This window comes from Nonomuraea sp. NPDC052634 (genome assembly GCF_040678535.1).
GTDB lineage: Bacteria > Actinomycetota > Actinomycetes > Streptosporangiales > Streptosporangiaceae > Nonomuraea > Nonomuraea fastidiosa.
On record NZ_JBFATY010000010.1, the window covers coordinates 57,672 to 113,643 of the forward strand.

Here is a 55,972-nt window from a genome sequence, read left to right on the forward strand (position 1 = left end):
CGCAAGTAAAGTCGGCACACGTTCGTTCCCGACGCGGATGGGTGGTAGCCCGTGAGCAGTGGAGTCAGCGATCTCGAAGCGGGATCGGCACGCTCCGTCAGCGCCGGCCGGCCGACCGGCACCGCGAAGGAGACTTCCGGATCGCTCAGTGCGGCACGACGGCGCCGGCGCGGCTATTTGCTGTTCGCCGCGTTCGCGTTTCCTAACCTGGCGTTGATCGCCGTCTTCGCGTACTGGCCGATCATCCAGAACGTCTACCTGAGCTTCACCACGTGGGACTTCATCTCACCTGCGGCCGAGTGGTCCGGTCTCCTCAACTACCAGGCGCTCTTCAGCAGTTCGACCTTCCCCGCGGTGCTGTTCAGAACGCTGGTCTGGGTGGTCGTCGTCGTGGTCGTGACCCTGGTGCTCGGCCTGGCGCTGGCGATGCTGTTCTCCCAGCGCATACGAGGCACCAACGCGGTCCAGACGCTCGCCTTCGCCCCGCACGTGCTGTCCGGGGCGGCGATCGCGACGATCTGGCTGTTCGTCTTCGACCCCAACCACGGTCTCAGCCGGCTGGTGTTCGAGGCGTTCGGTTCCAGCTCGCCGAACTGGATCACCGACGACTCGTGGGCGCTGTGGGCGCTCATCATCGTCTCCATCTGGAAGGGCCTCGGCTTCGTCGCGATCGTCTACCTGGTGGGCATCCAGCAGATCCCCTCGGAGGTGCTGGAAGCGGCCAGGATCGACGGCGCCGGCCGGTGGACGCAGTTCAGGCGGATGATCCTGCCGCTGCTCTCGCCCACCACGTTCTTCCTGGTGATCACCCAGACGATCTCGGCCTTCCAGGCCTTCGACGTCATCGCCATGATGACCGGCGGCGGGCCCGCCCGCTCCACCACGACGCTGAGCTGGTTCATCTACGACGAGGCGTTCAACCGCAGCAACGTCGGCGGCTCCAGCGCGGCCTCCATGATCATGTTCGTGGTGCTGATGGCGATCACCGTCCTGCAGTTCCGATTCGTCGAGCGGAGGGTTCACTACTGATGACGGTCATGCCGACCGCGGCCGCGACCGAGCCCGCCGCGCGGAAGCCCGACAACCCGCGGCGAGCGCCCTGGTGGGGCGTGCTCGCCCTGGTGCTCACCGCCCTGGTCTTCCTCGGGCCGCTCTACCTCTTCGTCACCACCGCGTTCAAGACGAACGAGGACATCAACAGCTGGCCGATGCGTCTGATCCCGGAGTCGCTGACTCTGGAGAACTTCGTCACCGCCTGGGAGCTTGCCCCGTTCGGGCAGTTCCTCATCAACTCGGTCGTGGTCGCCGCGATCGGAACGGTGCTGAAGGTGGTGCTGGCCATCTCCACCGCCTACGCCTTCGCCTTCCTGCCGTTCCCCGGCAAGCGCTGGCTGTTCGTCTTCATGCTCGGCGCGCTGATGGTGCCCGGGCACGTGACGCTGCTGGTCAACTACATCACCATCGGCCATCTCCACCTGCTGAACACCTACGCCGGCCTGATCCTGCCGGGCGTGGCGTCGGCGTTCGGCACGTTCCTGCTCCACCAGTTCTTCCGCTCGCTCCCGTACGAGGTGCTGGAGGCGGCGCAGATCGACGGCGCGGGGCACCTGCGCACGATCTGGTCGTTCATCATGCCGATGTCCCGGCCGGCGATCATCACGGTCGGGCTCATCGCCCTGATCGACGAGTGGAACAACTTCGTCTGGCCGCTGATCGTGACCAACTCGGTCAACATGCGGACGCTGCCGATCGGGCTGCTCTACCTCAAGGAGAACGACGGCATCAACGACTGGGGCGCCCTGATGGCCGGGACCCTGTTCGTCGTCCTGCCCGTGACCATCGTCTTCCTGCTGGCGCAGCGCTACATCGTCGCCGGCCTGGCCGGGAGCGCGCTACGCCGATGACGACCACGTATTCGCGATCCGGCTCGATCAGAAAGGAACCAGCGTGACGGGGACGAGTTTCAGCCGGCGCCGGCTCCTGACCGCCGCCACCGCGGCCGCGGCCGGCCTGGCGCTGAACGCCTGCGCGGGCCGCAGCCTCGGCGACTACGCCCAGGTGAGCGGCCAGGTGCCGGACAAGTTCGCCCGCCGCCAGCGGGTGGTGCTGTGGAGCGCGTTCACCTCGCACAACGCCGAGGTGCTGCAGACGATCATCGACGGGTTCAACGCCTCGCAGACGGACATCTACTGCGAGATCCAGCTGTTCCCCGGGTACACGGCGCTCGACTCCAAGCTGGCCGCCAGCTTCGCCGTGGCGCAGGTCCCCGACCTCGTCACGCTCAGCGACGTGAACTGGAACCGCTACTTCCTCGCCGAGGCGCTGGAACCGCTGAGCGGCTACTTCGACGCGAGCTTCCGGCCCGACTTCTTCCACCCGACGTTCCTGGCCGAGGGCACGATCAGGAACGAGATCTACTGGCTGCCGTGGGCCCGCTCGACGCCGCTGTTCTACTACAACAAGGAGATCTTCGCCGGGGCCGGGCTGCCCGACCGCGGGCCGAAGACGTTCACCGAGCTGCGCGAGTGGGGTCAGCAGCTCAAGGGCTACAAGCACCGCGGCTCGCCGGTCAAGATGCGCGCCTACAACGGCAAGGACGACTGGTACTTCCAGGGCTCGGCCTGGGCCTTCGGCGGCGCCTACTCCGACGGCATGACGTCGAAGCTGGCCTCCGAGGAGACCATCGCCGCCCTGGAGTTCGACCGGGCGTTCATCCACGACGACCAGATGGCCTACCTGGCCTCCGACGTGAACGGCGACTTCGCGTCCGGCGTGGCGGCGACCATCTGCACCTCGACCGGCGCGCTCACCTCGCTGCTCAAGGCCACCGACTTCGAGTTCGGCGCGGCCTTCCTGCCCGAGCAGGTGCAGCCGGGCGTGCCGACCGGCGGCAGCGGGCTGGCGATCATGCGCAACTCCACCAAGGAGCGCAAGCAGGCGACCTGGGAGCTGGTCAAGTACCTGGCCCAGACCGGCGCGCCCGAGTGGAGCCTGAACACCGGCTACCTGCCGGTCACCACCAGCGCGCTCGACTCGCCGAAGATCAAGGAGCGCAACGCCAAGACACCGCAGTACCAGGTCGCCCAAGACCAGCTCAGCCGGGCCCGTCCGCCGGACACCATGCGCCGGTACGTGAACGAGCTCATCTCCGAGATGCTGATCGTGCTGCAGAAGGTGTACTCGGCCAACGCCGATCCGGCCGAGACGCTGCGCGAGGCGGTGCGCAACCTCGACCCCGCCGTCCAGCGGGTGATGCCGAAGTATCGCCGGCTGGTCGCGCCCTGACCTGGACCTCTCGTGCCGCCGCTGCACCGGCCACCCCCACACGGGACGTCATGGACACAACAAGTCACTGAGGAAGGAAGATCGTGGCATTTGCCATCGTCGGGCACCGAGGCGCCATGGCCGAAGCGCCCGAGAACACCATCGCGTCCTACCGCGTGGCCGAGGAGGTCGGCGTCGACGAGCTGGAGACCGACGTCCGCATCAGCTCCGACGGGCAGCTGTTCATGCTGCACGACGCGACGCTGGACAGGACCGCTGCCGACGCGACCGGCAAGGACCTCGGGCCGGTCGCGCGGCTGCCCTGGTCGCGGATCAGTGCGGTGGACGTGGGCGGCGGCGAGCGGGTTCCCACGCTGGAGCAGATGTATCAGGCGACGACCAGGTTCGTGCAGCTCGAAATCAAGGACCTGGCCGCCATCGAGGCCCTGACGGACTTCTTCCTCCGGCACCCCGACCACGCCGAGCGGACGATCCTCACCGGGTTCTCGGTCGAGGCGATGGCGACCGTGGCGCAGAAGCTGCCGCACATCCCGCGCGGCATCATCGTGTCCAAGTGGACCGACGCCGAGAAGCACCCGGGCGGCTACCGGCAGCTCCTTGAGGACACCGGGTCGAGCCGGATCCACAGCGGCGGCGAGGGGCTGACGGCCGAGATCGTCGAGCGGCTGCACGAGGAGGGCTTCCCCGTGCACGGCTGGCCCACCCGTACCCAGGACGACCTGCGCCACTGGATCGAGCTGGGCGTGGACGGCACGACCGGCGACGACCCGCGCACGGTGCGGCGCTGGCTCGCCGAGGAGCTGCGTTGACCGTAAGCGCGGACGGCGTCCCTCATCCGACGGGCAGCGCTCATCCGGCGGGCAGCGCTCATCCGGCGGGCGTCGCCCCTGATCCGGCGGGCGGGAGCGCCCATCCGGTGGGCCGCGGCGTCCCGCCCATGGCGGCGGTGCTGTTCGACATGGACGGCACCCTGTTCGACAGCGAGCCGCTCTGGGACGTCAGCCTCGCCGATCTCGCGGAGAAGCTCGGCGGCACGCTGCGGCCGGAGATCCGCCGCCAGGTGGTCGGCCGCAACCTGCGCGACTCCGCCCAGCTCGTGCAGGACGACCTCGGCGTCGTGGCCGACGCCGACGAGTCGGCGGCGTGGCTGCTGGAACACACCAGGGAGCTGTTCGCCCTCGGGGTGCCGTGGCGGCCCGGCGCCCAGGAGGTGGTGGCGTCGGTACGCCGGAGCGGCGTACCGACGGCGCTGGTGACGTCGAGCCACCGTGTCCTGGTGGACGAGGTGCTGGCCCAGCTCGAACCCGGCACGTTCGACACCGTGGTGTGCGGCGACGAGGTGAGCCGGCCCAAGCCGGATCCGGAGGCGTACCTGACGGCGGCCCGGCGGCTGGGGGTCGATCCGCGTCACTGCGTGGCGCTGGAGGACTCGCCGCCGGGCATCGCGGCGGCGCTGGCCGCGGGCTGCCTGGTCGTGGCCGTCCCCGAGGGCGGCACGACGGGCGGCACCGCAGGCGGCACCGCGGGCGACGGGCACGGCGCGGTGGTGATGGAGCTGGCGGATGTCACCGTCGACCGCCTCTCCTCGCTGCTGGCCGCCAGAGCCGGCTGACCCGCAGGCGCGGGCTCAGCCGAGCTTGAGCAGCAGCCCGGCCAGCTCGTCCGGCATGGTGATCATGCAGTCGTGGCCCGTCGGGAGCTCCCACACCTGGGCGGGACTCCCGTCGGGCTGGACCTCGGGGACGGGCCGGCGCACGATGCCCTCGGGCACGCCTGCCGTGCAGTGGATGTGCGTACGCGGGATCATGCGCGCGGCCGGGTCGCCCAGCCTGACCGGCTGCTGGAAGCAGCGCAGCGGCATGTCCGACAGCATCCCCCGCAGCCACGCCTGGTCGGCCGGGTCGGTGACCCCGAACAGGCCGGCGGGCGGCGGCAGCTCGGGCATCGGCGGCACCCGCCAGCCCTCCCCGGACGCGGCCGCGGCGTCGAGCAGCGCCTGGGTCATGGGCTGTACGTCCACCGCACGCTCGCCGTCCTCGGGGACCATCGCGTCGAGGTAGACGAGCCGGCCGACGCGTCCCGGCACCCGGCCCGCCGCCCCCGTGATGACGAGCCCGGCGTAGCTGTGGCCGACGAGGATCACGTCGGTGAGGTCCTCATCGGCGAGCAGTCCCGCGACGTCGGCGACGTGGGTGTCCAGCCCCACGTGCGGGCCGAGCAGGCGGGCCCGGTCGCCGCAGCCGGTCAGGGAGGGCGCGAGCACCCGGTGCCCGGCCTCGGCCAGCAGCGGGACCACCCGATCCCAGCAGCGCCCGCCGTGCCAGGCCCCGTGGATCAAGACGTACGTCGACATGGTGAAGCTCCAGACTCGTGTGCGACGGTGTTCGTGCGGGACACGAGGCTTCCCGGGTAGCGGTGGCCGGGCCAGAGCCCCCGCGATCCTGGGGGCGGCAGGACCAGGCACGCCCGCCGGGGCACGGCGTAGCGTGGGGCGCATGAGCGACAGAGCCAACCTTCTCGGCGACTACGTGCGCGCCCGGCGGGAGCTCGTCACTCCCGAGCAGGCGGGCATCCCCGCATCGGGCGTACGGCGCGTGCCCGGCCTGCGCCGTGAAGAGGTGGCGCTGCTCGCCGGCATCAGCGCCGACTACTACCTGCGCCTGGAGCAGGGGCGCGACCGCAACCCCTCACCGCAGGTACTCGAAGCGCTCGCCCGGGCGCTACAGCTCGACGACGACGCGACGGCCTACCTGCTCCGCCTCGGCGCGCAGCGGCCGCGCAGGCGCCGGCGGCGGCCGCGCAAGGAATCCGTCCCCGAGGGCGTGGCCAAGCTGATCGCCGCGCTGCCGCTGCCCGCGTACGTGGAGGGCCGCTACCTCGACGTGCTGGCCGCCAACGACCTGGCCACCGCCCTGTCACCGCGGCTCGCGGCGGGCCGCAACCGGCTGCGCGACACGTTCCTCGACCCCGCCGAGCAGGCCCTGCACCCCGGCTGGGAGAACGCCGCGCCGGGCATGGTCGCCGGGTTCCGCGCGTCCGTGGGCACCGACATCGACGATCCTCGCTTCATCGAGCTGGTCGGCGAGCTGTCGCTGGCCAGCCCGCGCTTCGCCCGGCTGTGGGCGCGGCACGACGTCGGCACCTGCGAGGGCGCGGCCAAGCTGCTCGCTCATCCCCAGGTCGGCGAGCTGTGGCTGAACCGGGAGCGGCTGGGCGTGCAGGGCGCGCCGGGCCGGACGCTCGTGGTCATGCACCCGGATCCCGGCACCGGCAGCGCCGAGAAGCTGGCGCTGCTCGCGTCCATCACACGCGCCCCCGCCTGAGGCCCCGGCGCCCCATCACACGCGCCCCCGCCTGAGGCCCCGGCGCCCCATCACACGCGCTCCCGTCTGAAGCTCCGGCGCCCCATCACGCGCGCTCCGACCGAAGACCTCGGTGTCCGTTACGCGCGTGCCCTCCTGAGGCTTCCGAGGGCTTATGACCCGGACTCGACCCTGGCGGGCGCCGTCAGCCGGGCGATGCGGAACGTGACGGGCCGGCGAATGCGGAAGCCGAGCCGCTCGTACAGGCGGATCGCCGGATTGCCGTCGGCGACGTGCAGGAACGGCTGCTCGCCGCGCTCCCTGACGACCGCGATGACGGCGAGCATCAGCCGCCGCGCCAGCCCCTGACCCTGGTGCGCGGGGTCGGTGCAGACGGCGCTGATCTCGGTCCAGCCCGGCGGGCGCATCCGCTCGCCGGCCATCGCCGCCAGCGCGCCGCCCCGGCGGATGCCGAGGTAGACGCCGAGCTCGACGGTGCGCGGGAGGAACGGCCCCGGCTGGGTGCGGCGGACGAGGTCCAGCATCTCCGGCACGTCGGCGGGCCCCAGCCGCACCACCTCGTCGTCGTTCTCCCCCGCGACGTCCTCGCCGGTGAGCTGGTAGCCGGTGATCTCCGTGACCTCGGCCAGGCCGTCGGGCGGCGCCGGCATGGGGCCGGTCATCAGCACGGTGCCGTCCGCGCCCGCCAGCGCCGCCGCGTCACGCCAGTCGGCGAGGCCGGGCTCGGGCGGCAGCGACACGAACGGGGAGACCTCGAAGGCGTAGCGCAGCACCTGGCCGCGCCGTACGGCGAAGTGCGCCTGCGGCCCGAGCAGGGCGGCGCGCACCGGGTCGTCCAGCACGTCCTCGACGGGAGAATCGGGGGCATCACCGCGGGCTGCGCAGGAGGTGGATGCGGTCATGCCCCGACCTTATCCGGCACGATCCGGCCGTCGCGGGCCGCCTCGGCTCCAGTGATCTCGCCGTGCATGGCTCCCCTTCACCTCCGTGAACCACGGCCCAGCTCAGCACGGGCTGCGAAAATCCGTCAAGGTCTACTTGTTATTAGGGATTTTATTCCATGCATAACCCACTTGATTTATCGAGAATTCCTTCTTACGTTGAAGCTGCAGCAGCCGGAGAGGATGCCATGCGTCACGTGACCGTGTTCGATCTCGACGGGACGCTCGTCGACACGCCGCGCGCCATCGTCGAGACCTTCACCGCCGCGTTCGGCGCGCTCGACGCTCCCGCCCCCGCCGCCGCGGCCATCCGCACCACCACCAGGCTCCCGCTCCAGCGCGCCTTCGGCGACCTGCTGGGCGCGGATCCCGGCGGCGCGCTGGTGGCCGAGGCCATCCCGCACCGCCGGCGCCTGTTCAAGGAGACCGAGCTGCCGCGCGCCCGCGAGCTGATCTTCCCGGGCGTGGCCGAGGGGGCGGCGGGGCTGCGTGCCCGCGGCAGCGTCCTGGCCGTGGCCACCAGCGAGGCCATCGGCGAGGTCGTCACCCTGGCGAAGGCCGAGCCGGCGGGCGGCGAAGCGACCCGGCGGGATGCGCCGCAGGCCGCCGGCCCACGACAGACCGTCGAAACACCGCAAGCCGTCGAGTCGCCGCAGACCGCCGAATCACGACAGACCGTCAGGTCGCCGCAGACCGCCGAATCGCGACAGACCGTCAGGTCGCCGCAGACCGCCGAATCGCGACAGACCGTCAGGTCGCCGCAGGCCGCCGAATCGCGACAGACCGTCAGGTCGCCGCAGGCCGCAGGATCGCGGCAGGGCGCCGGGGAGGAGGCCCGATGAGCGGGGGACGCGCGCTCGACTGGGCGCTCGCGATCGCCGGCGGCGTGCTGCTCACGCTGATGACCCAGGCCAACGCCGTGCTCGCCGGGTACACCGACGCCCTCTACGCCTCGTGGGCCGCGCACGGGCTCGGGGCCGTGGTGGCCGCGCTCCTGGCGCTGGCGCTCGCCCGCCGTGCACCGGCTCCCGACCCGGCGACCGGCGATGGCCCGGCCCGCGCGCCGCTCTGGTACTACCTGGGCGGCATCCCGGGCGCTCTCGTCGTCATCCTGTCGGCCATCGCGGTCAACAGCGAGCTGGCCCTGGCGGGCACCGTCGCGCTGATGCTCACCGGACAGATCATCTTCGGCACGGTCTCCGACCGGTTCGGCCTGCTGCACACGCCGCAGCGCCGGATCACGCTCATGGACCTGGCGGTGGCGGCCTGCGTGCTCGCGGGCAGCGTCCTCATCGTCGCGGGAGGGGCGTGACCATGCTCTTCCTCGTCGCCCTGGCGCTGTTCAACGGCGTCCTCATCGGCACCAGCCGCACGATCAACGGCCGGCTCAGCACCCGCAAGGGCGCGTTCCGCGCGTCCGTCTGGAACCACGTGGTCGGCTTCGTCTTCCTCAGCGCGGTGCTGCTCGTGCTGCGCACCTGGCCGGACGTGACGGACACGCCGATCGCCGCGTACGCGGGCGGCGTGTTCGGTGCGTTGTTCGTCGCGGTCAACAGCTACGTCTTCCCCCGGCTCGGCGCGATGAGCGCCTCCGTGCTGGTGATCAGCGGGCAGGTGCTGTCCGCCGTGGTCATCGACTGCATACAGCAGGGCGCGCTGCCCGCGCCGATCAGGCTGGCCGGCGTGGTGCTCGTGCTCCTGGGCCTCACCCTGCCCGGCTTGTCAGCCCGTCTCCGTCAGAGGGAGATCCATCCGTGCCCGACCGAAAAGAAGTGATCGGCCCCCGTGACCGAGGACCCCGTGGCCGAGGACCCCGCGGCCGAGGACCCCGTGGACTCCGCCGTGGCCGAGGCCGCCGTACGTGAGGCGCCGGCCGCCGCGGAGCGCGACGGCGTCACCGGCAACGCGATCACCCGATATCTCATGCGAGCCGCCGACGAGGTCACCGGCGGGCGGGCCTCGCAGGCCACCATGGCGGTGCTCATCAGCACCGCCGAGGTCGGCGGCGTGCTCGCGGCCGCGTACACCCGCCATCGATCCGCTCTCCGACAAGGACGCACCCATGCCCGTTGAGTTCCTCGGCATCGCCTACACCAACAACTCCTCGGAGACCACCGCCCGCTCGGGCCCGTCGTTCGACAAGGACTACACCCTCAAGCTCGCCCGCGCCCACGAGGACCACGGGTGGGACCGGGTCCTGTTCGCCTACGGGTCCGACACGCCGATCCCCACTCCGGCCGCGGCCTGGCTGGCGGCGAAGGTGGAGCGGCTGCAGATCCTGCTCGCGCACCGGCCGAACGTGTCCTACCCGACCTACGCCGCGCGCTCGTTCGCGACGCTCGATCACATCAGCGACGGGCGGCTGACGATCCACTTCATCACCGGCGGCAACGACCACGAGCAGCGCCGCGAGGGCGACACGCTGACCAAGGACCAGCGCTACAGCCGGACCGAGGAGTACATCCAGATCGTCAAGAAGGTGTGGACCAGCAAGGAGCCGTTCGACCACGAGGGCGAGCACTACCGCTTCTACGACTACGTCAGCGACGTCTTCCCGGTGCAGCGGCCGCGTCCCGGCGTCTCCTTCGGCGGCTCCTCCCCCGCCGCGTACGCCGCCGGCGGCGCTGAGGCCGACATCTACTGCCTGTGGGGCGAGCCGCTCGCCGACACCGCCCAGCAGATCGAGTCGGTGTGGGCGGCGGCGCGGGCGGCGGGCCGTACGGACCGGCCGCGCATCCAGGCGGCCTTCCGGCCGATCATCGCCCCTACCGAGGAGCTGGCCTGGGAGAAGGCGCACCGCACGGTCGAGGCCATCAAGGCGCGGCGGGCGACCAGGAGGCCGCCGCGCGGCCACGCGCCCGAGGGGCCGGAGAACACCGGCGCGCAGCGGCTGATCGCGATCGCCGCCAGGGGCGAGCGCTTCGACCGGGCGTTGTGGACGCCCACGTCCGCCGCGACCGGCGGCGAGGGCAACTCCAACGCGCTGGTCGGCACTCCCGAGACCGTGGCCAAGGCGCTGCTCGACTACTACGACCTGGGCGTGGACATCATCTCCGCGCGCGGCTACGACCTGCTCGGCGACGCCATCGACTTCGGCCGGTACGTCATCCCGATCGTCAGGGAGGAGGTGGCCAAGCGGGACCGCGAGGGCGCGGAGCGCGGCCCGCACCTGCTGGAGAAGATCGTCGCCGGGATCTGACCGGCCGGGGCGCCCGGGTCCGGAGGAGGGGCGGGCGCTCCGGCCCCGGGTCAGGACTGGTCGGGGAGCAGGGGCACGCGCAGGCGGGTGAGCAGGTGGCGGCGCAGCGCGCCGAAGGCCGGGTCGTCCTGGGCGCGCGGATGCGGGAGCGTCACGGCGGTGTCCTCGGCGATGCGCCCGTCCTCCAGCACGAGCAGGCGGTCGGCGAGCAACAGCGCCTCGTTCACGTCGTGCGTCACCAGGAGGGCGGCGAAGTCGTGCTCGTCGCGCAGCCGGAAGAACAGCGCCTGCATCCTGAGCCGGTTGAGCGCGTCCAGAGCCGCGAACGGCTCATCGAGCAGCAGCAGGTCGGGCTCGCGGACCAGCGCGCGGGCGAGGGCCACGCGCTGCGCCTGGCCGCCCGACAGCTCCGCGGGCCAGGCCCGCCCGCGGTCGGCCAGCCCGACCTCGGCCAGCGCGGCGGCCGTACGCTGGGCCAGGTCCGGTCCGCGCAGCCCGAGCGCGATGTTGTCGGCGACCCGTTTCCACGGCAGCAGCCGATGCTCCTGGAACACCACGGCGATGTGGCCGCTGGTGCGCACCTCGCCGTCGGCGCCGGAGTCGAGGCCCGCGATGATGCGCAGCAGCGTGCTCTTGCCCGAGCCGCTCGCACCGAGCAGCGCGACCACCTCGCCTTTGCCGATGCGCAGGTCGATGCCGTCGAGGACGAGCCTGTCGCCGTACGCGCGGGTGATGCCCCGCGCGTCGACCACCGCCGTGTCCGACGCTGCGTCCGCCGCGGGTGCGGCCTCGCTCAGCTCGCCTCCAGACCGCGCCGCCATGCCAGCGCCCTCCCTTCCAACGTGCGCAGAGCCAGATCGGACAGCAGGCCGAGCAGGGCGTAGATGACCAGCCCCAGCACGACCACCTCGGTCTGGGCGAACTCGCGGGCCTCCATCATCATGAAGCCGAGCCCGCTGTCGGCGTTGACCTGCTCGCCGACCACCAGGCTGAGCCAGCCCGCGCCGAACGCGAGCCGCAGGCCCAGGAAGAGCGACGGCAGCGCGCCGGGCAGCACGACGTGGCGCAGCCGGGCGGCGGCGGACAGCCCGCAGGTCCGCGCCGCCTCCACCAGCCGCTCGTCGATGCCCCTGATGCCGCTGTAGGTGTTGAGGTAGACGGGGAAGAACGCGCCGAGCGCGACCAGCGTGATCTTCAGCGGCTCGCCGATGCCGACCCAGATGAGCAGCAGCGGGACCAGGCCGAGATGGGGCAGCATGCGGGCCATCTGCACCGGCGGGTCCACGAGGTCGTCGCCGATGCGCAGCAGCCCGGCGATCGAGCCGAGCGCGAGCCCGAGCCCGCCGCCGACGGCCAGGCCGATGACGGCCCTGAGCAGCGAGTCGACGAGGTTGACCCACAGCGTGCCCTCGGCGGCCAGCCGCCAGCCCGCGGCCAGCACGTCGCTGGGGGCCGACAGCTTGTCCGGCGGCAGGATCCCGGCCCGCGAGCAGCCCTCCCAGACCACCACGAGGAGCACCGGGGTGACGGCCCGCCGCCAGCGGGCGGCGCGCGGGGCTTTCCGGTTGCGCCGCACGCGGGTGCGCTCGCCTTCCGTGCGCGCGGGCCGTACGGATGTGGCGGTCATCGCAGCACCTCGCTGAACCTGTCGTCCACCCGCCCGGCGATGTCCACCTTGCCGGGGATGAGCTTCAGCGCGGTGAAGCCGTCGGCGATGCGCTGCAGCTCCGCCCCGATGCCGGCGTTGACCGGGGCGATGGGCCTGGCGCTGCGGGCCAGGGCGCGCTCGGCGACGTCTTCTGGGATCTTCAGCTCGGGCGCCATCGCCTGGGCCCGCTCCTTGGGATGGGCGATGCCCCAGTCGGTGGTCTCGCGGAGCTGCTTGAGCAGCCGCTCGATCTGCGCGGACTTGGTCTCCAGCGCCTCGGGCGAGGCGAGCAGGTACTCGCGGTTGCCGGCCAGCCCGGTCGCGTCGGCGAGCACCTTGACGCCGGGCCGTTCGGCGAGCGCGAAGTACGGATCCCAGATGATCCACGCGTCGACCTGCCCGTTGTCGAACGCGGGCCGCCCCTCCGCCGGCTTGAGGTATTTCACGTTCACGTCGTCGATCGACATGCCGTGCTTCTCGAGGAGCCGGACCAGCAGCCAGTGGACGTTGGAGCCCTTGTTGAGCGCGATCGACTTGCCCTTCAGATCCTCGAAGCCGTTGATGCCGCTGTCCTCCTTGACCAGGACGGCCTCGCCTTGCGGCACCTCTTCCGAGGTGCTGATGATCTTGAAGTCGATCCGGCCCGCCGCGGCGAAGATCGGCGGCGCTTCGCCGGTGTAGGCGACGTCGATGGAGCCGGCCTTGAGCGCCTCGGTCGCCGCAGGACCGCTCTCGAACAGCGACCACGTCACATCCGGCGCCACTCCCCTGGCCTTGACCAGGGTGAGGGCGCCGAATCGCTGATAGCCCACCCGTAGCGGCTCGTCGCGGCCCGCGGCCTGCGACGCCTCGCCGCCGCAGGCGGCCAGGCCGATGAGGAGGACGAGCACGCCCATGACATTCAGGAACAACCGTGAGGGCCGATTGCGCATGCACCGCATACTACCTACAAAACCTACTGATTTACTAGGTTTCGATAGGCGGCGCCCGGGTGGCTGTCCGGCAGCCGGTGGATGCCCGGGCCGAGCAGGCGTTCGCGCAGCGTCGAGTCCTCGTACGAGGTGCGGTAGCGGCCCCGGCGCTGCAGCTCGGGCACGACCAGCTCGATGAAGTCCTCCGCGGTGCCCGGCGACAGGTACTGCATGAGGTTGAACCCGGTCGCGCCGGTCTCGTCGGCCCAGCGCTCGATCTCGTCGGCGACCCGTTCGGGGGTGCCGGCGACGAAGAACGGGCCGCGCCCGATGCGGCCGATGGACTCCAGCACGTCGCGCACCCGCAGCCCGCGCCCCACGAGCTGCCGCACGGCCCGCTCGGTGAAGTCGCCGCCGCGCGCCACGATGTCGTCGATGAACTCCTCGGGGTCGTAGGCCGCGAGGTCGATGCCGCTGCCGCGCTGCGCGAGGAAGCCCTCGACCCGGATGTGCCGCTGCAGGTCGGCGATCTTGGCGTCCACCTCGGCCTGCGTTCGGCCCACGATCACGGAGGCGCTGGGGAAGAACGTGATGTGGTCCGGGTCGCGGCCGTAGGCGGCGGCGCGGCGGCGGGTGTCGGCGATGTCCTCGCGCAGCGCCTCCAGGGACGCCGCGCCGGTGAAGACGGCCTCGGCGTGCCTGGCCGCGAACTCCTTGCCCCGGTCGGAGTTGCCCGCCTGGTAGAGCACGGGCGTGCGCTGCGGCGACGGCTCCGACAGATGCGGGCCGGCCACCCGGAAGTGCTTGCCGACGTGGTCGATGGCGTGCACCTTGGCCGGATCGGTGTAGATGTGCCGCTCCCGGTCGCGCAGCACCGCGCCGTCCTCCCAGCTGCCCTCCCACAGCTTGTAGAGCACCTCCAGGTACTCCTCGGCGATCTCGTAGCGCAGGTCGTGCTCGATCTCGTCGTCCAGGCCGAAGTTGCGCGCGGCGTTGCGCAGGTAGGAGGTGACGATGTTCCAGGCGACCCGGCCCTTGGTCAGGTGGTCGAGGGTGGACATGCGGCGGGCGTGCGCGAACGGCGGCTCGTACGTGGTGGAGAACGTCACCGCGAACCCCAGGTGCTTGGTCACCGCGGCCATGGCGGGCACGACGAGCAGCGGGTCGTTGGCGGGGATCTGCACGGCCTCGCGGATGGCGGTCTCGGGCCCGCCGCGGTAGCGGTCGTAGACGCCGACCACGTCGGCCAGGAACACGGCGTCGAACAGGCCGCGTTCCAGCAGCTTCGCCAGGTCGGTCCAGTACTCCAGGTCGGTGTAGCGGTGGCGGTTGTTGTCGGGGTGCGTCCACAGTCCGTGCTGGATGTGCCCGACGCAGTTCATCTCGAAGAGGTTGAAGTGGATGATGCGGCTCATCGGGGATAGCTCCTGGGGGCGATGCCGTTGAGGTGGTAGTTGCCGACGTCGTGCACCTTGGCCCGGCGCGGGTCGTGCACGGTGTGGGTGCGCGCGTTGCGCCAGTGCCGGCTCAGGCCGAGCGGCTCGCGTACGGCGGAGGCGCCGGCCAGCTCGAACCATTCGGCGCTCACCCGGTTGGCGGCGCGGTCGGCCTGCGCGCGGGCGGCGGCCATGGCGACGGCCGCCTCCGCCGCGAGCTCGGGGAAGTCCTCGGGCGGCGCCGATCTGGCCCGGTCCACGGCGTCGCCGGCGCTCTCCAGCAGCGCGCGTGCCGCCCTGGTGAGCACCGCCAGCTCGCCGAAGAGCTGGATGACGACCGGGTCCTCGACCACCTTCTCCGGCTGGGCGCCCGGCCAGCCGCCCCTTCGGTAGCCGCGCAGGAAGGCGGCGGCGTCGGCGAGCGCGCCTTCTGCGATGCCGGTGTCGATGGCCGCGTGGATGAGCAGGCCGAAGGTGCGGAATGTGCTGACCTCGGCCCGCTTCACCCGCATCACGTGCTCGGCGGGCACGAACACGTCGTCGAGCAGGACGGTGCCGCTGGCCGTGGTGCGCTGACCGAAGCCGTCCCAGTCGTCGACGACGGTGACGCCCGGCGCGTCACTCGGCACGAACGCCACGCGGTGGGAGTCCTCGTCGAGCGCGGTGACCGGGATCCAGTGGGCGAACAGCGCGCCGGTCGAGTAGATCTTGCGGCCGGAGATGAGGTAGCCGTCCTTGTGCGGGCGCAGGGTGGCACGCTCACGCTCGCCATTGGGGCCGCGCGCGTCCACGGCGGCGTTGCCGAAGCGGCGTCCCGCCAGCGCTTCGGCGTAGAAGAACGCCTGCTGCTCGGGGCTGCCGTGCTCGCGCAGCGAGTCGAGGTACCAGAAGTGGTTCTGCGGGATCTGCCCGATGCTGGCGTCGGCCGCCGACAGCTCCCTGATGACCGCGCCCAGCGTGGCGGTGCGCACGCCGGGGCCGCCGTGCTCGGCGGGGACGGTGATGCCGAGCAGGCCGCTGTCGGACAGCGCCTCCAGCTCGGCCACGGGCAGGACGCGCTCGGCGTCGCGCCGCACCGCTCCCTCGGCGAAGGTCGCGGCCAGCTCGCGGGCGATCGCGATCGCCTCGTCATCGGTCTTGATCACATGTGCCATGTCACACCGCCGTCGTCAGTCTCGGAATCGCCGCCACCAGCTCCTTCGTGTACGGGTGCGCGGGCTCGCGGAAGACCGTCTCCACCGGCCCTTCCTCGACCACGCTCCCGTCCTTCATGACCAGCACCCGGTCGCACAGGTGGTGGACCACGCCCAGGTCGTGGGAGATGAACAGGTAGGCCACGCCGGTCTCCCGCTGCACGTCCTCCAGCAGGTCGAGGACCTGCGCCTGGACCGACACGTCGAGCGCGGAGACCGGCTCGTCGCAGACGATCACCGAGGGCGACGGTGCCAGGGCCCGCGCGATGGCCACCCGCTGCCGCTGCCCGCCGGAGAGCTTCAGCGGCCTGCGTCCCAGGTGCTCCTCGCCGAGCCCCACGAGCTCCAGCAGCTCGATCGAGCGGGCGCGGCGCCGTTCGCGCGGCACGCCGGCCACGTCCAGCGCCTCGGCGAGGATCTTCGCCACCGTGTGGCGGGGGTCGAAGGAGGCCAGCGTGTCCTGGTAGACGACCTGGACGTCGCGGCGCTGGGCGCGGTCGCCGCGCGTCCACGGCCGTCCGTGCACCTCGACCGCGCCGGTGTCGGGCGGCGTCAGCCCGAGCGCGATCCTGGCCGTGGTGGTCTTGCCGGAGCCGGACTCGCCGACGATGCCGAGCGTCTCGGCGGCGCGCAGCTCGAACGACACCCCGTTCACGGCCACCCGGTCGCCGAAGGACTTGCCGATGTCCCTGGCGCGCAGCACGACCTCGCCGCGGGGCCGCCGCGGCCCGGTCGCGCCCGCGGGCGGGACGGTGCCGGACAGGCGGGTGCCCTTGGTGTGCTCGGCGGGGATCGCCCGCAGCAGCTTCTTGGTGTACTCGTGCTCGGGCCGGGTGAGCACCTCACTGCTCGGCCCCTGCTCGACGATCACGCCGTCCTTCATGACGGCCACCCGGTCGGCCAGCCGGGCCACCACCGCCAGGTCGTGGCTGATCACCAGCAGCGACCTGCCCTCGGCCTTGATCCCGGCCAGCAGGTCGAGCACCTGCGCCTGGATGGTGACGTCCAGGGCGGTGGTGGGCTCGTCGACGATGATCAGCTCGGGGCCGGCGGCCAGCGCGGTCGCGATCAGCGCCCGCTGGCGCAGGCCGCCGGACAGCTCGTGCGGGAGCTGCCCGGCGCGCAGCTCGGGCTCGGGCACCCCCACGGACGCCAGCAGCTCCACCACCCTGGCCTTCCTGGCCGGGCCTGACAGGTCGGTGTGGGCGGCCAGCACGTCCTCGATCTCCTTGCCGACCTTGCGCAGCGGGTCGAGCGAGACCAGGGCGTCCTGCAGGACGAAGCCGATGCGGCCGCCGCGCAGCCTCCGCCAGCCGCGCTCGCGCAGCCGGGTCAGGTCCTGGCCGTCGAAGGTCAGCCCGGCGGCGGTGACGCGGGAGCCCGCGCCGGTGAGCCCGACCAGCGTGCGGGCGGTGACGCTCTTGCCGGAGCCGGACTCCCCCACCAGGGCGAGGCACTCCCCCGCCCCGATCTCGAACGACACGCCGTGCACGACGGGTGTGCCGCCGAAGGCGACGCGCAGGTCGTCCACCGTGACCAGGCTCATCCGGTCCTCCCTTCCGATCGCAATCTGAGCGCCCTGCCGACCACGGTCACGCTGATCACGGTCAGCGTGATGGCCAGGCCGGGGAAGAGGCCGTACCACCAGGCCCGGGAGATGAAGTTGCGGGCGGTGGACAGCATGGAGCCCCATTCGGGCTCCGGCGGCGGCGTGCCGAGGCCGAGGAAGCTCAGCGCGGAGCCGGCCACGAGGGCGGTGCCGACGCCGATGGTGGCCAGGATGAGCACCGGTTTGACGGCGTTCGGCAGCACGTGCCGGAGGATCACGCGCGGACCGGGCAGGCCCAGCGCGTACGCCGCCTCGACGTAGCCCGCCCGGCGGATCGCCAGCGTCTGGGCGCGGACGAGCCGGGCGTACGACGGGATGTTGGCCACGCCGATGGCGAGGATGGCGTTGCCGGTGCCGCCGCCCGCCACGGTGATGACGACCAGGGCCAGCAGCAGCTCGGGGAAGGCCATGCCGACGTCCGACAGGCGCATGATGACGTTCTCGACGATCCGGTTGCCGAGCCCCGCGGCCAGGCCGAGCAGCCCGCCGAAGACCAGGGCGACGGCGATCGCGCCGAAGCCGAGCAGCAGCGAGGCGCGGGTGCCGTGCACGATGCGGGCGAACACGTCGCGGCCGTTCTCGTCAGTGCCGAGCAGGTGCGCGGCGCTGGGCGGCTGGAGGGTGGCGCCGCTGTCCACGGCGAGCGGGTCCTGCCCGGTGAACAGGCCGGGCACGAGCGCCGCCAGCACGAGCACGGTCAGGACGGCCACGGCGAGCCACACGCCGATCCGGTTCACGCCGCCTCCTTCAGCCGGGGGTCGATGACCAGGTAGAGCAGGTCGACCAGGAGGTTGACCAGGACGTAGACCAGCGCCGACAGCAGCACCACGCCGAGCACGAGCGGCAGGTCCTTGGCGTTGACCGCCGAGACGAGCAGGCGGCCGATGCCCTGCCGGGTGAACAGCGTCTCGGTGACCACGGCGCCGCCGAGCAGCGCGCCCACCCAGAAGCCGGTCATCGTGACCAGCGGGGTCAGCGCGTGCCTGAGCGCGTGGCGCAGCCGTACGACGGTGTCGCTGAGCCCGCGGGCGCGGGCGCTGACGATGAACGGCTCCTCCAGCACCTCCTCCAGGGCCTCGCGCAGCACGTGGCCGAGCACGCCCGCGATGGGCAGCGCCAGGCAGAGCGCGGGCAGCACCAGGGAGGCGAAGCCCTGGCCGCCGGTGGAGGGAAGCAGCCGCAGCCCGAAGGAGAAGACGGTCAGCAGCACGATGCCGAGCCAGAACGTCGGCGTCGAGGCCGCCACCAGCTCCACCACCGAGGCCAGGCCGCGCCAGCGGCGGCGGCCCGCCGTGGCCAGGGCGATGGCGACGGCCAGGAACAGCCCGGTGAGGGCGGCCGCCACGGCCAGCTCGACGGTGGCGGCGGCCTGCTCGCCGATGGCCTGGGTGACCGGGGTGTGCAGGCGGTAGGAGGTGCCGAAGTCGCCGTGCGCGATGCGCCACAGGTGGGAGACGTACTGCTCGAACCAGGGGCGGTCGAGGCCGTACTCGGCTCTGACCTGGGCGAGCACCTCGGGGGTTGGCGCGGCGCCCTCGCCGCCGACGACGGCCTCGGCCGGGTCGCCGGGGGTGAAGTGCACGACGAGGAAGGTCAGGGTGGCCGCGCCCCACAGCACGCCGAGCCCGGCGAGCAGGCGCCATCCGATGAACGTCAGGGTCTTCATTCGTCCAGCCAGGTGTCGTAGAAGTAGGGCGACGGGTAGGCGGGCGTGAAGGCGAGGTCGCGGACCTTCTTCTGGTAGGCGACCGGGCGCGGGTCGTCGTAGAAGGGAATGGCGGGGACCAGTTCCAGGAGCCTGGCCTGCGCCTTGTTGTACAGCTCGGTCGGGTCTTTGGCCGCCCTGGCCTGCTCCAGCAGCTCGTCGAGCTGAGCGTCCTTGAGCCTGGCGACGTTCTGGCCGCGCCGCTCGGGGGTGGTGATGTTCTTGGAGGAGTACTGGATCCACAGCACGTCGGCCGTGTTCGTGGCCCACAGGCCGGAGCTGAGGTCGTAGTCGCCCTTGATGGAGCGGTCGGTCAGCTCCTGCTCGGGCGGCGTCTGGATCTGGATGTCCAGGCCGATCTTCCGCGCGGCGGCCTGGGTCTGCACGGCGATCTGCATGCGCTGGGCGGGGAAGTTCGCGGCGATCGGGAAGTACGCGGTCAGCCGCTTGCCGTTCTTGAGCCGGATGCCGTCCTTGTCCCTGGCGGTCCAGCCGGCCTCGTCGAGCAGCTTGTTCGCCAGCGTCTCGTCATGCTTGATGCTGCCGCTCAGCCCCTGCGCGTAGCCGGGCGTCGAGGTGGTGACGAAGCCCTGCGCCACCTGGTACTGGCCGAAGGAGATGCCCTTGATGATGGCCTCGCGGTCCACGGCGGCGAGCAGCGCGCGGCGCACGCGGACGTCGTCGAAGGGCGGGCGCGAGGTGTTGAGCCAGAACGACATCGGGTGCCCGGGGCGGATCGCCGTGAGGAAGCCGAGGCCGGGGTTGGCCTTGACGTCCTCGACGTTCTGCGGCGGGGTGAAGTCGATCGCGTGCACCTCGCCGGAGGCGAGCGCGTTGTAGCGGGTGCCGTCCTCGGCGAGGAAGCGGATCTCCAGCCGGTCGAGGTAGGCGGGGCCGGTGTGCTTGGCGCTCTTCGGGCCCCAGTTGTAGTCGGGGTTCTTCCGGTACGTGATGCTCTGGCCCTTGGTCCACTTCTCGAAGATGAACGGGCCGGAGCCGATCGGGTGCGTGCAGATGCTCTCCGGCGCCTCCTTGATCTGCTTGGGCGAGATCATGCCGAGGTAGCCCTGGGCGAGGATGTCCAGGAACGGCCGGTACGGCGAGCGGAGCCTCACCTGGAGCGTGTACTCGTCCAGCACCTTCGCGTCCTTGTAGGGCGCGATGTAGGAAGCGGCCAGCGGGGACTTGGTCGCCGGGTCGCGCATGTGCTCGAAGTTGGTCTTCAGCGCCTCGGCGTTCCAGGCCGCTCCGTCGTGAAATCTCACGCCTTTGCGGAGCTTGAAGGTGTAGGTCAGGCCGTCGTCGGAGACCTCCCAGCTTTCGGCCAGCCACGGCTGGATCGTCCCGTCGGTGTCGAACCACACCAGCGAGTCGGCGACCGGGACCGTGGTCACCGGGCCGTCGGAGCTGGCGTTGCCGTGCGGGTCGAGGCAGGGCGGCTCCTGGCCGTTCTCGCCCAGGATCAGGGTGCCGCCGGACTTGGGGGTGCCGGGGTCGTCGTTCGTGCCGCCCGAGGTCCCGGCCGCGCTGCCGCATCCGGCGAGCAGCAGCGCGAGCGCGAGCGCGGCGAGGGGGGTCTTGGTCATGTCAGCTCACCCATGCGTCGTGGAAGATGACAGCGCCGTAGGCGTGATCCCAGGTCAGGCCGTGCACCCGGGACTGTGCCGAGACGAGGCTCGGCCGGTCGTACAGCGGGATGGCGGGCGCCAGGTCGAGCAGCCTGGCCTGCGCCTTGGCGTACAGCTCGGTCGGGTCCTTGGCGGCTCGGGCCTGCTCCAGCAGCTCGTCGAGCTCGTCGTCGGAGAGCCTGGTGATGTTCTGGCCGCGCCGCTGCGGCGTGGTGATGTTCTTGGAGGAGTACTGGATCCACAGCACGTCGGCGGTGTTGGTGGTCCAGATGCCGACGGAGACGTCGAAGTCGCCCTTGCCGGTGCGGTCCTGCGACTCCTGCGAGGTGACGTTCTCGATCGTGATCTCGATGCCGGCCTTGGCGGCGGCGGCCTGGGTCTGCACGAGGATCTGCGTGTTCTGCGGGTTCACGCCGGTGTCGATGGCGACGGCGCTCAGCCGCCTGCCGTTCTTGAGGCGGATGCCGTCCTTGTCCCTGGCGGTCCAGCCGGCCTCGTCGAGCAGGGCGTTCGCGCGGGCCGGGTCGTAGTCGATCCGGCCGCCCTCGGCATGGTCGGGGGTCGCGGCGGTGACGAAGTTCGTGGCCACGTTCCACTGGCCGAAGGAGACGCTGTCGATGATGGCCTTGCGGTCCACGGCCAGCGTGAGCGCCTGGCGTACCCTGCGGTCGTCGAAGGGGGCGCGGCCGGTGTTGAGCCAGACCGAGAACGGATGTCCGGGCCGGTCGATCGTGATGAAGGTCAGGTCGGGGTTCGCCTTGACGTCCTCGACGTTGGCCGGCGGGGTGTTGTCGATCACGTCCACCTCGCCGGAGAGCAGCGCGTTGTAGCGGGTGGCGTCCTCGGCCAGGAAACGGATCTCCAGCCGGTCGAGGTACGCGGGCCCTTCACGGCCGGTCGGCCCCCAGACGTAGGCGGGGTTCTTCTTGTAGGTGATGCTCTGGCCCTTGGTCCACGTGTCGAGGACGAAGGGTCCTGACCCGATCGGGTGCTCGCAGGTGCTCTCCGGGGCCTCCTTGAGCTGCTTGGGGGAGATCATCGCCAGGTACGACTGCGCGAGCACGTTCAGCAGCGCCGAGTACGGCGAGCCGAGCCGCACTTCGAGGGTGTGCTCGTCCAGGACCTTCGCGTCCTTGTAGGGCGCGATGTACGAGGCGGCCAGCGGCGACTTGGTCGCCGGGTCGCGCATGTGCTCCAGGTTGAGCTTCAGCGCCTCGGCGTTCCATGCCGACCCGTCGTGGAACGTCACGCCCTGGCGGAGCCTGAAGGTGTAGGTCAGGCCGTCGTCCGAGATCTTCCAGCTCTCGGCCAGCCAGGGCTTGATGTTCCCCTCGGCGTCCTGCCACAGCAGCGAGTCGAAGATCGGGCGGCTGACGACCGTGGTGTTGGTGGTGGACGTCTGGTGGGGGTCGAGGCAGGGGGGTTCGTCGGCGTTCTCCCCGAGCACGAGCGTGCCTCCGGGCTTCGGGCCGGAGCCGGCGGCGGCCGGTCTCGGGGTGGCGTCGGCGCCGCAACCGGCCAAAACCGCCATGACCAGGGCTGCGACGAGGAGCGTTGTGGAGCGGGTGAGCATGGAGGTCCTTAAACAGGCATTGCCTACCTGCATTGCAGGGATTACGGTGAACCCTAACGTAACACGCAGAACGGGCGAAACAACATGACCCACGTGATCGCCGTCGGCACCGAGGTGCTCGCGGAGGAGAGACGATGACTTTGACGTTCCACTGGTTCCTGCCCACCTACGGCGACAGCCGTGACATCGTGGGCGGCGGTCACGGGCTTCCCGCGGGCGCGGCCTCGGGCGCCCGGCCCGCGACCCTGTCCTACCTGCGCCAGATCGTGGAGGCCGCCGAGCAGACCGGCTTCGTCGGGGCTTTGACGCCCACCGGCGCCTGGTGCGAGGACGCCTGGCTGACCACCGCGATGCTGGCCGGCACCACCGAGCGGCTGAAGTTCCTGGTGGCCTTCCGCCCCGGGCTGGTCTCCCCCACGCTCGCCGCGCAGATGGCGGCCACGTTCCAGTGGCAGTCGGGCGGGCGGCTGCTGCTCAACGTGGTGACCGGCGGCGAGGCGCACGAGCAGCGCGCCTACGGCGACTTCCTCGACAAGGACTCCCGCTATGCCCGTACCGACGAGTTCCTGCACATCGTGCGGGCGCTGTGGCGGGGCGAGAGCGTCAGCTTCACCGGCGAGCACCTGCGGGTGGAGGACGCGCGGCTGGCGCGGCTGCCCGACCCGGTGCCGCAGGTGTACTTCGGCGGCTCATCCCCCGCCGCGGGCCGGGTGGCGGCGCGCCATGTGGACGCGTACCTCACCTGGGGCGAGCCGCCGGACGCCGTGGCGGAGAAGATCGCCTGGATCAACGGGCTGGCCGCCGCCGAGGGACGTACGGTGCGGCACGGCATCCGCCTGCACGTGATCACCCGCGACACCAGCGAGCAGGCGTGGGCGCAGGCCCGCAGGCTGCTCGACGGCATCGACGAGGCGACCGTGGAGAAGGTGCAGGCGGGCCTGCACCGCAGCGAGTCCGAGGGGCAGAAGCGCATGCTCGCCCTGCACGGCGGCAAGCGGGACCGCCTGGAGATCTATCCGAACCTGTGGGCGGGCGTCGGGCTCGTGCGCGGCGGCGCGGGCACGGCGCTGGTCGGCAGCCACACCGAGGTCGCCGACCGGATCGAGGAGTACCACCGGCTCGGGCTGACCGAGTTCGTGCTGTCGGGGTACCCGCACCTGGAGGAGGCGTACTGGTTCGGCGAGGGCGTGCTGCCGATCCTGCGCGAGCGCGGCCTGTGGCGGCATCCTGCCGAGTCCGGGAGCGCCGAGCCCGTGTCCGTCCCGTTCGCCACGGCGGGGGCCCGATGAGCGCGACAGCACAGGGCGCGACGGCACAGGACGCTGCGGCCGAGAGCGCATCGAGCGCGAGCGCGCCGGCCAAGGGCGCGCCGGCCGGGGACACGCCGGTCGAGGGTGCGCCGGGTGAGTCGACGCTGGCCGAGCTGCGGAAGCGGGCGGATGAGCTGCTTCCCGAACTGGCGGCGGGGGCCGCGCGGCGCGAGCTGGAGCGCGAGCTGCCGCACCGGGAGATCCGCGCGCTGGCCGACGCCGGCCTGCTCACCTTCCGCATCCCCGCCTCGTACGGCGGCGGCGGCGCGAGCGTGGCCGAGGTGTTCGATTTCCTCATCTCGCTGGCCGCCGCCGACTCCAACATCGCCCAGGCGCTGCGCCCCAGCTACGGCCGGGTCGAGCACCTGCTCGCCGCCCCGGAGGCCGACCGCGAGCGCTGGTTCCCGCGCTTCCTGGCCGGTGACGTGTTCGGCAACGCGGGCTGGGAGATCGGCGGGGCCAACGGCGAGGTGCGCACCCGCATCGACGGCGACGGCGTCGTCAACGGCAGCAAGTACTACAGCACGGGCGCGCTGTACTCCGACTGGATCAGCGCGTCGGCCGTGGACGACGCGGGCGAGCGGGTGTTCTTCACCGTGCCGCGCGACCGCGAGGGGCTTGAGCTGCTCGACGACTTCGACGGGATCGGGCAGCGGCTCACGGCCAGCGGGACGACCCTGCTGAACGGGGTCAAGGTGGCGCCGGAGGAGATCGCCGCGCGTCCCGGCGGCGGGGGCCGCTCCCCCGTCAGCGCGTTCATGCAGCTCTACCTGGCCGGCGTGCTGGCCGGGATCGCGAGGGGCGCGCTGGCCGACGCCGTCGCCTTCACCCGTGAGCGGGCCCGGCCGATCCAGCACAGCGGCGTCGCACGGTCGGTCGACGATCCGTACGTGCGGCACACCGTCGGCGAGATCTCCGCCCGCGCCTACGCCGCCGAGTCCGCGGTCCTGCACGCCGCGTCGGCGATCGACCGGGCGTGGGCGGGCGGGCTGGACTCCGGCCTGCTCACCGATGCGGCCGTGAAGGTCGCGCAGGCGCAGTTCGTCGCGGCGGAGTCGGCGCTGAAGGCGTCGGAGCTGGTGTTCGACGTGGGCGGCGGCTCGGCGGTCGCGCGCAAGCACAACCTCGACCGGCACTGGCGCAACGCCAGGACGGTCGCCAACCACAACCCGCGCGCCTGGAAGGCGGCCGTGGTCGGCGCCTACCGCCTCACCGGCGAGCAGCCGCCGGTCAACGGCCTGTTCTGAGCCGTTGCTCGCCTGAGCTCCGGCGGGTGACGGCCCCCACGGCAGGCCGTCACCCGCCGGTCCCGCATGTCGTACGGGGCCTCGCTGCGGACGCGCTCCCGCACCGGTCCCGCATGTCCTGCGGAGCCTCGTTGCGGACGCGCTCCCGCGCCGGTCACGCGTGCCCGGCGAAGCCTCGCGCGGCCCCTCGCACGCCCGGCGCGGCTTCGTGCGCGCCTGCGCGCCGTTCACGCGTGCGAAGGCGCACTCCCGGGCCGGTCAGGGGTGCCCGGTGGAGACGCTCGGGAACGGCAGGACGGGGAACGGGTTGTCGGGCAGGAGCAGCACCCGGCGGGCCTGGTCGGGCTGGCCCGCCGCGTCGAGGTGGAGCAGGGCGGCACCGATGCCGGCCGCGCCGACCATGTAGCCGGTGTCCGCGCTCACCTCGCCGGGCCGCACCCGGCGGTACGCCTGGTACCAGCGGTAGCCGCCCCCGTCGTGGTCGTCGGCCCTGGCGACCAGGTCGGCGGCGAGCGTACGGGCGAACTCCAGGCAGGAGGCGCGCCCGGTGATCGCCCAGAGCCCGACGAACAGCTCGACCAGGCCCGCCGTGCCGCAGCACTGGCAGGCCGAGTTCCAGTAGCCGGGGGTGCGGCGCGGCGGGGCCGCGCTGTCGACGACGCCGAGCGCGAGCCGTTCCATCCAGTCGAGGTCGTCGAGGTCGCCGGTCACCCGGTGGAGTTCGTAGAACATCCTGGCCACACCGGCCGCACCCGAGCAGAACCCGGCGTAGAACAGCTCCCCGGTCCTCGGCACGTGGTGCGGGACCAGCGCCCGCCCTTCGCCGGTGACGCTCACCTCGCGGATGAAGGCGGCGCCGCTGCGGGCGGCGCGCAGGAAGCGCTCGTCGCCGCTCACGCCGTACAGGCGGGCGAGGAGGAAGGCGATGCCGGCGGATCCGGTGAGGAAGCCGGGGGAGATCGCGTCGGACGGCAGGCCGTCGAGGCCGCCGTGCCGGCCTCCGGGGACCGGCAGTCCGGCGATGCGCAGGCCGGCCTCGACGGCGGCGGCCTCGTACGCGGGCTCGCCGAACCTGGCGGCGGCGCGCAGCAGGCCGAGTACGATGCCGCCGTCACCGCTCAGCGCGGGGTCGAACGTCCAGCCGGGGCCGTCCACGCGGGTGCGACCGCCGTCGACGATCGTCTCGGCGATGGCCGCCGCCTCGGCGTCGAGGCGTTCGTCGCCGAGCGCCCATCCGGCCTCCATGAGCGCGACCATGATGCCGGTGCGCCCGTGGTGCAGGCTCAGATCGTCCTCGCGCCGCCAGGTGGCCGCGAGCCACTGCGCGCCGCACCGGGCGTCCTCCAGGTAGGAGTCGTTGCCGGTGGCGGCGGCCAGTTCCAGGAAGAACAGCACGATCCCGGCAGCTCCCGAGTACAGGGATCGCGGTCGCGGGGGCACCGCCGACCTGCCGTGCCGGTCGGGGTTGGCCCGCCAGTGCCTGCCGTCCTCGTCGTCCACGGCGGCGGATCTGATCCAGCGCGCCGTGGAGAGGGCGGCCGTCATCGGAGAGTGGGCACGAGCACTCATGGGGCGCAGCTCGTCCAGGCTCATGACCGGACTCTGGCACACATAGGACACATTTCGCAGGCTTTTCCGATTATTTCCGTAGGTTTGATGGAGAAGGCGGCGGGCCTCGTCGTGGCCGCGCGCGCTCATAGAGCCGCCGGAGGGTGGTCGGCAATCACAGGTGCTTTCATCGCCGGCCCGCGCCTGTAAGTCTCGGTCGAGTCCTGAGCGGGCTTCAGTACCCGGTGCCACGAGTATAACCTATAAAGCTAGTAGGAATTGTTGACTTTGCTCGGAGGCCGCCGTAGCTTCACGGTCATGAAGCCTCCGACCAGGCGCCCGGCGTGGTGACCGCGGCGGCGCCGCCGCGGACGACCGTCCCCGGCGGCGCACCCGAGCCCGCCACCCGGCGACGGCGGACCGCGGCCCGCGGAATCCGGCCGCGCGCGTTCCCCGCCTGCTCCGCCCTGCGGGCCACCGTCAGCCACGCCGTCCGTCAAGCCGCCGGATGGCCGTCACAGAACAGGAGCGCACCATGTCCACGCCGACCGACACCCAGCTGAACCTGCAGCCGCTCGGACCGCACTTCGGCGCCCGCGTCGAAGGGCTCGACCTGGCGACCGCCTCCGACGAGGAGCTGGCCGCCGTACGCGCCGCGCTCGTGGAGCGCAAGGTGCTCTTCTTCTCCGGCCAGAACCTCGACGAGGACGGCCAGGTCGCGCTCGGCCGCCGGCTCGGCGAGCTGACCGCCTCACATCCGGTGGTCGCCGGCGTGGACGAGGCGCATCCGGAGATCTACGCGCTCGACAGCGCCGACGACGGCTTCGCCGACGTCTGGCACACCGACGTCACCTTCATGCCCCGGCCGCCGCTCGGCTCGATCCTGCGGGCCGTGATCCTGCCGCCCACCGGCGGCGACACGAGCTGGGCCGACAGCCAGCTCGCCTACGACTCGCTGTCCGCGCCTGTCCAGCGGCTGGCCGACCAGCTCACCGCCGTGCACGACGGCAACCGCGAGTTCGGCTACTACCTGGCCCAGCGGCGCGGCGGCAAGGGCAACGAGTGGGACGGCAAGGTCGTGACCCGGCTGGACCCGGTGGAGCACCCCGTCGTCCGCGTGCATCCGGAGACCGGGCGGAAGGGGCTGTTCGTCAACCCCGGCTTCACCTCGCACATCGTCGGCGTCTCCGAGGCCGAGAGCCGGCATCTCCTCGACCTGTTCTACGCCCACCTGACCAAGCCCGAGCACATCGTCCGCCACCGCTGGAGCCTCGGCGACGTCGCCATGTGGGACAACCGCAGCACGATCCACTACGCCAACCGCGACTACGGCACCGCGCGCCGGGTCATGCACCGCATCACGCTGCGCGGCGACCGCCCGTTCGGGCCGGCGTCCACGCCCGGCTGACGTCGGGGGGTGCGGACGAGCCTGCCTTGGAGGTGGCCGGCGGCGAGCAGCCGGTGCGCGCCGGCCACCGGCCCCGGCTGAGGCATGGGGCTGAGGGATGCGGCGGAGGCTCAGCGCGCGCCGGGCCGGGCGGACAGCAGAGCCGACAGCAGGGCCGTGCGCCGGAGCCCGACGTTGGCGCCGTCGCCGCGGCCGGGCGACATGGTGTGGACGGCGTCGCCGAGCAGGGTGACAACGGGTCCGTCCAGGGCCCCACGGGGCGGGCCGAGGCGATGGGGCCACCGAACGTGCCGGGCACGTCGGCGGCGGTGACGATCTCGCCGTCGCCGGATGCCCGGACTCGACCGTACGGGCGGCCGGCCCGTGCAGCTCGCGGGGCTCGGGCGGCGCGGGCCGCCGGCGGGTGGGGTGACGGCCCAGGAGAGGCAGCCGGGGATGTCGGTCAGGCGGGCTCGCGGTGCGATGCGGGCGGCGGCTTGTGCGGGAGGTTCAGCGATACGGCAGGTGGCCACCGAGAACGTGGCGCCGCCGGCCACGATGACGTGGAGCGGTGACCACCGCTCGGTACCGGTGGGCTTCGATGGTGTCAGGTCAACCTGACACCCGTGGGCGGTGTCCCCGCTCGGCTAAGGTGGCGGGCGTGAGCGCCAACACCGACCGCGGCACCGAGTTGCGGGAGAACCGGGCAACGTTCCCGGAGCGGGTCCGGCTCAAGGACGCGCTGGAGGCCGCGCGTACGGCCGGGCGGGGCGGGGAGGCGGCACGGCTGGAGGCACGGCTCGCCGAACTGCCGGAGATCGGCCCGCTGGAGGCGCTGCAGGCCAACGCCGGTCTCATGGGCATGCTCACCGCCCAGCGCTGGATCGCCATGCGCTCCGCCCAGCCAGAAGGCGCCGGCCCGGAGCAGATCGGCCGCGGGCTGGGCATCTCCAAGCAGTCGGCGTGGGAGTTCATGAAGCGCCGCATCGACGTCCGCGACAACGACTGAGACCCCGCGATGAACGAGCACTCCCCGGGAACGCCCGCCATGCGCAGCGACGCGCGCCGGAACTACGAGCGGCTGCTGCACGTGGCCGAAGACGCCTTCGCCAGGCAGGGCGTCAACGCCTCGCTGACCGAGGTCGCCAAGCGCGCGGGCGTCGGCATCGGCACGCTGTACCGGCACTTCCCCACCCGCGAGGCGCTGATCGACGCGGTGCTGCGCGAGCGGTTCGACCGGCTCAGCGCGCGGGGCGGCGAGCTGCTCGAGAGCCGCTCACCTGAGGACGCGCTGCTCGCGGCGAACTTCGCGGAGGGCGCGCCGCGTACCCGGGCGCTCGCGGTCTTCTCGTCGGTGTCCGGCCTGAGCCTGTCGGCCGGGCTGATCCTCGGCGGGCTGCTCACCTCGCTGGCGTCCTGGCGCTGGGTCATGTTCGTCAACGTGCCGGTCGGCGTGGTGATCGTGGCGCTCGCGCTGCGGTACGTGCGCCCCGTCGCGAAGCACCGGACCGGGCTCGACGTGGCCGGCGCGGTCCTCGGCACGGCCGGCATGACGGCGATGGTCTACGGCTTCGTCCGCGCGGGCGAGGCGGGATGGGGCGATCGGAGCGCGCTGGCCGCGCTCGCCGTCGCGCTCGTCGCGCTGGTCCTCTTCATGGTCGCCGAGGCGCGCGTGGCGCACCCGCTGCTGCCGCTCGGGCTGTTCCGCGACCGCAACCGCGCCGCCGCGTACCTCAACATGTTCCTGATCTCGGCGACCATGCTGGGGATGTTCTTCTTCCTCACCCAGTTCCTGCAGACCGTCGAAGGCTTCACCCCGCTGGCGACCGGGATCGCGTTCCTGCCGCTGGCCTTCACCGCGCTGGTCTCCGCACGCGCGGTGCCGTGGCTGCTGTCCCGGCTCGGTCCCAAGGCCGTCACCGCGTCCGGCACGGTGGCGATCGCGGCGGGCATCCTCTGGCTCACCCGGCTCTCCGCGATGTCCGGGTACGCCACCGGCATCGCCGGCCCGTTGATCCTCTTCGGCCTCGGCATCGGCATCACCTTCGTACCGCTGAACTCCTTCATCCTCGCCGGGCTGCGCCCGCACCAGACCGGCGCGGCCGCCGCGACCGTCCAGACCATGCAGCAGGCGGGCAGCTCGCTCGGGCTCGCCGTCCTCGTCACGGTGTTCGGCGCCGCCGTCCGCGACGCCGCCCCCGGCTCCCCCGCCGGCCTGGCCGACGCCATCGCGACCTCGTTCGCCGCGGCGAGCGCGTTCGCGGCCTGCGCGCTGGCCGTCGCGGTCATGGCGGTCCGCCGGCCCGGCTAGCCTCCATGATCCGCGGCGCCCACGACCGCGACGGGGCAGGGTGCGTTCAGCAGCAGGTCGCGGGCGATGCCCGGCCGGCCGGCCGGGGCGCGGCGAACCACCATGAGCGTGGCGGGCGGGTGGTCGGCGGCGGGCTCGATCCGCACGCCGGGATGGCCGCGCTCCCACTCCGTGAGGTCCGCCTCGGCGGCCAGGGCGACCTGCCGGAGCCGCGCCTCGTGGTAGGCGAACTCCAGGACGGCGGCGTCCGGCTCGGGGCCGGTGACGACGATCGGCCCGGGATTCTCGGGCAACGGCAGCGGTCCAGGCCCGCGGACGACGATGACGGGGCAGGCGGCGTGCGCGGCGGTGTACTCGGCGACCGACCCGACGACCGCGCGGGGCAGCGCGCCGAGCCCGCGCGAGCCGACCACGATCAGCTCGGCGTCCTTGGAGAGCTCGACCAGGCGCTCGGCGGCGGAGCCCTCGTACAGGTCGGTGTCGACCCGCAGGCCCTGGCTGGTCTGCCTGGCGCACTCGGCGCCGTGCCACATCACGTGCTCGGCCGCCTTGCCCAGGTGGGATTTGGCCTCCTCGTCCGCCTCACCGTACGGCCACTGCCAGGCGTGCACGACCAGCAGCGGCAGCGTGCGCAGCTCCGCCTCGTCGAGCGCCCAGTCCAGGGCCTGCATGGAGAAGTCCGAGCCGTCGTAGCCGAGCACGACATGTCCGGCCATCACGCACCTCCTCCGTGGCGCCGCGCGGGTCGTCTCACTCGTGGCGTCATGTCAGGACATCGGAGAGCGGGCGGCGCGGCATGTCCCTGACGTCGTCGAAGGTGACGCCGAGCCTCATGATCATCTGTGGGTGCTCCCCCGACAGCAGCTCCCGCCGCAGGAAGTCCCGCAGCGGGTCCATCTCCAGCGCCTGGGTGTGGAAGGCGGCGCTCACGCCGTACGCGGAGGCGTGCAGCAGGACGTGCTGCAGCGCCTGGCCCGCGGCGATCCAGTCGGCGCGGCCGTCGCCCCGGGTGGTGAGCACGGCCACCACGCCCGTCTCCGTCTCGGCGGGCGCGCCCTCCGTGCCCCAGCCGTGCCGCCAGGCGTAGTGGCGCTGCGGGAAGTCGGGCTCGGTACGTGCGGGTTCGCGCGGGTAGGCGGTGGCGGGCACACCGTCGGCGCGGTTGCTGCCCGGCGGGCGCGCCCAGGCGATGACCTCCAGGTCGAAGCGCCGATCCCGCCGCTGCACGCCCTGGGCCGCCTGGGTGAGCCCGGCGATGACGCGGATCGCCTCCGGATCGCGTACGGGCGTCAGCCGCGCGCCCTCCTCCGTGGCGCTCCTGGCCAGCGCGTCGATCAGCCGGTCGGGCACCGGCATGGCGGCGAAGCCGGCCCGGTGGGTGCGGCGCCGCTCGATCTCCCCGCAGAGCATCCGCGTGGACTCGTCCGCCTCGATCTTTTCGCCCAGCGCGATCGTGGCCAGCAGGGCCGGACGGTCGGGGTCGGGCAGGATCCGTACGACGGGTTCGTAGCCCTTGCAGCGCAGCACCGTGCGGATCGTGAACAGCGCGGCGCCACAGCTGATCAGCAGCTCCCTGCCGGAGGCGTCCTCGGCGGTCAGCCGCCTCGCGGTGTCGGCGCGCAGCGCGATCTCCTCGCCGGAGACGGCGAACGTCCAGGGCTGGGTGTTGTGCACGGACGGCGCCCAGCGGCCGGCGTCCACCGCGGCCTCCAGTGCCTGCTTCGGCGATCGGGTTCTCATGGCTGCCTCCAAGGTCGATGGCCTGCCGCTACAGCAGCGGGGGCAGGGCCATGAGGTCGTCGTCGTCGAAGCTGACCTCGCAGACCACGTCCACCACGCCTTCGACGCCGCGTACGGCCTCGGCGACCGCGATGACCTGCGACCTGCGCCGCACCCGGCCGCCGAGCCGCACCACGCCCCCGTCGATCCGGACCGTGAACGTGCCGTCCTCCGGCAGCACGGCCCGCACGTCCCGCTCCAGTTCCGCGGCCGGGCGGGTGAAGACGCGCAGCACGTCGCGCTGGTGCAGGGTGCCGACGATGCGCCCGGTCTCCGGATCGACGACCGGGAGCTGCTTGACCTGTTTGGCGTGCATGAGCCGGGCCGCGTCCCGCACCCTGGTCTCGGGGGTGACGGTGATCGGCGGTGCGGTCATCAGCTCGCCCGCCGTCACGCCTGCGGCCTTGTCGTACTCGCGGCGCTGCGTACGCGACTCGAACATCGACACGCCATGCCGCACCGGGTCGATCTCCTTGAGCATCAGATCGGTCTCCGACACCACGCCGATCGGGCGCCTGTTCTCGTCGATCACGGTGACCGCGCCGACCGCGTAACGCCGCATCGCGGCCACGATCTCCGCGAACGCCGCATCGGGCAGCACGGCGATGGCCACCCGGCCCATGACGTCCTTGACCAGGATCGACATGACGTCCACCTCGCTTCCACGTCCTACGTTCCCTCGTCCTCGCCTGCCCCGTGAGCGGCGAACGACCCCGATCGGAGGGACGAAGGTCCCGCACCCCGCCCGGCTCCTAGCGGCGCCTGCCGGGCAGCAGGGGTTCGAGGCGGAACATCCCGGTGATGATCTCGCCGGGCTCCTCGACGTCACGGATGCGCCCGGCGACGGCCGACAGCACGTCGCGCGCCGTCACCAGGCCGATCAGCCCGTCTTCCGACAGCACCGGCACCGCGTCGCAGCAGGTGTCGACCATGAGGGCGGCGATCCTGGTCAGCGGCGTGTCGGGGCGCACCCGGGGCAGCGGCACGCGTTGCAGCAGCGAACGTACGGGGCGGGTGGACTGCTTGTCCGGCTCGCACGTCCAGGAGGAGGCGAGCCGCTCGCGGGTCAGGATGCCCAGCACGTGACCGTCCTCCACGACGGGCAGGTGGTGCACGCCGGCGCGGCGCATCAGTTCCCAGGCCATCAGCGGCGACTCGTCGGGCGCGACGACCACCAGGATCCGGCTCATGGCGTGCGCGGCGGTCATCGACTCGACGTTCACGGCCCCTCCTCAGCGCGGCGCACCACCGCGACGGCGCGGCGCGCGTGGTGGAGCACGCCCCTGCTGACCGAGCCGAGCAGCAGCGAGCCGATCGGTCCCCTGCCGTGGGTGCCGACGACCACCAGGTCGAAGTCGGCGCCGGTGAGGGCGTCCACGGGGTGCGCGCACGGGATGTCCGTCACCGTCCGCACCTCGGGGTGCTCGGCCTGCCAGCGCGCGGTGCGGGAGCGGACCATCTGCTGCACGGAGTCGCGGATCGTGTCGGCCTCGTACGAGATCTCGGGCGCGAAGGCGTGCACCGGGACCTGCCAGGCGTGGATCAGGTGGAGAGTCGCGCCGCGCAGGGCGGCCTGCTCGAAGGCGTACGCGATCGCCGGTTCGCTGTGCTCGGAGTCGTCGACGCCGACGGCGATCTCGCCCGACGGCTCGCCGGGCTCGGTGCGCACCACCACCACCGTGCACGGGGCGTGCACCGCCAGCCGCGTGCTCACCGAGCCGAGCATGGCCCGGGCGAAGCCGCCGAGCCCCCGGTCGCCGATGACGAGCTGATCCGCCTCGCGCGCCTGGTCGAGCAGGACGGCGGCGGGCACGCCTTCGATGACCTTCGTGGTGATCCGCACCTCGGGCTGCCGGGCGCGCGCGGCCGTCTCCGCCTGCTTGACCACCTTCTCCGCCGCGCGCATCAGGATGTCCTCGGGCTCGATGGGGACGGCCACCCCGGCGATGGCGTACGGCCCGCGGTCGAGCACGTGCACGATGCGAAGCTCGGCGCCCGTGCGCCTGGCGTCGTCAGCGGCCCACTCCACCGCCGCGGTGGCGGGTGCCGAGCCGTCGGTGCCTGCGATGACGAGTCCCCCCATGGACACCCTCTGACCAGCGGCCATCCCGGCAAACCCGGCGCGGTGCAAGCATGGCGGGGCCGAGCCTTTACCGTCCCGTGAGGCTCGCGACCGCGTACCTGGGCAGCCGTTTCTCAGCCGGGCACGCGTGAGGAGGAGTGGAGTGAGCCGACCGATCGTAGTGGGCGTGGACGGCTCCACGCCGTCCCACGCGGCCGTGGAATGGGCGGCCGCCGACGCCCGGCGCAGACGCCTGCCGCTGCGCCTGGTGCACGTGTGCGAGCAGCGGCGGGGCAGCGCCGAGGGCCTGAAGTACTGTGAGGGCACGCTGGAGGCCGCCGCCGACCGGGCGCGCGCGGCGGGCGCGCAAGAGGTGGTCAGCGAGCTGCTCGAAGGCAACGTGGTGGAGGCGCTGCTCGGCCAGGCGGTGACCGGCGACTGCGTCGTGCTGGGCAGCCGGGGCGTCGGCGGGTTCGCGGGGCTGGCGCTCGGCTCGGTCGGCCTCGCCGTCGCCGGGCACGCCGAAGGGCCTGTCGTCGTCGTACGCGCGGGCGCGGAGACGGCCGGGCACGGCAAGATCGTGGTCGGCGACGACGGCTCCGACACCGCGCGCGAGGCCCTGCGCTACGCCGTCGAGCAGGCCCGCGCCCGCGACGCGACCTTGCTGGTCGTGTACGCCTGGTCGCAGCCGATGCTGGCCACCTACGGGCCGCAGTTCACCGACCTGTTCACCGACACCTTCGACGAGGACCGCGATGCCGCGCAAGAACGCCTGGACATCTGGGCGAGCGAGTACCCCGACGTGCGGTTCGAAGGGTCGCAGGTGCGGGCGCACCCGGTCGCCGCGCTCGCCGACGCCTCCGCCTCGGCCGAACTCGTCGTGGTCGGCTCGCGAGGACGGGGCGGCTTCGCCGCCGCCGTACTGGGCTCGGTGAGCCACGGCCTGCTGCACCACGCGGTGTGCCCGGTCGCGGTGGTACGTCCGCGTACGGCGTGAGGGCGTCGTGCGGGGACGCCGCGGCGCTTCGGCACGAGCGCTCGACGCGGCGCGTTGGCGCGAGCGCTCGACGCGGCGCTTCGGCGCGAGCGCTCGACGTGGTGGGAAGGCGGGGTGCGGTCAGGCCGACGGGCTCGGGCCGTTGACCACGGCCACCGGGCAGTGCGCCCGGTGCAGGACGCTGTGCACGACCGAGCCGAGCCGCCCCGGCGGCAGCCCGGTGAGTCCCACCGCGCCCACGACCACGAGATCGGCCGCGCGCGATGCCGCCGACAGGGCCGCTATCGGATGCTCGAAGCTCAGCGACACCGACAGCTCCACGCCGGGGTGCGTGTCCCGCCACTCCCCCAGCCGCCGGGCGATCTCATCGCCGTCGTCCACCGTCATCAGCGGGCCGAACCCGGCGGGATGCGGAGCGGCGGGCGGGCAGCGCAGGCCGTGCAGCGCGAGCAGGCGGGTCCGGCGGGCGACGGCCTGCTTGGCGGCGTACTCCAGGGCCCGCTCCGCCGCCGGTGAGCCGTCGAAGCCCACGACGACGTCGCCGCCCGGCGCGCGCGGCATCCGCCTGACCACGACCACAGGGCACGCCGCGTGCCCGGCCAGGCCGATCCCGACCGAGCCCAGCACCAGGCCGGCGAACCCGCCCAGTCCCCTGCTGCCCACCACCACGGTGTCGGCCGACTCCGACTCGGTCACGAGCCGTTCCGTCACCGCCCCCGTGATCAGCGCCGTCGAGATCGGCGTCTCCTGCGCCATGTCGCGGGCGCGCGCGGCGGCGTCGGCGAGCATGCTCTCGCACCGTGCGGTCATGGTGTCGGTCTCGACGGAGGCGTCCATCGGGTGTTCGGCGCACCAGGGTTCGCGTACGTGGACGATCCGCAGGCCCAGCCCCCGGCGGGCGGCGTCCTCGGCCGCCCAGCGGAGCGCCGACCACGCCGTACGCGAGCCGTCGAAGCCGACGACGGTCGATGCGGGCATCTTGCGCCTCCTCCCCCGAGGCGGTGCGTGCGCGGCATCCCGCACGCCCGCGTCCTCCGCGTCAGCGTCCCTCCGCGTCAGCGTCCTGTACGCCGGGCGCCGACGCCGACGCGTTCCACCGCCGGCTGGGCGGCCCGGCCTTGCGGGCGTGCCGGTCGCAGTTACGCACGGCCTTATCTGCCCATTTCCCCAGGTGGCGGGCAACTATCCGCTTCCGGCGGCGTACCGGCGCGTCAGTGGCCGTCCTTGAGTGCGCGCAGGATGGCGGCCAGGCCGTACTCGAAGGCGCGCTCCACGTCGCCGCCCATCCGGAACAGGCCGTTCAGCTCCATGTCGATGAAGCCGGTGGCCCAGGCCGTGACCGTACGCGCGGCCTCCAGGGCGTGCTCCTCCCCCGCCAGCCGCCCGGACGCCTCCAGCACCGGTGTGATCAGGCGGACGAGCGCGTCGCGCGGCGCCTCCGGCGCGAACATCAACCGGAACCCCTCCGGATGGGCGTGGGCGAAGCGCCGGTAGGAGCGCACCAGCTCCTCCAGCGATCCGTCGGTCGCCTCGCCCTGGGCGACCAGGTCGTTGATGGTGGCCTCGGCGACGGCCCGCAGCAGGTCCGCGCGGTTGCCGACGCGCTTGTACAGGGATGGGGCCCGCACTCCCACCCGCTCGGCCACGCTCTGCATCGTCAGTCCCTGGCGGCCGACCTCCTCCAGCAGCTCGCGTCCGGCAGCGACGATCTTGCTCAGGGAGGTCTTCTCGGGAGTGGGCACCCGTAACAACCCTTCTGATAGCTATTGACGTTAGCCATGATGGCTAATTACCTTAGCTATCAAGGTAGCCCGTTCGGGGCTCGGAAGAGAAGGCCCACATGCGACTCGCACCCCATCTGCACCGGCTCGGCGACGACATCGTGGCGTGCTACCTCATCGACACGCCCGAGGGCATCACGCTGATCGACGCTGGCCTGCCCGGCCACTGGCAGGACCTGCAGCAGGAGCTCCACGCCATCGGCAAGACCGTGGCCGACATCCGCGGGCTCATCCTGACGCACGGCGACTCCGACCACATCGGCTTCGCCGAACGCCTGCGCAGCACCCACGGCGTGCCGGTGTTCGTGCACTCCGGCGACGCCGTACGGGTCCGTACGGGCGAGAAGCCCAAGGTCTCCACGCCGCCCATGCGGATCGGCCCGACGATCCAGTTCTTCGCGTACGGCCTGCGCAAGAACGGCCTGCGCCCGAAGTACGTCCGCGAGGTCATCGAGGTCAACGACGGTGACGTCCTCGACCTGCCCGGCAGCCCGAAGATCATCGCTCTGCCGGGGCACTCGCCGGGGAGCGTGGCGATCCACGTGGAGATCGCCGACGCGGTCTTCGTCGGTGATGCCCTCACCACGCGGCACGTCCTCACCGGCCGCGTCGGCCCCCAGCCCGCGCCCTTCACCGACGACCCGGCCATGGCGCTGTCCTCACTCGAACGGCTCGCCGGCCTGAAGGCGTCCTGGGTCCTGCCCGGCCACGGCGCCCCCTGGCAGGTCTCCCCGGACGAGGTGGCCGAAACCATCAAGAAGGCCGCCGCAGCCCGGTGACAACCGACGCAACCTGCAGACGACTCGGCCCGAGCCGCCAACGCCCGGCTCGTGCTGACGACGACTCGACGGCTCGGGCGGAACACGGCAACGCCTCCGGCGGACGGCGGCCTGGACTCGAAGGTGTGACGGCTCGCGCGGTCTGAGGGTGGCAGCGGGAGGGCGGCCCGAGGCGGGTCTCCGTCCTCGGGCCGCCCCGCTCAGCCGGCGATCACCGGGGCGCTGTCCTCCGCAGGCGGCGCCTCCGCCTTCGGCTTCTCGCGGCGAGACGTGAGGAGGCCGGCCAGGTGAGCGGCGATGGCGGCGATCGTGGGTTGCTGCCAGAGCAGGGTCGCGGGGAGGCGGCAGCCGAAGCGGCGTTCCAGGCGGCGGCGGACCATGACGGTCATCACCGAGTCCAGGCCCTGCTCGACGAGGGGACGACGGATCGCGAGAGCGTCGGGGGTGAGCCGCATGACGGCGGCGATCTCCGCGCGGACCTCGGGCAGCACGCGTTCGCGCAGCGCCTCGGGCGGCAGTCCGGCGAACGACTCGGCGGGGCCGCCCAGGTCGTCGTCGGCGGGGGCGGGGGCGTCGATCACCGGGTAGCGCAGGCCCGTGAGGTGGCCGAGCACGCGGCCGTCCACGTCGGCGATCAGCGCCCGTACGGTGTCGCCGGCCGCCGGATCCATCGCCGCCTCGATGATCACCGCGGCGGGCGGGGTGCCGGTCAGCACGACCTCGTCGATGCGTACGACCATGCGCAGCACCGGGTCGCCGGGGAACACACAGGGCGCGACCGACATGGCCGCATCCAGCGCCGGTGCCCAGCTCCCCGGCCCCTCCGAGTTCCTGCCTCTCCCTGCGACGGTGCGGACCGTGGCGCGGAGGATGCCGTCGCCGCCCAGCAACGTGTCGATGGTCCAGTCGAAGCCCGTCGAGGGCACGCCGACCGAGGCGAGGCGCTGGTGTACGTAGCCGGGGTCGAGGGGGCGCAGGGCGCCGGGGTCCGGGAGGACGTCGGGTTTGGCGGGGCGGGCGGGGGCGACCTGGGCGCCCGCGTGGACCAGCCAGGCGGGTTCCGGCTCGCCGGGGGCGGCGGGGGTGCGGGCGGCGAGACGGACGGCCGGGGGTTCGTGCACGACCTGGATCTCCCGGCGTTCGGCGGTCATCAGCGGATGGAGCATCTCGACGCCGGTCAGCGTGACGTCCTCCTCCGGCGACCGGGCGGCCGCCCGCAGGAACGTGTTGACCAGGACGGCGGCCGGCACGATCTCGACGCCGTTGAGCGCGTGGCTGCCCGGGTAGGGCCGGTCGGCGTCCTGGAGGCTGGTCCGCCACACGCGGGTGCCGCTCCCGGCGATGCTGGTCGCGGCCCCGAGCAGGGTGAAGGAGGCGGGGTTGTGGCCGGGCCGGTCGTTGAAGGTGGAGGGGTCGCGCCAGTGGCGGCGACGCTGCCAGGCGTACGGGGGCAGGGTGACGAGCCCGCCGGACGGGTGGAGCCGCCGCCAGTCCACCTCGACGCCGTGGCAGTGGGCGGTGCCGACCGCGACGTGGAAGGCCGGCAGCTCGGGCTGGTTGCGGCGCAGGGTGGTGCCGACGAAGACGTCCTCGTACCCGTGTTCGGACAGCGTCTCGGTGACGGAGTGCGCGACGACGGGGTGCGGCGAGATCTCCAGGAACACGCGGTGTCCGTCCTCGGCGGCGGCCGTCGTGGCGGCGGCGAGGCGTACGGGGTCGCGCAGGTTGGCCGCCCAGTACGCGCCGTCCAGCACGGGCGTGGAACGGGGATCGGGCAGCGTGGTCGTGTACATGGGGATGCGCGGCGCGCCGAAGGCGAGGCCGGCGGTGGCGGCGGCCAGCTCGGCGGCGAGCGGCTCCATGTGCGGGCTGTGGAAGGCGACGTCGGAGGCCACCCGCCGGACCACGACGCCCTCGGCGGGCCACTCCTCCAGCACGGCCTCGACGGCGGGCAGATCGCCGGAGAGCACGGTGGATCCGGGCGCGGACGCGATGGCCGCCACCAGGTCGGTACGCCCCGCGAGCCGTTCCGACGCCTCCTCGAACGACAGCCCGACCATGACCATGCCGCCTTTGCCCTCGGCCCGGCGCAGCAGCCGGGAGCGGCGGCAGATGAGGCGGGCCCCGTCGGCGACGCTCAGGGCTCCGGCGGTCACCGCGGCGGCGATCTCGCCGACGGAGTGCCCGATGACGGCGACGGGAGCGACGCCGCAGGCGTTCCAGAGCCGGGCGAGGCCGAGCTGCATGACGAAGATCATCGTCTGGACGCGGTCGATGGAGCCGAGGTCGCCTTCGGACAGGACCTGGCGGGGCGAGAACCCGATCTCCTCGGCGAAGATCGGCTCGACCTCGTCGACCAGGGCGGCGAACTCCGGCACGGCGAGCAGCTCGCGTCCCATGCCGCGCCATTGGCAGCCCTGCCCGGAGAACACCCAGACCGGCCCCGGCCCGAGGTCGGGCAGCACATCGCCGGTGATGACGGTCTCGGCGGGCACGTCGTCAGCGAGCCTGCGCAGGGCGGCGGCGAGCTCGTCCCGGCCACCGGCCGCCACGACGGCCCGGCGGGCCAGGTGGGTACGGCGCAGCGCCAGCGTGTGTCCCAGCGACGCCAGGTCGAGCCCGCCGTCCACGTGGTCGGCGAGCCTGCCCGCGTACTGGCGCAGAGCCTGCCAGGATGCCGCCGACAGCGGGTAGAGCCGCTCCCCCGTCTGCTCTTCCACCGGCCGCTCGGGAACGACGGGGGCCTGTTCGAGCACGATGTGGGCGACCGTGCCGCCGTACCCGAAGCTGGAGACGCCGGCCCTGCGCGGGTGGTCGCGGCGCGGCCAGGCGGTGGGCTCGGTCACCACGCGCAGACCCGAGCCGTCCCACGGGATGGCCGGGTTGAGGGTGGTCAGCACGGTCGGCGGGATCTCGCCGCGGTCGAGCGCGAGCACGGCCTTGATGACGCCGGCGATGCCTGCGGCCCCTTCGAGGTGGCCGATGTTGGACTTGACCGAGCCGATGAGGCAGGGGTCGCCGGGCGGGCGGCCCGCGCCGTAGACGGCGGACAGTGCGGCGGCCTCCAGCGGGTCGCCGAGCCGGGTGCCGGTGCCGTGCGCCTCGACGTAGTCGATGGTGGACGGCTCGACGCCCGCCTGGCGGCAGGCGCGCAGCATCACGTGTTCCTGGGCCTCGCCGCAGGGCGCCATGATGCCGTTGGTGTGGCCGTCCTGGTTGACGGCGCTGCCGATGACGAGCGCGAGCACGCGGTCGCCGTCGCGCCGGGCGTCGGCCAGCCGCTTGAGCACGACCACGCCGCAGCCCTCGCCGCGTCCGTAGCCGTCGGCTGCGGCGTCGAACGACTTCGAACGCCCGTCGGGCGCCAGCGCCCCCGCGGTGCCGAGCGTGAGGGTCTGGCCCGGCGTGGCCAGCAGGTTGACGCCGCCGGCCAGGGCGACGTCGCTCTCGCCGAGCCGCAGGCTCTGCGCGGCGAGGTGGAGCGCGACCAGCGACGCCGAGCAGGCGGTGTCGATCGCCATGCTGGGGCCGCGCAGGTCGAGGGAGTAGGAGACGCGGTTGGCGACGGCGCAGGTGGCGGCGCCGATCCCGGTCCACGCCTCGATCTGGGGCAGGTCTTCGAGCAGCCGCCCGCCGTAGTCGGCGGTGCACACGCCGATGAACACGCCGGCGTCGGTGCCGGCCAGGGTGTGCGGCGGCAGTCCCGCGTGTTCCAGCGCCTCCCATGCGGTCTCCATGACCAGGCGCTGCTGCGGGTCCATCAGCTCGGCCTCGCGGGGCGACAGGCCGAAGAACTCGGCGTCGAAGCCTTCGATGTCGCGGAGGAAGCTGCCGTAGCGTACGGCGTCGCGCAGCGCGGCGGCGTCTTCGGGGCTGCGCCGCTCGTACGGGCGCCAGCGGCCGTCGGGCAGCGGCCCGGTGGTGTTCCGGCCGGCGCGCAGCAGGTCCCAGAACTCATCCGGCGCCTGCACGTCTCCTGGCAGGCGGCAGCCGATGCCGATCACCGCCACTGGTTCCTGCCGGGCTGCGCGGGGGCTGTCGGCCATGCGCGTCGGTTTCCCTTCGATGTGTCGCGATGTTCAGGCCCACTGAGGGGTGTCGATGATCTCGATGACGGCGCCGGAGACGGTCACGCCCGGCCCGGTGCCGAGCATGAGCAGGTGGTCGCCGGGGCCGAGCCGCCCGGTCAGCAGCAGGTGGTCGAGTGACAGGACCTGGTCGGCGGCGCCGCAGTGGCCGATGGTGCGGCCGTAATCCCAGGTGGAGCGGGACATGGGCAGGTCGAGCAGGGCCATGCAGCGCTGCTCGACGATCTCTTTGGAGTAGTTCATGAACGCCACGCGGGTGAGGTCGGCGGGCGTGATGCCGCTTTCCGCGAGCAGCCGTTCGACGACCTCCTCCAGCGCCCGCTGGATGGAGAAGAGCGCGGCGGTGGCCTCGCCGGTGGGCATGATCTGCTGCCGGAACTGCTCGTTGCGTGCGGTGAAGCTCATCTTCCTGCCGACGGTGACGCCGGGCGGGAAGAGCGGCTCGCTGCCTCGGTGCAGCTCTTCGGCCTCGGTGACGGTCGTGGTGCAGATCGACGCGAGGCGCGCGAAACCTGGCTCCCTGCTGAGCACGAGCGCGGCGGCGGCGTCGCCGCCGATGTAGCCGGGGCCCATGCGCCAGCGGTCCATGAGCGGGGTGCCGTAGTTGTCGGCGGCGACCAGCAGGGCGGCGGGCCGGCCCGGGCCGGCTTTGAGGTGTCCTGCCGCGAGCTCCATGGCGATGAACATGCCGTTGCAGCCCTGCCGGATCTCGGTGGCCAGGGCGTCGCCGCCGACGAGGTGGCGCTGCAGGTAGGAGTGCGGGGGCCAGCCGTCGGGGCCCTGATGCCAGGTGGAGGCGTACAGCAGGAGGCCGAGGTCGCCCGGCGCGCGGCCGCTGCGCTTGAGGGCGCTGCGCGCGGCGTGCAGGGCCATCTCGGGGGCGGGCAGGTCGCCGGCCACGGCCGCTCCGGCGAGCTGGTGCAGGTCGGCCTCCCCGGCCGGGTACCAGCCCTTGGCGACGGCCTTCTCGACGCTGACGACGGTGCGCGGGACGAAGGCTCCCACGCCGGCGATGTAGGTGTCGGCGTACCGCATGAACGCTCCCCCGCTAGACGGCTTCGAGCTCGGCGACCATCGCGACGATGGTGGCGACGTCGCGGAAGTTCTCGGGGTCGAGCTTGGCGGCGGGCACGGCGATGCCGAGGTCCTTGCGGAGGTAGGTGAGCAGCCGCGCGGTGCGCAGCGAGTCGAGCAGCCCGGAGGACAGCAGCGGGGTGTGCGCGTCGATGGTGAGGTCGTCGCCGTCCTGGACGAGGTTGTCCTGGACGAACGCGACCAGCTTGCCGGTGAGGTCGTCGGTCATGCGCGTGCTCCTTGCGTGACGGGGCTGGGTGACAGGACGCGGAAGGCCGCCGCGGCGACGGACGTGCCGGAGCCGAACCCGACCGCGAGCAGGTGGTCGCCGGGCTTCAGCGCACCGGTCGCGAGCAGGTGCTCGAAGGCGATGAACTGGTCGGCGGCGCCGCAGTGGCCGACGCGCCGCCCGTACTCCCAGGTCGTCTGGTCCTCCTCGATGCCCAGCCAGGCCATCTGCCCGTCGAGGTCCTCGCGCCTGCCGTGCGGGAACGCCACCCGCGTGATGTCGCCGAGCGTGATGCCGGCCTCGTCGAGGGTCTGCTCGACCTGCTGCATCATCGTCTTCTGGATGGTCAGGTGGATGCCGGTGCCCTGCTTCTTGAGCAGCTGCTGCCGGAACTCCTCATGCCGGTCGGAGAAGCTGAGCCCGCGCCCGACGGTGGCGTCCGGCGGGAACAGCGGGTACGCGCCGGCGTTGACCGCGTCGGCCTCGGGGATCACGGCGACGTTGACCGACAGCAGTTCCGCCATGCCGTAGTCCTTGCCGAGCACGAGCGCGGCCGCGGCGTCGCCGATGAGCGCGCCCGGCGTCATCCGCCAGCGGTCCACCAGCGGGGTGCCGTGGTTGTCGGCGGAGACGACCATGGCGGTCTCGCGCGCGTCGTCGGCCCGCAGGTAGCTGGCCGCCAGCTCCAGCGAGCTGATCATGCCGACGCAGCCCGCCCTGATCTCGAACGCGGGCACGCCGCCGCCGAGCAGGTGCTGCTGGAGGTAGTGCTGGGGCTGCCAGCCGTTGGGGCCCTGGTGCCAGACCGACGCGTAGAGCAGCAGATCGAGCTCGCGCGGCGCGGACTCGCCCCAGCGGTCGTAGGCGTCGAGCACGGCGAGCCGCGCCATCTCGGGTGCGGGCATGTCACCGGCGACGGCCGCGCCGAGCTGGCGGAACCGCTCCGCCTCCTCCGCCGGGTACCAGCCCTCGCGTACCGCGTGCTCGACGCTCACGCTCTCCGGCACGTGGACGCCGATGCTTCTGACGTAGATGTTCGAGATGCGCACACGTCCCCTTCACTCATCGACGATCCCGGACGGCGGCCTTCTGACAAGCGGAAGGCGACCGCTGTGAAATGGCGGGGGCCCGGGGATTTCAAGGGCCCGTCCGGCGGGCGGGAAACCGCGAAATAGGCCGGCGGGCCGATTTCACGGCAAGGATAGGGGCGGCCTGCCGAACGAGGCAATGGTGATGTCCAGCATTTGGTCGGCGACATATCGTGACCGCCGCGCGCCCGAACGTGTTGAATTGCGGAAATCCGATTTTCCACAGGGGTCGTTGAAATTTCACCGAGCGGAATTCGGCGGAAGGAATGCATGCGGCGGCGGGCGCGCGCCTTTAGGCGCGCGCCGTTCACCTGGCGGGCACTCAGGAGGGCGCCGTGGTGCAGGTGATGCCGTTCACCTTGAACTCGGCCGGTCGCTCGTTCGAGCCGGTGGCGGTCGCCGAGAAGCCGAAGCTCTGGCTGGAGCCGGGGCCGATGTAGGAATTGTGGCCGTCGTCACGGGCGACCACCTGGGCGCCGGTCTGGGTCACGACGGCGTTCCACGCGTCGGTGATCTGCTGGTCGCCCGGCCAGATCCAGGTGACGGTCCAGCCGGAGACGGGGGTGGTGCCGGTGTTCCTGACGGTCACGCTGCCGTTGAACGCGCCGTTCCATGCGCCGGTGGAGTAGGAGACCTCGCAGGAGGTGCCCATGCGCAGCCCGCCGCGCAGGAACGTGACGAAGTTGGGCCAGGTCGGGTTGAGCGTGCCGGTGCCGGCGGTCTCGCCGCAGTCGGCCGTGGTGCGCACGGTCTCCGAGCCGTAGTGGGCGGGATCCATGATCTGGTCCATCATGTGGTCGGCCCCGGGCACCGAGACGAACGTGGCGCGGCCGCATTGCGCCTTGACGCGCTCGAAGAGCAGCACGCTCTGCCCGTGCGGCACCAGGAAGTCGGCCTGGCCGTGCAGGAACAGCAGCGGCGGGTCGTTCGCGTCGACGTACGTCATGGGGTTGGCCTGCGCGACCTTGTCGGGGCAGGTCTGGATGGCGCAGCCGACCAGCAGGGACTCGGGCGAGGCGGGCGAGTCGTGGTCGAGGCCGCCGCCCGGCAGGTTCTGGGCGTTCATCTGCAGGAAGTCGGTGGGGCTGTAGAAGGCGAGCCCGGCCTGCACGGCGCTGGAGACGCCGGTGACGTCGATGTCGCCCTCCAGCGCGGCGACGCCGCCGGAGAAGACCGTCATCTCCGTCAGCCAGCCGCCGGATGAGTCGCCGGCGATCGCGAAGCGGTTCGGGTCCAGCCCGTACGTGGCGGCGTTCGCGCGCAGCCATCGGATGGCCGCCTTGATGTCGTGCACCTGGGCGGGGAAGGCCGCCTGGGCGCTGCTGCGGACGCTGACGCCGGCCACGGCGAAGCCGAGCGGGCCGAAGACGTCGGCGATCGCGTCCGCGCCCTCCTTGCCGTCGTCGCTGCTCCAGGCCGAGCCGGTGTGCCAGATGAGCAGCGGCCTCGGGGTGGTGCCGGCGTCCGGGAGGTAGAGGTCGAGCAGGTGGCCCCTGCTGCCGGTCGGCTGCGCGGGCGCATAGGCGATGTCGGTGATGACCTGCGCGGCCTGGGCCGGCCGGGAGAAGGCCGCGGAGAGGCCGACGGCGGCCAGCAGCGCCATCGCCATGCAGACGATCACGGCCGTGCGGGGTCGAGCGTGCATGGTGCGGCTCCGGATGATCGGCTCACTCGATAGGGGCGGGGCGACGATATGACACCAGAGCGAGAATGGTCAAAGATCTCCGCCTTGCACGCTAATAAGGCAAGAAAACGCCATAAAGCGAACTTAGTGGGCACAGAGCGCCAAGATCAGCACGGGCGCGCACAGGCGGTCGGATACCCGCCCCCGAGGCATTTCCAGGCCGTTATGACACGACGGCCGGACACCCCGAAAAGTGACGCCCGCATCACCCGTGGTGATCACGCCAGAAAAAGCGCGTGAATAGCCGCTGTCGAATCGGCTCTGACAATTCTCACGGCGCTCGGTAAGTGATAATGTCCGGCGTCACGACCCCCAGCCCCAGGAGGACGAATGCGTAAGGCACGCGCTGTTGTCTGCACCACCGTGACGGCGCTCGCGATGTCGCTGACCATCGGCGCCGCGCCGGCGCAGGCCGCCGACCGGCTCGTCGGCGTCTTCAAGCACTACGCCGACTGCGAGCGGGTGGGTCACCAGGGCATCACGCAGGACTGGTGGCAGGACTACTCGTGCGTGTGGGAGAGCCGCTACCGGTACTTCTTCCTCTACGCCTGAACACACTTCTTCCTGTACGCCTGACACGCGCACGCCCCGCGCACGCCCGGCGGCCTCACGGTTCACGCCCGACACACGCCCGCCGACCCCGGGTCCACGCCCGGCACGCGCACGCCCGCCCGGGGTCCACGCCCGGCACGCGCACGCCCGCCCGGGGTCCACGCCCGGCACGCGCACGCCCGCCCGGGGTCCACGACTGACACGCGCGCGGCCGCCCCGGCCGCATGAGAGGGGCCGGGGCGGGCGGCAAGCGTGCCGTCGGGACGGCTCGGCGCGCCATCAGCGGACCTCGGCGCACCGTCAACAGGGCTCGACGTGCCGTCAGCAGGCTTCGGCGCACCGTCAACAGGGCTCGGCGTGCCGTCAACAGGGCTCGGCGTGCCGTCAGGAGCGGTCGGCGGGGACCGGGATGCGCAGTTGCGCGCCCTCGTCCCCGGGCGCGGTGCCCCGCACATCGGACCGGTGCCGGGCCACCAGGTCGAGACCGAGGCGGGCGCGGCGGACCCGCTCACGCGACAGCGCCACCGTGGTGGCCAGCAGGTGGGTGCCCGCCGGGTAGACGTCGGGCGCGTTGCGCAGCCCGAACTTGACGTGCACCGGCGCGGCGACCTCGACCAGCGTGGGCAGCTCGTAGTGGCGGACGAACCCGCCGACGTTGTCGGGCGCCTCGACGTACACGTCGAGCGGGATGTCCACGGCGGCCCGGATGGCGGCGATCTGGGCGAGCGTCAGGTCCGTGGGCAGGTTGAGGCTGTCGGCGCCCAGGTCCTCGAGTATGCGCGCCGACTCGGGGTTGGCGGCGGGCAGCATGACCGAGACTTTGGCCTGCATGTCGGGCGGCAGGTGCCCGGCCGCGCGGAGCCTGCCGAAGATCGACAGGACGCCGATGTCGGCGATGAGCACGCTGCGGAAGCCATGCTCCGCCGCCCGCAGGATCTCGTCGAGCACGGCCGCGACCTGGTCCTGACCGCGCGCGGCAGGCGCGAGTATCGAGCCGGCGGTGCTGCGCGCCATCGCGGAGGCGTCCCAGCCCGCGCAGGGCCGGGCGAACAGGCTGACCTCGACGCCGGCGGAGGCGGCGAGCGAGGCCATCTCCGCCAGCTCGTCGCCGGTGAGCAGGCCGACACCGGTGCCCTGGGAGACGCGGGTGACCGGAACGCCGAGCGTGCGGGCCGTCTCCAGCACCGCAGCCAGGCACTCAGGGCCCTCGACGCTGGGGATCTCCACGCGGTAGTGCGCCCCGTCGGGGAAGCGCTTGGACGAGGCGGGCAGGTCGTGGAGGTCGCCCGCGGGCAGCCCGAGCGAGGCCAGCAGCTCGGCCGGGCGCGGCATGCCGCCGCCGACGCCGCTCATGCCCCCACCCCCGTCACCGCCGTCGCACCGGCGCCGTCGCGGCGTTCCCAGCCGTCGCGTACGAGGTTGAAGTGCGCGTTCGTACGCGGATGCCGGGCGCACGCCTGCCTGTCGAGCGTGACGCCGAGCCCCGGCTGCGTGGGCGGCGCGAAGCAGCCGTCGGCCGCGTCCACCTGGGGCGCGCCATGGACGAGGTCCTTCACCCACGGGTCGGCGAAGTCGTTGAAGTGCTCAAGGATCTTGTGGTTGGGGGACGCGACGGCGAGGTGCACGTTGGCCGCCGTGCCGACCGGGCCGCAGACGTTGTGCGGGGCGATCAGCACGTTGTACGCCTCCGCCCACGCGGCGAGCTTGCGCAGCCCGGTGAAGCCGCCGATGTGGGTGAGGTCGGCCTGCACGATGTCCACCAGGCCCTGCTCGAACAGCTCGCGGAACTCGGGAACCGCGTGCACGCGCTCGCCGGTGGCGATGGGGATGGAGGTCGCCGCGCGCACCTGGCGCAGGCCGGGCACGTCGTGCGGCGGGACCGGCTCCTCGATCCAGGCCGGGTCGTACTCCTCGATGGCGCGGGCGACCTTGGCGGCCGTCGCGGCGGTGAAGCGGCCGTGCATCTCCACCATCAGCTCCACGTCGGGGCCGACGGCCGCGCGTACGGCGGCGAGGATGTCGCACGCCCTGCGCAGCTGCGGGGCGGACAGCTCGGCGGTGGCCGCGCCGAACGGGTCGATCTTCAGCCCGCGGTAGCCCTTCGCCACCACGCCCGCGGCCATCTCGGCGATCGTTCCGGGGTCGCGCTCGCCCTGGTACCAGCCGTTGGCGTAGGCGGGGGTGCGCTCCCTGAAGCGCCCACCGAGCAGCCGGTAGACGGGCACGCCGAGGTGCTTGCCCATGAGGTCGTGGCAGGCCATGTCGATGGTGGCCAGGGCGGTCTGGGTGACCTCGCCGGCCCGGCCGTACTCCTCCCAGGAGAACCGCCACGCCAGGCGCTGCACGTCGAACGGGTCGCTGCCGAGCACGTACCGGCGCGACATCTCCTCGATACAGGCCAGCAGGGTGTCGGTCTTGTTCAGCATCCTTGCCTCGCCGAGGCCGCGGAGCCCGTCGTCGGTGGTGAGCTCGACGAACGTCAGCTCCCGCCACGGGGTGCCGACGACGATGGTGTCGACTGCGGTGATCTTCATCTTTCTCCAGGAGTGCTGGGGACTGCTTGCGCTCGGGGTCAGCCCTGGCCGTCGCCGGTGGGCAGGGCGAGGAAGGCGCGTAGGTCCATGCGGGTCTGGACGAGGTGCTCGCGCATGGCCTCGGCGGCGGCGCGGGCGTCGCGCTCGCGTACGGCGGCCAGGATGCGGGCGTGCTCGTCCATGATGTCGTCCATCGAGCGGCCCCTGGCGAGGTGACCGCGCAGGCTGCGCAGCCGGCTCTCGTGCATGGGCTCGTCCATCGCCTCGATGAGGAAACTGATCATCTGGTTGCCGCTTGCGGCGGCGAGCATGGCGTGGAAGCGCACGTCCGCCTGGTTGAACGACTCCTCGTCGGTGGCCTGGCGCATCGTGTCGAAGGCCAGCTCCAGCGAGGTCAGCGCGGTGCGGGTGGCGTGCTGGGCGGCGAGCGTGGTGGCGTGGACCTCCAGAGCGAGCCGCACTTCGACGAGTTCGAGCAGGTTGCGGGGGTCGCGGCGCAGGGAGGCGGCGAAGAAGCCGCTCAGCGGCGCCGCGTTGGGGTGGGCGACGGCGGGCCTGCGGCCGCGCCGCACTTCGAGCAGGCCGCGGGCCTCCAGCGTGCGGACGCCCTCGCGTACGGTGAGCCGGCTGACCCCCATCTCGGCGGCCAGCTCGCCCTCCGAGGGGAGGAACTGGCCGGGCTGCAGGTCGCCGTCGAAGATGAGCGCTTCCAGGTGCCGCACCACGTTCGCGGTGCGGGACTCACCGCTCTGCTCGCTCTCGGCGTCTCTCCCGCCGCGACTCGTGTCGACCATGATCCCCTGCCGGTGCGGCATCACGGGCTCCGGTCCTTCCGGTTCCCTGCCGCTGCTCGACCCTTCCACGTCTAGGACTTTCACACATATCTGATACGTTCACAACAGGCAGCCGATACCAGACGGCATTCGAGCAGCGGTTTCACCGAGACATCGCAGGCCGGATCCGCTCGGGAACCGGCGAGATGGCACCTTTGCCTTGCAGAGTTGTCTGATGGATTCCAAGGTGGCCGGAACCATCCCACCTCCGCCTCGCCGTTCCGCGCCGCCGTGCGCGGCGTCCGGCTCTCTGGCACAGACCACCGTCGACGAAAGAGATCCCCGCACCCCCGGCGGCTGCTCGCGGCAGGGCTGCCGGCGGGCGGTGCGCGCTCAGCGGCTGCGGCGACGGCGGCGACGGCGCGACCGGGTCGGGCACCGGCAAGGCGGCCGACGACCGGCCGGGCCGCCCGGTGGAGCCGACCTTCGTCCCCTTCCACCGCTGGGGCGACAGGGTGCCGTCCGCCATGCGCGCCTGGACTCCCGCCCGGTGGCGGTCAGGCCGAGTCCGCGTGCCGGTCGCGGGCGAGCGAGAGCCCGTGCTCGTCGGCGTAGGCGCGGCGGCACAGGCCGCTGCAGAAGCCGTACGTCACGCCGTCGTGCACCAGGGTGAGCGCGGTGTCGTCCAGCACCACGGACATCCCGCAGATCGGATCGACCGCGGTCTCCGGCTCGGCGCTCTCTCCTTCCTCTTTGGCACTGTCGCGGTACGGGCGGGATACGTACTCCATGAGGTCCATGCTGCTCATCGACCTGCCGAAGATGCCGATGCCGCCTTCGGTGATGCCTTCGAGCAGGACGACCGCGTGGGGCTCGCGCTCCAGGCGGCCGGGTTCACGCCCGGCCGCCCGCTCGGTCTCGGCGAGCGCCTTCATGACGAGGCCGGGGACGGGCTCGCACATCTCCTTGCGCCACGACGCGGGGACGGTGACGCGGACGAGGTAGCGGGGCGGATCGGCGGGGTCGGCGGCCGGGCGGTCGCCGAGCACCCAGGTGGCGGGCTCGTGCACCAGCACCTGGGTGATCGTGCGCTGGGCGTTCAGCACCTCGACGGCGTGACTGCCGTCGTCCTCGACCATGAACGTGTCGATGAGCCGGCGTCCCAGCTCCTGCCGTTCCGTCTCGCTGAAGGCTCCCTTGGGGACGTACACGTCGATGAGCAACATCTGCGCGCCTCTTTCCTTTCGGCCGGATCGTTTCCGTCGCCCTTCCCACGATGCCCCCTTGGGGTATGTCTCGGCCTCCTTCGCGAGGATGAGCCGCGCCTACCGCACGGGGAGGAGCGCGCGAGCCCGGCCCGGCCTCACCGCACGGAGGCGAGATCGACGATGAGGTAGGCGCCGTCGGCGCGGGTGAAGCGCACGAAGTCGTCGCCGGCAGCGGTGCGGTCGCCGACGCGCGTGTTGATGCCCTTGATGACGACGCTGGTCTTGGATCGAAGGTCGTGGATCAGGGCCCGGTCGGGATGTTGCGCCACCGCGAACCGGTCGCGCAGCAGCGGCTGCGGCCGCATCCCGGCCACGTTCACTGCGCCCTGTGGGCGGCCGTCGCGGCCCAGCACACGTCCCGCGGGCGAATCGCCGGCCCGCGCGATGCAGCGGGAGACGCCGCAGGCCACGGCGGTGCCCGAGGCGGGATCGGCGCGGGTCTCGCCGGTCTCGACGTTCTTGATCGACTGGTACGGGGCCTTGATCGGGTCGAAGGGGCCGGGCGAGCCCGCCCACGGCCAGCGCATCAGGTGCAGGCCCTTCGTCCCCGTGACGCTCCGGGGCCTCCCACCGGCGGCGGGGACGGTGAAGACGCCCCAGTCGCCCGCCGACCAGGCGAAACCCTTCCGCGTGACGGCCAGGCCGGTGATGTGTCCGGAGCGCGAGGGCGGCGGCAGCGGGGCCGAGGCGACCCTGCGCGCCTTGCCGCCCTTCTCCGGCACGGCCCAGATGTCGGCGGTACGCCCGCGCGCCGTCCACCAGGCGATCTTGCCGTGGCCCACGGTGAAGCCGGAGGGGAAGAGCGTGGTGCCCTTAGGCAGGGGGATGTCGGCGAGCTTCACCGTCCTGCCGCTGCGGAGCTGGCGGACGTACAGGGCGTTCGCCCTCTCGTGACGGTTCTCGGAGGTCAGCAGGAGCCGCCCGGCGCCCAGCATGGTCACGGGCCGCGCGAGCCCGCCGCCGGGCAGGCGGCGCGGCACCTTGTGCACGGCCTTCGGCCACGCCTTCTCGATCGGCCGCTCGGGAGCGGCGGTCACCATACGGCCGGCGGCGGGCACCGGCCGCGCGGCAGCGGCGGCCACGGTACGGCCGGCGGGCTCCGGCCGCGCGTACGCCGGCACGGCCACGATCGCCCCCATCACGATCGGCGCCATCACGATCGGCGCCATCACGACGCCGCAGGCCGCCACGGCGAACCCGGCGCGCAGGCCCCGCATCGAACGACGGCCCGGCGCGTTCTGCTCTAAGTCATCGACCATTTCGCATGTCCTCCCGCGAAAACGTTGCGGAATGCAAGAAGCAGTTGATCGTACTGCGGACGCCCGGCCCGCGCCCCCGGCTTGAGTGATCAGTCGAGGAGTTCGACGTAGCCGTCGCTGCCGTGGACGCGGATGCGCTGCCCGTCGCGGATCAGCCGGGTGGCGCGGTCCACCGCGACGACCGCGGGCAGCCCGTACTCGCGGGCGACCACCGCGCCGTGCGTCATGAGCCCGCCGACCTCGGTCACCAGCCCGGCGGCCGCCACGAACAGCGGGGTCCAGCTCGGGTCGGTGTAGGCGGTGACGAGGATGTCGCCCGTCTCCAGCCGGGCCTCGGCCATGTCGGTGACGACGCGGGCGCGGCCCTCGACGGTGCCGGCGGAGACCGGCATGCCGGGCAGCGCCCCTGGCGGGAGGCCGGCGCGGCGGTAGCGGCCGGTGAGGGTCTCGCCGTCGGAGGTGATGACGCGGGGCGGGGTGAGCGCCTGGCAGGCGCGGAACTCCTCGCGCCGCCGGGCGATGAGCGCGGCGTCGGCCCGGCCGGTGGCGACGACGTCGCGCAGCTCGTCGAGGCGCAGGTAGTACACGTCGGACGGCTCGCGCAGCACACCGGCGGCGACGAGGCGCTCGGCCTCGCCCAGCAGCGCCTGCTTGTAGACGAAGTAGCGGCTGATCATGCCGAATTTGGGGTATTCGCGGTATCCGGTGAAGGTGCGGACGCGGTCGATCATCCGCTTGGTCTCCTCGGCCTTGCGCTCACCGCCGGGCAGGGCGCGCAGGCGGGTCAGTACGTCCTGCTCCTTGCGCCGTGCCTCCTCCAGGCCCCGCTCGAAGTGCTGCTTGCCCGCGCCGGGCGGGAAGTTCCTGACGTTGCCGAGGAGGGTGGGCAGCAGATCGGCGGGGTTCTCGCTCCACCGGGTCCTGGTGATGTCGATCTCTCCGGCGCAGCGCATGCCGTACGCGTCGAGGTACCCGAGGATGGCCTCGCGCGCCTCCGGGCCGCCGGGCAGCCCGGCCAGCTCGTCCAGGAAATCGCTGCCGCGCCGGCCCTCGGCCGCCACCCGGTCGAGGAACGCGACGACCTCCGCGTGCGGGCGGACGACGTCGGCGACGTCGAGGAGCGCGAGCCCCATCTCCGAGGTGACGTTGTCCGGCACGGACTGGGAGAGCACGTTGGCCGCGTTCTTCTCGCCGAGCCACTCGTCGAGGTGCTCGTTGAGCCAGACGGCCGCGTCCATGCCGGCCATGATGACCTGCCCGCTGCGCTGGTCGAACAGCAGGCGGCGCAGCTCGGCGAGGTCGTCCCGGATGAAGTCGATCAGCGCGGTCCCCGACAGTCCGGCGATCTCGCGCCGCAGCTTCGCCACGGACTCGGCGTTGCGCCGGATGAGCTCGGTGACGATGGCCGGGTCGGTCGGAACGGGCTCGCCACGCGGGGCGAGGCTCTGCGGCAGCGGTGCCCCGTCGTCCTCCTTCAGCGGGACGAAGCCGCGGTCGAGGACGGTTTCGAGGGCGTCGTGGAACAGCGGGTCCGCCGTCCGCATGGCGTCGAGCAGCGCGGCGCGGCCCGAGCGGGTGGACAGCAGCGGCGTGCAGTCCACGAAGAGCCGCCCGCCCGCCTCCTTCATCGGCCGTGGCGTGGTGAGCTGCCAGAACGACAGGCCCAGCGGACGCATCGCGTCGGTCATCATCTGCTGGTGGCCGACCGACAGGTAGACGTGGTTGCCGTCGTCGCCGGCCTCCGGGATGGGGAAGAGGGTGGTGATGGGCCGGCTCTGCACGATGTGCAGGTCGTCGCGGGTCAGGCACCATTCGATGTCCTGGGGGCGGCCGAAGTGCGCCTCGATGCGGCGGCCCAGCCGTACCAGGCGGACGGCCTGCTCGCCGGTGAGCACCGGCCGGTCCCGCCGCTCGGGCTCGACCGGCACGTCCTTGGTGCCGCCCTCCGGCGACGCCTGGACGACGCTGGTCTTGGCGGCGATCTCGGAGGAGATCACGCGGTCGTCGCGGACGGTGTAGACGTCGGCGGTGACCTGGCCGGAGACGAGGGCGTCGCCGAGCCCCCACACGGCCTCCACCGTGGCGACCTTGCGGTTGGAGGTGACGGGGTCGGCGGTGAACAGCACGCCGGCGGCGTCGGGGAACACCATGCGCTGCACGACCACGGCCATGCGCACCTTGCGGTGGTCGAAGCCGTTGCGTACGCGGTAGGTGACCGCGCGTTCGGTGAACAGCGAGGCCCAGCAGCGCAGGACGTGCCGCAGGATCTCGGGCAGGCCCGTGACGTTGAGGTAGGAGTCCTGCTGGCCGGCGAAGGAGGCGGTGGGCAGGTCCTCGGCGGTGGCGCTCGACCGCACCGCGCAGGGGGTCGCATCGCCGAGTTTGGCGAGCGCGGCGGCGATCTCGGCGGCGACGTCATCAGTGATGTCGAGGTCTTCGACGGCCGCGCGCACCTCCGCGCTGAGGGCGGCGATCGCGGCGCGGTCGCCGGGGTCGGCGCCTTCGAGCCGGTCGAGCCGCGGTCCGATCGCGGCGGCCACGACCCGCTGGTAGGCGTCGGTGGTCACGCAGAAGCCGTCGGGCACGCGAACGCCGCCGACGCGGGAGAGCTCGGCCAGGTTCGCTCCCTTCCCGCCGGTGCGGGCCGCGTCCGTCGCGTCGGCCTGGTCGAAACCCAGCACATAGTGCACGTCCATTGCTCCATCGTTCGTCGGGGCGGCTGGCAACGGGCAAGTATGGACGACATTCCGATTTCTCATGAGGCCCGGCGATCTGCTATACAGTGAAAGTGGCGGAGGTCTCGTGACCACCGCCTTATTTGTGCTGTTGAGCGGTGTGCGGCTCCAGCAGGGCGGCGACCTCCGCCGCCTCCGGCGCGTTCGTCGCGCGTAACACCTCCAGCGCCTCTCGCCAGGCGTCAGAAGCCGCCTGCAGATCCCCCCTGTCGCGATGCACGTCGCCCAGCGCGCGCAGCGCCAGCCCCTGGCGGCGCGGTGCGGGGATGGCCCGGCAGATGCCGATGACCTCGCGCAGCGAGGCGGCGGCCTCGGGTAAGCGGCGCTGCCTGCGCCGCAGCTCCGCCGTGGTGAACAGCACGCGCGCCTGGCCCACCCGGTCGCCGGTGTCGCGGTAGATCCCCAGGCTGCGCCGCAGCAGCCGCTCGGCGCCCGCGACGTCGTGCTGCGCCAGCCTCGCCTCGGCGAGCCCCAGGGCCGCGTACGCGATGCCGCTCGGGAAGCCGAGCGTGTCGAGCCCGTCCAGCGCCCGGCGGAAGCTGCCCTCGGCGGCGGCGAGATCGCCGCGGGCCAGCTCGATCTCCCCCAGCACGATCCTGGTGAACTCCCGCGAGCGCACGTCGCCGGTGTCGTCGGCGAGCCGGATCGCCCGCCTGATGAACGGCTCGGCCAGCTCCAGCCTGCCCTGGTTGAAGTGGATGCGGCCGATGCCGCGCACCACGGTGATCTCCGTGCTGCGGTCGCCCGCCCGCGCCAGACCTTCGGCGGCCTGCTCATAGCGGGCCAGGGCGTCGGCGTTGCGGCCCTGGATGCGGTCGACCTCGGCCATGGTGACCAGGGCGAGCGCGTGCCCGTGCCGGTCCCCCGCCTTCTCGAACAGCTCCAGCGCCTCCTCCAGCGCGGCCGCGCAGCCGGCCAGGTCGTCCTGGGTGAAGCGCAGCCTGGCCAGGCCGTGCAGCATGGCGGCCTGGCCGCGGATGTCGCCGGAGGCGCGGGCGGCGTGCAGGGCGGCCTCGTGGGTGGCGCGCCACTCGTC

The 55,972-nt window shown here is 72.5% G+C and carries 51 protein-coding genes (1 of these 51 running past the window's edge); 19 read left to right on the top strand and 32 right to left on the bottom strand.

Translation table 11 applies throughout. The annotated features are described in order from the left end of the window. Nucleotides 1-51 precede the first annotated feature (51 nt). The 5 genes from AB0K67_RS32040 to AB0K67_RS32060 all read left to right on the top strand — a co-directional run bounded on the left by AB0K67_RS32040 (nt 52) and on the right by AB0K67_RS32060 (nt 4,897). A complete protein-coding gene (locus AB0K67_RS32040; protein WP_364067772.1) occupies nt 52-1,029 on the top strand; it encodes a sugar ABC transporter permease in 978 nt (325 codons plus the stop codon). Beyond that, nucleotides 1,029-1,904 (top strand): carbohydrate ABC transporter permease, encoded by an 876-nt coding sequence (locus AB0K67_RS32045; RefSeq protein WP_364067773.1) that lies wholly within the window; start codon nt 1,029-1,031, stop codon nt 1,902-1,904. The genes AB0K67_RS32040 and AB0K67_RS32045 overlap by 1 nt, the downstream gene beginning before the upstream one ends. Before the next feature lie 43 nt (nt 1,905-1,947). Next, entirely contained in the window at nt 1,948-3,285 is a 1,338-nt protein-coding gene (locus AB0K67_RS32050; protein ID WP_364067774.1) for an ABC transporter substrate-binding protein, read from the top strand. An 83-nt stretch (nt 3,286-3,368) separates the two neighbouring features. Then, on the top strand, nt 3,369-4,094 hold the full coding sequence (locus AB0K67_RS32055) for a glycerophosphodiester phosphodiesterase family protein (protein WP_364067776.1): 726 nt from the start codon (nt 3,369-3,371) through the stop codon (nt 4,092-4,094). Next, complete coding sequence (locus tag AB0K67_RS32060; RefSeq protein ID WP_364067777.1) at nt 4,091-4,897, top strand: HAD family phosphatase; 807 nt, start codon at nt 4,091-4,093, stop codon at nt 4,895-4,897. Before AB0K67_RS32055 ends, AB0K67_RS32060 begins: the two co-directional genes overlap by 4 nt. A 15-nt stretch (nt 4,898-4,912) precedes the next feature. On the opposite strand, the gene AB0K67_RS32065 is transcribed toward AB0K67_RS32060, so the two are convergent. Further along, a complete protein-coding gene (locus AB0K67_RS32065) occupies nt 4,913-5,638 on the bottom strand; it encodes an alpha/beta hydrolase (RefSeq protein WP_364067778.1) in 726 nt (241 codons plus the stop codon). 142 nt (nt 5,639-5,780) lie between these two features. Between AB0K67_RS32065 and AB0K67_RS32070 the strand changes: the two genes are divergently transcribed. Next, nucleotides 5,781-6,608, top strand: a complete 828-nt coding sequence (locus AB0K67_RS32070) for a helix-turn-helix transcriptional regulator (protein ID WP_364067780.1) — start codon at nt 5,781-5,783, stop codon at nt 6,606-6,608. 152 nt (nt 6,609-6,760) lie between these two features. Here AB0K67_RS32070 and AB0K67_RS32075 read toward each other — a convergent pair whose 3' ends face one another. Next, a complete protein-coding gene (locus tag AB0K67_RS32075) occupies nt 6,761-7,510 on the bottom strand; it encodes a GNAT family N-acetyltransferase (protein WP_364067782.1) in 750 nt (249 codons plus the stop codon). Nucleotides 7,511-7,746: 236 nt separating this feature from the next. Between AB0K67_RS32075 and AB0K67_RS32080 the strand changes: the two genes are divergently transcribed. From AB0K67_RS32080 to AB0K67_RS32100, 5 genes are read left to right on the top strand one after another with little or no spacing between them, the layout of a single operon-like run. Then, the gene (locus tag AB0K67_RS32080; protein ID WP_364067784.1) at nt 7,747-8,391 is read left to right on the top strand and encodes an HAD hydrolase-like protein; all 645 of its coding nucleotides are present in this window, start codon (nt 7,747-7,749) and stop codon (nt 8,389-8,391) included. Continuing rightward, nucleotides 8,388-8,861, top strand: coding sequence for a DMT family transporter (locus AB0K67_RS32085; protein WP_364067786.1), 474 nt, complete (start codon nt 8,388-8,390; stop codon nt 8,859-8,861). Before AB0K67_RS32080 ends, AB0K67_RS32085 begins: the two co-directional genes overlap by 4 nt. A gap of 2 nt (nt 8,862-8,863) precedes the next feature. Then, on the top strand, nt 8,864-9,325 hold the full coding sequence (locus AB0K67_RS32090; RefSeq protein WP_364068050.1) for a DMT family transporter: 462 nt from the start codon (nt 8,864-8,866) through the stop codon (nt 9,323-9,325). 9 nt (nt 9,326-9,334) lie between these two features. Beyond that, on the top strand, nt 9,335-9,622 hold the full coding sequence (locus AB0K67_RS32095; RefSeq protein WP_364067787.1) for a pseudouridine-5'-phosphate glycosidase: 288 nt from the start codon (nt 9,335-9,337) through the stop codon (nt 9,620-9,622). Continuing rightward, complete coding sequence (locus AB0K67_RS32100; protein ID WP_364067788.1) at nt 9,612-10,748, top strand: LLM class flavin-dependent oxidoreductase; 1,137 nt, start codon at nt 9,612-9,614, stop codon at nt 10,746-10,748. Before AB0K67_RS32095 ends, AB0K67_RS32100 begins: the two co-directional genes overlap by 11 nt. A 50-nt stretch (nt 10,749-10,798) precedes the next feature. On the opposite strand, the gene AB0K67_RS32105 is transcribed toward AB0K67_RS32100, so the two are convergent. Genes AB0K67_RS32105 through AB0K67_RS32150 form a run of 10 tightly spaced genes read right to left on the bottom strand, consistent with a single transcriptional unit; the run spans nt 10,799 to nt 22,451 of the window. Further along, complete coding sequence (locus AB0K67_RS32105) at nt 10,799-11,569, bottom strand: ABC transporter ATP-binding protein (RefSeq protein ID WP_364067789.1); 771 nt, start codon at nt 11,567-11,569, stop codon at nt 10,799-10,801. Next, complete coding sequence (locus AB0K67_RS32110; RefSeq protein WP_364067791.1) at nt 11,542-12,375, bottom strand: ABC transporter permease subunit; 834 nt, start codon at nt 12,373-12,375, stop codon at nt 11,542-11,544. The genes AB0K67_RS32105 and AB0K67_RS32110 overlap by 28 nt, the downstream gene beginning before the upstream one ends. Then, entirely contained in the window at nt 12,372-13,328 is a 957-nt protein-coding gene (locus AB0K67_RS32115) for an aliphatic sulfonate ABC transporter substrate-binding protein (RefSeq protein ID WP_364067792.1), read from the bottom strand. Before AB0K67_RS32115 ends, AB0K67_RS32110 begins: the two co-directional genes overlap by 4 nt. Nucleotides 13,329-13,351: 23 nt before the next feature. Continuing rightward, nucleotides 13,352-14,722: an LLM class flavin-dependent oxidoreductase gene (locus AB0K67_RS32120; protein WP_364067794.1), complete on the bottom strand. Its 1,371-nt coding sequence runs from the start codon at nt 14,720-14,722 to the stop codon at nt 13,352-13,354. Next, nucleotides 14,719-15,897, bottom strand: coding sequence for an SfnB family sulfur acquisition oxidoreductase (locus tag AB0K67_RS32125; protein ID WP_364067796.1), 1,179 nt, complete (start codon nt 15,895-15,897; stop codon nt 14,719-14,721). The genes AB0K67_RS32120 and AB0K67_RS32125 overlap by 4 nt, the downstream gene beginning before the upstream one ends. Before the next feature lies 1 nt (nt 15,898). Further along, nucleotides 15,899-17,482, bottom strand: coding sequence for an ABC transporter ATP-binding protein (locus AB0K67_RS32130; protein ID WP_364067798.1), 1,584 nt, complete (start codon nt 17,480-17,482; stop codon nt 15,899-15,901). Continuing rightward, nucleotides 17,479-18,282: an ABC transporter permease gene (locus AB0K67_RS32135; RefSeq protein ID WP_364067800.1), complete on the bottom strand. Its 804-nt coding sequence runs from the start codon at nt 18,280-18,282 to the stop codon at nt 17,479-17,481. Before AB0K67_RS32135 ends, AB0K67_RS32130 begins: the two co-directional genes overlap by 4 nt. Then, nucleotides 18,279-19,211 (bottom strand): ABC transporter permease, encoded by a 933-nt coding sequence (locus AB0K67_RS32140; protein WP_364067802.1) that lies wholly within the window; start codon nt 19,209-19,211, stop codon nt 18,279-18,281. The genes AB0K67_RS32135 and AB0K67_RS32140 overlap by 4 nt, the downstream gene beginning before the upstream one ends. Continuing rightward, nucleotides 19,208-20,836, bottom strand: coding sequence for an ABC transporter substrate-binding protein (locus tag AB0K67_RS32145; RefSeq protein WP_364067804.1), 1,629 nt, complete (start codon nt 20,834-20,836; stop codon nt 19,208-19,210). The genes AB0K67_RS32140 and AB0K67_RS32145 overlap by 4 nt, the downstream gene beginning before the upstream one ends. Nucleotide 20,837: 1 nt before the next feature. Then, nucleotides 20,838-22,451, bottom strand: a complete 1,614-nt coding sequence (locus tag AB0K67_RS32150; RefSeq protein ID WP_364067806.1) for an ABC transporter substrate-binding protein — start codon at nt 22,449-22,451, stop codon at nt 20,838-20,840. Nucleotides 22,452-22,585: 134 nt separating this feature from the next. Here AB0K67_RS32150 and AB0K67_RS32155 point away from each other — a divergent pair, with 134 nt between their 5' ends. Both AB0K67_RS32155 and AB0K67_RS32160 read left to right on the top strand, forming a co-directional pair. Further along, nucleotides 22,586-23,740: an LLM class flavin-dependent oxidoreductase gene (locus AB0K67_RS32155; RefSeq protein WP_364067808.1), complete on the top strand. Its 1,155-nt coding sequence runs from the start codon at nt 22,586-22,588 to the stop codon at nt 23,738-23,740. Then, a complete protein-coding gene (locus tag AB0K67_RS32160; protein WP_364067810.1) occupies nt 23,737-25,008 on the top strand; it encodes an acyl-CoA dehydrogenase family protein in 1,272 nt (423 codons plus the stop codon). Before AB0K67_RS32155 ends, AB0K67_RS32160 begins: the two co-directional genes overlap by 4 nt. Before the next feature lie 258 nt (nt 25,009-25,266). Here the strand turns inward: AB0K67_RS32160 and AB0K67_RS32165 are convergent, their stop codons facing one another. Continuing rightward, the gene (locus tag AB0K67_RS32165) at nt 25,267-26,601 is read right to left on the bottom strand and encodes a lanthionine synthetase LanC family protein (RefSeq protein WP_364067812.1); all 1,335 of its coding nucleotides are present in this window, start codon (nt 26,599-26,601) and stop codon (nt 25,267-25,269) included. 490 nt (nt 26,602-27,091) lie between these two features. On the opposite strand from AB0K67_RS32165, the gene AB0K67_RS32170 reads away from it, so the two are divergent. The 3 genes from AB0K67_RS32170 to AB0K67_RS32180 all read left to right on the top strand — a co-directional run bounded on the left by AB0K67_RS32170 (nt 27,092) and on the right by AB0K67_RS32180 (nt 30,254). Then, the gene (locus tag AB0K67_RS32170; protein ID WP_364067814.1) at nt 27,092-27,964 is read left to right on the top strand and encodes a TauD/TfdA family dioxygenase; all 873 of its coding nucleotides are present in this window, start codon (nt 27,092-27,094) and stop codon (nt 27,962-27,964) included. Between the two features lie 640 nt (nt 27,965-28,604). Continuing rightward, nucleotides 28,605-28,952 (top strand): hypothetical protein, encoded by a 348-nt coding sequence (locus AB0K67_RS32175; protein ID WP_364067816.1) that lies wholly within the window; start codon nt 28,605-28,607, stop codon nt 28,950-28,952. A gap of 9 nt (nt 28,953-28,961) precedes the next feature. Continuing rightward, nucleotides 28,962-30,254 (top strand): MFS transporter, encoded by a 1,293-nt coding sequence (locus tag AB0K67_RS32180; protein ID WP_364067817.1) that lies wholly within the window; start codon nt 28,962-28,964, stop codon nt 30,252-30,254. On the opposite strand, the gene AB0K67_RS32185 is transcribed toward AB0K67_RS32180, so the two are convergent. From AB0K67_RS32185 to AB0K67_RS32205, 5 genes are all read right to left on the bottom strand, one after another. Beyond that, nucleotides 30,251-30,970: a universal stress protein gene (locus AB0K67_RS32185; RefSeq protein ID WP_364067819.1), complete on the bottom strand. Its 720-nt coding sequence runs from the start codon at nt 30,968-30,970 to the stop codon at nt 30,251-30,253. The genes AB0K67_RS32180 and AB0K67_RS32185 overlap by 4 nt on opposite strands. Nucleotides 30,971-31,016: 46 nt before the next feature. Then, entirely contained in the window at nt 31,017-31,994 is a 978-nt protein-coding gene (locus AB0K67_RS32190) for a nitroreductase family protein (RefSeq protein WP_364067820.1), read from the bottom strand. Nucleotides 31,995-32,022: 28 nt separating this feature from the next. Next, entirely contained in the window at nt 32,023-32,679 is a 657-nt protein-coding gene (locus AB0K67_RS32195) for a CBS domain-containing protein (RefSeq protein WP_364067821.1), read from the bottom strand. Nucleotides 32,680-32,785: 106 nt separating this feature from the next. Next, on the bottom strand, nt 32,786-33,256 hold the full coding sequence (locus AB0K67_RS32200; RefSeq protein ID WP_364067822.1) for a CBS domain-containing protein: 471 nt from the start codon (nt 33,254-33,256) through the stop codon (nt 32,786-32,788). After that, nucleotides 33,253-34,116: a universal stress protein gene (locus AB0K67_RS32205; RefSeq protein ID WP_364067824.1), complete on the bottom strand. Its 864-nt coding sequence runs from the start codon at nt 34,114-34,116 to the stop codon at nt 33,253-33,255. The genes AB0K67_RS32200 and AB0K67_RS32205 overlap by 4 nt, the downstream gene beginning before the upstream one ends. A gap of 142 nt (nt 34,117-34,258) precedes the next feature. Here AB0K67_RS32205 and AB0K67_RS32210 point away from each other — a divergent pair, with 142 nt between their 5' ends. Continuing rightward, nucleotides 34,259-35,092: a universal stress protein gene (locus AB0K67_RS32210; RefSeq protein ID WP_364067825.1), complete on the top strand. Its 834-nt coding sequence runs from the start codon at nt 34,259-34,261 to the stop codon at nt 35,090-35,092. A gap of 120 nt (nt 35,093-35,212) precedes the next feature. On the opposite strand, the gene AB0K67_RS32215 is transcribed toward AB0K67_RS32210, so the two are convergent. Together AB0K67_RS32215 and AB0K67_RS32220 are read right to left on the bottom strand one after the other, a co-directional pair. Further along, nucleotides 35,213-36,070, bottom strand: coding sequence for a universal stress protein (locus AB0K67_RS32215; RefSeq protein WP_364067827.1), 858 nt, complete (start codon nt 36,068-36,070; stop codon nt 35,213-35,215). Between the two features lie 233 nt (nt 36,071-36,303). After that, nucleotides 36,304-36,834, bottom strand: coding sequence for a WHG domain-containing protein (locus AB0K67_RS32220; RefSeq protein ID WP_364067829.1), 531 nt, complete (start codon nt 36,832-36,834; stop codon nt 36,304-36,306). Nucleotides 36,835-36,932: 98 nt separating this feature from the next. Between AB0K67_RS32220 and AB0K67_RS32225 the strand changes: the two genes are divergently transcribed. Next, nucleotides 36,933-37,652, top strand: coding sequence for an MBL fold metallo-hydrolase (locus AB0K67_RS32225; protein WP_364067831.1), 720 nt, complete (start codon nt 36,933-36,935; stop codon nt 37,650-37,652). 200 nt (nt 37,653-37,852) lie between these two features. Here AB0K67_RS32225 and AB0K67_RS32230 read toward each other — a convergent pair whose 3' ends face one another. From AB0K67_RS32230 to AB0K67_RS32250, 5 genes are all read right to left on the bottom strand, one after another. Next, nucleotides 37,853-41,698 (bottom strand): beta-ketoacyl synthase N-terminal-like domain-containing protein, encoded by a 3,846-nt coding sequence (locus AB0K67_RS32230; RefSeq protein WP_364067833.1) that lies wholly within the window; start codon nt 41,696-41,698, stop codon nt 37,853-37,855. 33 nt (nt 41,699-41,731) lie between these two features. Then, complete coding sequence (locus AB0K67_RS32235; RefSeq protein WP_364067835.1) at nt 41,732-42,775, bottom strand: ketoacyl-ACP synthase III family protein; 1,044 nt, start codon at nt 42,773-42,775, stop codon at nt 41,732-41,734. A 13-nt stretch (nt 42,776-42,788) separates the two neighbouring features. After that, a complete protein-coding gene (locus AB0K67_RS32240) occupies nt 42,789-43,043 on the bottom strand; it encodes a phosphopantetheine-binding protein (RefSeq protein ID WP_364067837.1) in 255 nt (84 codons plus the stop codon). Then, nucleotides 43,040-44,092: a ketoacyl-ACP synthase III family protein gene (locus AB0K67_RS32245; protein WP_364067839.1), complete on the bottom strand. Its 1,053-nt coding sequence runs from the start codon at nt 44,090-44,092 to the stop codon at nt 43,040-43,042. Before AB0K67_RS32245 ends, AB0K67_RS32240 begins: the two co-directional genes overlap by 4 nt. A 361-nt stretch (nt 44,093-44,453) precedes the next feature. Next, complete coding sequence (locus AB0K67_RS32250; RefSeq protein WP_364067841.1) at nt 44,454-45,776, bottom strand: cellulose binding domain-containing protein; 1,323 nt, start codon at nt 45,774-45,776, stop codon at nt 44,454-44,456. 369 nt (nt 45,777-46,145) lie between these two features. Here AB0K67_RS32250 and AB0K67_RS32255 point away from each other — a divergent pair, with 369 nt between their 5' ends. After that, complete coding sequence (locus tag AB0K67_RS32255; RefSeq protein ID WP_364067843.1) at nt 46,146-46,367, top strand: hypothetical protein; 222 nt, start codon at nt 46,146-46,148, stop codon at nt 46,365-46,367. A gap of 384 nt (nt 46,368-46,751) precedes the next feature. Here AB0K67_RS32255 and AB0K67_RS32260 read toward each other — a convergent pair whose 3' ends face one another. The 7 genes from AB0K67_RS32260 to AB0K67_RS32290 form a co-directional block, all read right to left on the bottom strand. Then, nucleotides 46,752-47,720, bottom strand: a complete 969-nt coding sequence (locus tag AB0K67_RS32260; protein ID WP_364067845.1) for a U32 family peptidase — start codon at nt 47,718-47,720, stop codon at nt 46,752-46,754. After that, complete coding sequence (locus AB0K67_RS32265; RefSeq protein WP_364067847.1) at nt 47,717-48,901, bottom strand: mandelate racemase/muconate lactonizing enzyme family protein; 1,185 nt, start codon at nt 48,899-48,901, stop codon at nt 47,717-47,719. Before AB0K67_RS32265 ends, AB0K67_RS32260 begins: the two co-directional genes overlap by 4 nt. A 38-nt stretch (nt 48,902-48,939) precedes the next feature. Beyond that, nucleotides 48,940-49,695, bottom strand: a complete 756-nt coding sequence (locus AB0K67_RS32270) for an FCD domain-containing protein (protein ID WP_364067849.1) — start codon at nt 49,693-49,695, stop codon at nt 48,940-48,942. A 536-nt stretch (nt 49,696-50,231) separates the two neighbouring features. After that, complete coding sequence (locus AB0K67_RS32275) at nt 50,232-50,900, bottom strand: hypothetical protein (RefSeq protein ID WP_364067851.1); 669 nt, start codon at nt 50,898-50,900, stop codon at nt 50,232-50,234. A 137-nt stretch (nt 50,901-51,037) separates the two neighbouring features. Next, nucleotides 51,038-52,201 carry a hypothetical protein gene (locus AB0K67_RS32280; protein WP_364067853.1) on the bottom strand — a complete coding sequence of 388 codons (1,164 nt, stop codon included), beginning with the start codon at nt 52,199-52,201 and terminating at the stop codon, nt 51,038-51,040. Nucleotides 52,202-52,290: 89 nt separating this feature from the next. After that, nucleotides 52,291-54,897, bottom strand: a complete 2,607-nt coding sequence (gene rph, locus AB0K67_RS32285; protein ID WP_364067855.1) for a rifamycin-inactivating phosphotransferase — start codon at nt 54,895-54,897, stop codon at nt 52,291-52,293. Between the two features lie 118 nt (nt 54,898-55,015). Continuing rightward, nucleotides 55,016-55,972, bottom strand: the 3' portion of a protein-coding gene (locus tag AB0K67_RS32290) for a BTAD domain-containing putative transcriptional regulator (protein ID WP_364067857.1). It continues 2,076 nt past the right edge of the window; the window shows 957 of its 3,033 coding nt (coding positions 2,077-3,033); its start codon lies beyond the right edge, outside the window — the gene reads right to left on this strand; the stop codon is at nt 55,016-55,018.

What these genes read in the sequence shown, in the direction of transcription:
- AB0K67_RS32180 (WP_364067817.1), top strand. Translation starts at nt 28,962, where the DNA reads ATGAACGAGCACTCCCCGGGAACGCCCGCCATGCGCAGCGACGCGCGC.
- AB0K67_RS32130 (WP_364067798.1), bottom strand. Translation starts at nt 17,482, where the DNA reads ATGAGCCTGGTCACGGTGGACGACCTGCGCGTCGCCTTCGGCGGCACA.
- AB0K67_RS32160 (WP_364067810.1), top strand. Translation starts at nt 23,737, where the DNA reads ATGAGCGCGACAGCACAGGGCGCGACGGCACAGGACGCTGCGGCCGAG.
- AB0K67_RS32045 (WP_364067773.1), top strand. Translation starts at nt 1,029, where the DNA reads ATGACGGTCATGCCGACCGCGGCCGCGACCGAGCCCGCCGCGCGGAAG.
- AB0K67_RS32280 (WP_364067853.1), bottom strand. Translation starts at nt 52,201, where the DNA reads ATGGTCGATGACTTAGAGCAGAACGCGCCGGGCCGTCGTTCGATGCGG.
- AB0K67_RS32255 (WP_364067843.1), top strand. Translation starts at nt 46,146, where the DNA reads ATGCGTAAGGCACGCGCTGTTGTCTGCACCACCGTGACGGCGCTCGCG.
- AB0K67_RS32075 (WP_364067782.1), bottom strand. Translation starts at nt 7,510, where the DNA reads ATGACCGCATCCACCTCCTGCGCAGCCCGCGGTGATGCCCCCGATTCT.
- AB0K67_RS32165 (WP_364067812.1), bottom strand. Translation starts at nt 26,601, where the DNA reads ATGAGCCTGGACGAGCTGCGCCCCATGAGTGCTCGTGCCCACTCTCCG.
- AB0K67_RS32070 (WP_364067780.1), top strand. Translation starts at nt 5,781, where the DNA reads ATGAGCGACAGAGCCAACCTTCTCGGCGACTACGTGCGCGCCCGGCGG.
- AB0K67_RS32225 (WP_364067831.1), top strand. Translation starts at nt 36,933, where the DNA reads ATGCGACTCGCACCCCATCTGCACCGGCTCGGCGACGACATCGTGGCG.
- AB0K67_RS32240 (WP_364067837.1), bottom strand. Translation starts at nt 43,043, where the DNA reads ATGACCGACGACCTCACCGGCAAGCTGGTCGCGTTCGTCCAGGACAAC.
- AB0K67_RS32140 (WP_364067802.1), bottom strand. Translation starts at nt 19,211, where the DNA reads ATGAAGACCCTGACGTTCATCGGATGGCGCCTGCTCGCCGGGCTCGGC.
- AB0K67_RS32150 (WP_364067806.1), bottom strand. Translation starts at nt 22,451, where the DNA reads ATGCTCACCCGCTCCACAACGCTCCTCGTCGCAGCCCTGGTCATGGCG.
- AB0K67_RS32250 (WP_364067841.1), bottom strand. Translation starts at nt 45,776, where the DNA reads ATGCACGCTCGACCCCGCACGGCCGTGATCGTCTGCATGGCGATGGCG.
- AB0K67_RS32090 (WP_364068050.1), top strand. Translation starts at nt 8,864, where the DNA reads ATGCTCTTCCTCGTCGCCCTGGCGCTGTTCAACGGCGTCCTCATCGGC.
- AB0K67_RS32190 (WP_364067820.1), bottom strand. Translation starts at nt 31,994, where the DNA reads ATGAGAACCCGATCGCCGAAGCAGGCACTGGAGGCCGCGGTGGACGCC.
- AB0K67_RS32145 (WP_364067804.1), bottom strand. Translation starts at nt 20,836, where the DNA reads ATGACCAAGACCCCCCTCGCCGCGCTCGCGCTCGCGCTGCTGCTCGCC.
- AB0K67_RS32230 (WP_364067833.1), bottom strand. Translation starts at nt 41,698, where the DNA reads ATGGCCGACAGCCCCCGCGCAGCCCGGCAGGAACCAGTGGCGGTGATC.
- AB0K67_RS32100 (WP_364067788.1), top strand. Translation starts at nt 9,612, where the DNA reads ATGCCCGTTGAGTTCCTCGGCATCGCCTACACCAACAACTCCTCGGAG.
- AB0K67_RS32185 (WP_364067819.1), bottom strand. Translation starts at nt 30,970, where the DNA reads ATGGCCGGACATGTCGTGCTCGGCTACGACGGCTCGGACTTCTCCATG.
- AB0K67_RS32270 (WP_364067849.1), bottom strand. Translation starts at nt 49,695, where the DNA reads ATGGTCGACACGAGTCGCGGCGGGAGAGACGCCGAGAGCGAGCAGAGC.
- AB0K67_RS32125 (WP_364067796.1), bottom strand. Translation starts at nt 15,897, where the DNA reads ATGGCACATGTGATCAAGACCGATGACGAGGCGATCGCGATCGCCCGC.
- AB0K67_RS32215 (WP_364067827.1), bottom strand. Translation starts at nt 36,070, where the DNA reads ATGCCCGCATCGACCGTCGTCGGCTTCGACGGCTCGCGTACGGCGTGG.
- AB0K67_RS32155 (WP_364067808.1), top strand. Translation starts at nt 22,586, where the DNA reads ATGACTTTGACGTTCCACTGGTTCCTGCCCACCTACGGCGACAGCCGT.
- AB0K67_RS32235 (WP_364067835.1), bottom strand. Translation starts at nt 42,775, where the DNA reads ATGCGGTACGCCGACACCTACATCGCCGGCGTGGGAGCCTTCGTCCCG.
- AB0K67_RS32065 (WP_364067778.1), bottom strand. Translation starts at nt 5,638, where the DNA reads ATGTCGACGTACGTCTTGATCCACGGGGCCTGGCACGGCGGGCGCTGC.
- AB0K67_RS32205 (WP_364067824.1), bottom strand. Translation starts at nt 34,116, where the DNA reads ATGGGGGGACTCGTCATCGCAGGCACCGACGGCTCGGCACCCGCCACC.
- AB0K67_RS32170 (WP_364067814.1), top strand. Translation starts at nt 27,092, where the DNA reads ATGTCCACGCCGACCGACACCCAGCTGAACCTGCAGCCGCTCGGACCG.
- rph (WP_364067855.1), bottom strand. Translation starts at nt 54,897, where the DNA reads ATGGACGTGCACTATGTGCTGGGTTTCGACCAGGCCGACGCGACGGAC.
- AB0K67_RS32265 (WP_364067847.1), bottom strand. Translation starts at nt 48,901, where the DNA reads ATGAAGATCACCGCAGTCGACACCATCGTCGTCGGCACCCCGTGGCGG.
- AB0K67_RS32275 (WP_364067851.1), bottom strand. Translation starts at nt 50,900, where the DNA reads ATGTTGCTCATCGACGTGTACGTCCCCAAGGGAGCCTTCAGCGAGACG.
- AB0K67_RS32110 (WP_364067791.1), bottom strand. Translation starts at nt 12,375, where the DNA reads ATGACCGCCACATCCGTACGGCCCGCGCGCACGGAAGGCGAGCGCACC.
- AB0K67_RS32085 (WP_364067786.1), top strand. Translation starts at nt 8,388, where the DNA reads ATGAGCGGGGGACGCGCGCTCGACTGGGCGCTCGCGATCGCCGGCGGC.
- AB0K67_RS32105 (WP_364067789.1), bottom strand. Translation starts at nt 11,569, where the DNA reads ATGGCGGCGCGGTCTGGAGGCGAGCTGAGCGAGGCCGCACCCGCGGCG.
- AB0K67_RS32120 (WP_364067794.1), bottom strand. Translation starts at nt 14,722, where the DNA reads ATGAGCCGCATCATCCACTTCAACCTCTTCGAGATGAACTGCGTCGGG.
- AB0K67_RS32115 (WP_364067792.1), bottom strand. Translation starts at nt 13,328, where the DNA reads ATGCGCAATCGGCCCTCACGGTTGTTCCTGAATGTCATGGGCGTGCTC.
- AB0K67_RS32260 (WP_364067845.1), bottom strand. Translation starts at nt 47,720, where the DNA reads ATGAGCGGCGTCGGCGGCGGCATGCCGCGCCCGGCCGAGCTGCTGGCC.
- AB0K67_RS32195 (WP_364067821.1), bottom strand. Translation starts at nt 32,679, where the DNA reads ATGTCGATCCTGGTCAAGGACGTCATGGGCCGGGTGGCCATCGCCGTG.